Below are 55,920 nucleotides of genomic sequence, written 5' to 3' on the forward strand. Positions count from 1 at the left end.
ACCTCAGATGCCCACCGTCTCTCCGATGCGTCTCAACCGTCTCTCCGGCCCGTCTCCGCCGTTCCCAGCGTCCCAGCAACCGCCTCAGCAGCGCCGGTGAAGGGCGTTCTAAGTATATCGCCCAGAAGCCGCAAGTGGAAAAATCAAAAAAACGAAAAAAAACGCAAATATCAAATTTTAATGCACAAAAACAAATTGTTATGGTACAACTCAGCCACTCCACCCGGAAGTCGCGAACGCCAATCATCGCAAAACAGCATCTCAGATATGTTATTCACACGGTTACCCACAGACTCACCCGCGAGTCAGACTGAATCGGCCTGCCTAAACCGGATCAGGAGTGTTGTGACCGGCAGACGCAAGGCCAATAGGCCGAGGATGATCGCCAGATAGACCAATGGCTCGATCTGAAACCCCTTCGCCAGCATCACATAATGAAGCGCCCCCAGAATTGCTGCTGGATAGATCAGACGATGTAATTTGCGCCACCGAGGCCCCAAACGGCGAACCGACCAGTTGTTGGATGTGATTGCAAGCGGCAGCAACAATACAAAGGCAGCCATCCCAACCGTGATATAGGGCCGCTTGACAATGTCCGCCCAGATTTGGCTGGGAATCTGAACATCCAGCACCAACCAGATCAACAGGTGCAACGCGACATAGGAAAATGTCAGTACACCAATAGCACGGCGGAACTTCATCAGATTTAGCCCAACGAAGCGACGCAAAGGCGAAATCGCGAGGCCTAGAATCAGAAGCTGCAGCGCCAGCTCGCCAAATTCATGCTCAAGCGCCTCGATCGGCTCGACCCCGAGACCACCGATCATGCCCTGATAGAACAACCAAGGCGCTGGCAGCGCGCCCAGCAGATAGACAGTCCAAATGGGGATCCGTCGTAAGAGGTCGTTGAGCCGCTGCATCATCTTAATAGTTCTTCGCCAGATCCATGCCTTCGTAAAGGCTGGCGACCTCATTTTCATACCCGTTGAACATCTGCGTCGGGATTCGTTTGGCGAAAAGACCACCGCCGATTTGCCTCTCCGATGCCTGTGACCAGCGCGGATGATCCACATTGGGGTTCACATTGCTGTAGAAACCATACTCACGCGGGCCCGCCATGTTCCAACTTGTCGGAGGCTGCGTATCCGTCAGCGTAAGCCGCACAATCGATTTGATCGATTTGAAACCGTATTTCCATGGCACAACCAATCGTAAAGGCGCACCGTTCTGGTTCGGGATATCCCTGCCATAGATCCCAGTTGCCATAATGGTCAGCGGGTGCATCGCTTCATCCAAACGCAACCCTTCGCGATACGGCCAATCGAGCACCGGATATGCGACACCGGGCATCTCATCCGGACGATAGGCCGTTTCAAAGGCCACGTATTTCGCGCCATCCTGAACACCAGCCATGCCGAGCAAATCTGCCAGTTCGAACCCGTTCCACGGGATCACCATCGACCATGCCTCGACGCAGCGGAAACGATAGATTCGCTCCTCGACCGTCATTTCAGACATGATGTCATTGAAATCATATTCTCCGGGGCGGTCGACCAAGCCGTCGATGGTGACACTCCAGGGTTCGGTCACCAGCGTGCGCGCATATTTCGCCGGGTCATCCTTGCGGGTCCCGAATTCGTAATAATTGTTGTACGAAGTGATCTCTTCCCAGGTATTCGGCTCAAGCGCCTCGGCCGCTGCGGGGCGTGCAAGGCCCGCCAGCCCAACACCCGCCAAACCGGCCATGACCTGCCGCCGGTTCAGGAACGTCGCCCTTGGGGTGACGTCTGCATGCGTCAGTTTGTTGGTCCAGCGATGCGCCATTTGGTTCTCCGTCATTCATTAACCTCGGAACTGAGGTAAGGTCTGATAGCACAGAGCCAAGGAAACAGGCGTCACGATTGAGCGAACAGATTGTAACGTAAACCGCGCATGCTTTTGCGCGGGAATAACAGTCACCCTATATTCAAGCCGACAACACGGTTTATTTCGCAGCCCAGATTGACCGCCTGATAGGTCGGATAAGGCAGCCGGGCCGAAGTTTCGATATCGCGTCGAACCCAGTCCTGCGTCTCCAATTGCTTGAGCGAGGATGACAATGCACGGTCCGTGACCACCTGAAGATCCGACCTAAGCCCAGAAAAGCGCCGAGGTTGGCGGGTCAACGCCAGTATAGGAACCGTCCAGCTGCGGCGCAGTAGCTTCAATTCGGTATTATCGGGCACCAAAGCCATGATTTCTGCCGCTACAGCCGCCGCCTGCACCCCGCCTTTGGTCAAACGGAATTCAGGTCGCAATGGGTGGCCGTGGCCCGGGTTCCGTTCAAGAAAGCCAAGGCTAACCAGATGCTCCAGACTTGCTGCAAATGCCGTCCGGCTTGCCCCGGTCGCGGCGAGTAATGGCGCCTGCCTGCCCGGAACCCCCTGGTGCAACTGCGCAAGAATGTTCAGCGACCAAGCCCGAGAGGTAAGCTTGACAAGTGTCTTAATGTCCATAAAGTATAGTTACTTTATTTTAGGACAAAAGGAAAGTTCCATGCCCCTCGTTTCCTTAGAAAACACCATCACTCTTGCCATTTCGGTCAAAGATCGCCACGCCAGCGCGCGCTGGTATACAGATAAGCTCGGGTTTGAATTGATCCATCATATTGATGAGGCGGGTTGGAGCGAAATGTTGACCAAAACCGAAGGCGTGACCCTTGGCTTGGGCGAGCAGGCAGAACCAGCGCCCGGAAACACCGTTCCGGTCTTTGGTGTTGCCGATATCGCAAGCGCACGCGGTGCTTTGGAAGGTGCCGGAGTTCGGTTTGACGGCGAAACCGAGACGATTGAGGGGATGGTCAGCACTGCCACATTTTACGACCCGGACGGCAATGCATTGATGCTGGCGCAGGACTTGACCGGGCAGGCCTGATCGCTCTCAGCCCCAATCACGCCACTACCAAAAAAGGACCCGCCAAATTGGCGGGTCTTTTCAGTTCTTAAGGCTTAGTGAACCACTGCATCGTCAGGACGTGGGCGTTCAGACGTTCCCAACCGATCGCCGATGATCAATCCATCCGTGCCTGCTGTTACAGGTACAGTCTCGCCATCCTTGATCTCACCAGCCAGCAAAGCCTCGGCCAGTGGGTTCTGCAAGGCGCGCTGGATCACGCGCTTAAGCGGGCGCGCACCAAAGACCGGGTCGTAGCCTTCGTTCGCCAGCCATTCCTTGGCACCATCGTCCAGCGCCAGCTCGATCTTGCGCGCGGCTAGACGTTTTTGCAGGCGTGCCATCTGGATATCGACGATGCCATCCATATCGGCCCGCTTGAGCCGATCAAAGATGATGGTTTCGTCCAGACGGTTCAGGAATTCCGGCCGGAAATGCGCCCGGACCGCATCCATAACATCCCGCCGCGCTTGCGCACTGTCCGCACCTTCGGGCAGTTGGCTGAGCGCCTGAGACCCAAGGTTCGACGTCAGGATGATCAGCGTTTGCTTGAAGTCCACGGTGCGGCCCTGACCATCGGTCAGCACGCCATCATCCAGAACCTGAAGCAGAACGTTGAACACATCCGGGTGCGCCTTTTCGACCTCGTCGAACAGCACGACCTGATAAGGCCGGCGCCGCACTGCTTCAGTCAGAACACCGCCTTCGTCATAGCCGACATAGCCCGGAGGGGCACCGATCAGACGAGCAACCGCGTGTTTCTCCATGAACTCGGACATGTCGATGCGCACCATCGCGTTGTCGTCGTCGAACAGGAAGTTCGCCACGGCTTTGGTCAGTTCGGTCTTACCCACGCCGGTCGGCCCGAGGAACAGGAAAGAACCCAACGGACGGCCTTCGTCATTCAGACCAGCACGTGCACGGCGCACGGCGTTGGCCACGGCTGTCACCGCCGAATCCTGACCAATCACGCGGGAATGCAGCTCATCTTCCATGCGCAGCAATTTCTCGCGCTCACCTTCCAGCATTTTTGAGGTCGGGATACCGGTCCAGCGTTCGACCACCGAAGCGATCTGTTCGGGACGCACCGTTTCCTCGGCCATCATGGCGTTGCTTTCGGCGTTTTCGGCCTCGGTCAGCTTTTTCTCAAGCTCGGGAATGACGCCGTAGGAGAGCTCACCCGCCTTGGCCAGATTGCCTTCGCGCTTGGCGATTTCCAGATCAGCGCGCGCCTTGTCGAGCTGCGCTTTAAGATCACGCGCACCCGCCAGCTTATCCCGTTCGGCCTGCCACTGGGCGGTCATCTCGGCGGATTGCTCCTGAAGGTCGGCCAGATCCTTTTGCAAGGTTTCTAGACGATCCTTGGAGGCCGCGTCATCTTCCAGCTTCAGCGCTTCTTCCTCGATCTGCATCTGCAGGATCTGACGATCCAACTGATCGAGTTCCTCGGGCTTGGAATCCACCTCCATCCGCAAACGCGACGCCGCCTCATCGACAAGGTCGATGGCTTTGTCGGGCAGGAACCGGTCGGTGATATAGCGATGCGAGAGCGTCGCCGCCGACACGAGTGCCGAGTCGGAAATACGCACACCGTGGTGCAGCTCGTACTTTTCCTTGATGCCGCGCAGGATGCTGATCGTGTCCTCGACCGTTGGCTCGGTGACCATCACAGGCTGGAATCGCCGCGCAAGCGCCGCGTCTTTTTCGACGTATTTGCGATACTCATCCAGCGTCGTCGCACCGATACAATGCAGCTCACCCCGGGCAAGCGCGGGCTTGATCAGGTTGGCAGCATCCATCGCGCCGTCGGACTTCCCAGCCCCGACCAGCGTGTGCATCTCGTCGATGAAGAGGATGATCTCACCAGCGGCCTCGGTCACTTCGGTCAGAACAGCCTTCAGGCGCTCTTCAAACTCACCACGGTACTTCGCACCGGCGATCAGCGCCCCCATGTCGAGCGCAAGCAGCTTTTTGTCCTTCAGCGATTCAGGGACGTCGCCGTTGACGATGCGCAGGGCCATACCCTCGGCAATCGCGGTCTTACCGACGCCGGGCTCCCCGATCAGAACCGGGTTGTTCTTGGTGCGGCGCGACAGAACCTGCATCGAACGGCGGATTTCCTCGTCCCGCCCAATGATCGGGTCGATCTTGCCTTCAGCGGCCGCTTCGGTCAGGTCGCGCGCGTATTTCTTAAGCGCGTCATAGCCCTCTTCCGCTGAGGCGGTGTCAGCGGTGCGCCCCTTGCGGGTGTCGTTGATCGCCTCATTCAGTTTCTGGGCCGATACTGCACCGGCCTCCAAAGCCTCTTTGGCTTTGGATTTCACCATACACAGCGCCATCAAAACGCGTTCGACCGGCACAAAGCTGTCGCCCGCCTTGGTGGCGATCTTCTCTGCCTCGTCCAAAACCTTGGCAGTCTGGCCATCCATATAAATCTGGCTCGCGTCGCCGCTGACCTTTGGGATCTTGCCCATTGCAGCGTCCAACGCCTCAACCACACGGTTCGGTGCGCCGCCAGCGCGTGTGATCAGGTTGCTCGCCAGCCCCTGATCGTCATCCATCAATGCTTTCAGAATATGTGTGGGTTCCAGCCTTTGGTGCCCTTCACGCAGCGCAATGGTCTGCGCCGCTTGCACGAATCCCCGTGCCCGCTCGGTGAACTTGTTCAAGTCCATAGCATTCTCCTTTTCTTAAGCGCCCCGTTTTGACGCGCCCGCTTGGCGGCACGCGTCGGTCTGGGCCTCACATTCAATTTGGGAAATGTCTTTTCCCATTCAAGGGGCTAAAGCAGATAAATCGGTGTCACCCGCGCGGAATGGAATAGACGGAATATCCGCCGGTTTGGCCCATCAATTCAGCATCATACATTTCAACCAAAGATTGCTCGGCACTGCTGCCTGTGGGGCATGAAACCAGATCAGCTGTATGATCGAGGAAATTGCCGGTATAGGCTGTCTCCCCTGTCAGTTGGCACCAGTCGTCTTCCGATCGATACCCACGCACCAGCAGAAGATTGTCATTGGTTGGAGCCGGTGCAGCACCAGTTTCGGGCGGATCACTCTGAGGCGCATCTTCGCATGCGGCCAACATCAGTGCCACGCCAAGTAGAATTACTTTTTTCATCTTTTTTATCCCTGTTCTGAACGTTTGCACATTAGCACATTGCGCAATTTAGTACGTGAACCGCTTCACCTCAGGCTTCGCGCATAGACAGATCGCTCCGAACCCGTTAGGACGCACACGTTTGCCAAAAAGGAGCCCCCTATGTCCGATGACCGCCTGATCGTAGCCCTCGATGTCCCAAACGCCCTGCAGGGTCTGGCCATGGCTGAGCGGCTGGGGGATGCTGTTTCGTTTTACAAGATCGGGCTGGGGATGCTGACCGGCGGCGGGCTGGCATTGGCCAACGAACTTAAACAGGATCACGGCAAGCGCATATTTTTGGACATGAAGCTGTTCGATATCGGCAATACTGTTGAAAATGCGGTACGTGGGTTGGCGCAGTTTGACTTGGACTTCCTCACCGTTCATGGCGACCCGCATGTGGTGCGCGCCGCAAAGGAAGGTGCAGCGGGCAAAGACCTGAAGATTTTGGCGGTCACCGTCCTGACATCCCTGAACAGGGACGATTTGGATGCGAGTCTTCTGAAAGCGGGCGACGTTCAGGACCTTGTGGTTGAACGTGCAGCCAAGGCATTTGAGGCGGGGGCCGATGGCGTCATCGCCAGCCCTCAGGAGGCTGCTCTGATCCGGGCCCTACCCCAAGCTGAAGGCCGCCTGATTGTCACGCCTGGAGTGCGCCCGGCTGGCGCTGCACATGGCGACCAGAAACGAGTCGCAACCCCTGCCAGCGCAATTGGAGACGGCGCGGACCACATAGTTGTGGGTCGTCCGATCTATGAGGCGGAGAATCCACGGGCCGCCGCAGAAGCCGTTCTGAACGAACTAATTTCTTAGCCGCGGCACTGTCTGAGCAACCGGATTAATGCAGAATAGAGGACAAGTTCGACCTGCAACCAGTTGACCTTACGTCAATTTTTACTGCAGCCGCGCCAAATCGCCCCTGTGCCCGAAAACACACATGAAAAATACGAGTTTATTGCACGATTGGCTTGAAGGTATCGAAATGGGCGAATTTGCGCGATTCTGGGCTTGAGACACTCCCCAACGGGCCATCTCTTCCTGAGGTCCGTTTCCTCCCCCCGCACCAGCGGGGGGCTTTCTTCTGAGAACAACAAACCCTTTTCCACTACCCAAGTTCGGTAAGGTAATCCTTTAGACGGGCAACGAAATTGGGTATGGCAAGTGGGTCGGCCAAATAATCTTGAGGGTGCATCAGGCACCATCCCTGCCCTTCGTCACCAAATTGGACAAGATGCACATCCTGAGCTGGGCGTCGGGCAACAAAGAACCAGCTTTGATCGTATTGACGGGCCCATACAAGATCAGTTTCCGACAAGTTCAGCCCAACTTCTTCGACCGTCTCACGCAATGCACATTCTATGGGGGATTCGCCCTCCTCTCGCCCTCCGCCGGGGAAATCGAAATGCCCGGGAAAGGGGATATCATCTTTTTGGTCTCGCAGAATCACAAGCAATTCGTTCCCGAGGAACAGCGCAGTTTTGGCCCCCGTGAAATCCATCAATCCCCTTTTTATTCCGGCCCAATCGAGATAGATTCTAACCGACCCAGAGACTTCGCCAAGTCGAAACTGGACCGAAAGAACCTGTGATGCCTGCTATCTGTCGCGATTGTTTAAATCAAATAGAGCAGAGCAAGCGCTGCACATACTGTGGCAGCCCACGATTGAAATCGCACCCCGAGTTGTTCGATCTAACCATCGCCCACATGGATTGCGATGCCTTCTACGCATCTGTCGAAAAGCGCGATAATCCCGAACTGGCAGACAAGCCGGTGATTATCGGGGGTGGGAAGCGCGGGGTGGTATCGACCGCGTGTTATGTCGCGCGTATACGCGGCGTGCGATCAGCGATGCCGATGTTCAAGGCACTTCAGCTGTGCCCCGATGCGGTCGTGATCAAACCGCGCATGTCGGTTTATGCCAGCGTTTCACGCCAAATCCGGGAGATGATGGACGAATTGACGCCTGTTGTGGAACCGCTTTCACTGGATGAGGCGTTCATGGACTTGTCGGGCACTGAACGACTGCATGGTGCGCCGCCAGCAGTAATGCTGGCACGGCTGGTCAGACGAATGAAGGATGAACTTGGACTGACCGGCTCAATCGGTCTTAGCCACAACAAGTTTTTGGCCAAAGTCGCTTCGGATCTGGACAAACCGCGCGGATTTTCAGTGATCGGCAAGGCTGAAACAGCTGATTTTTTGCACGACAAACCAGTGAGGCTGATCTGGGGAATCGGCCCGGCTGCGCAGGATTCGCTGGATCGTGCAGGAATTCGAACATTTGCCGATCTTCTGCGCTGGGATCAGGAGGCTCTGACCGCTCGGTTCGGATCGATGGGCTATCGCTTATGGCATCTGGCCCGAGGGCAGGATAAGCGGCGCGTGTCGGCACATGAACCGATGAAGTCGATAAGCAGCGAGACCACGTTCTTTGAAGACACCGCCAGCATCGAAATATTAGACGGACACCTTTGGCGCATGTCCGAAAAAGTGGCGGATCGTGCCAAAGCCAAGGGATTGGCGGGTCGGGTTGTGACACTGAAACTGAAACAAGCCGATCACAAGGTCATCACCCGGCGCGTGTCGTTGCGCGACGCGACGCAGATCGCGGACAGGATATATCGCACGGCGCGTGGATTGTTCGATCAGGTCGGGGATCAGGGCCCGTATCGCCTGCTTGGATGTGGCCTATCCGATTTGTGCACCGAGGATCAGGCCGATATTTCGGGTGATTTGCTGGATCCCGGTGCCACACGCAGATCCCAGGCTGAGCGGGCCACAGACGATATTCGCCGCCGATTTGGTAGTGATGCGATCGTTAAGGGACGCGCGCTGCGCTAAGGCTATTCAGCAGCCAGCGACAGCGGCTCGGACCCTATGGAGGCAATCTTGCCGGTGACCTGCCGCAGCACCTCACGGAACGACTGAAAGTTGTCGTTTGGCTGAATTGTATCTTCGTCCATGTAAAGGGAGCGGTCGATCTCGATCTGGATCGCGTTTTGCTGCCGGGTTGGGCGGCCATAGGTTTGGGCGACATAGGCCCCTGCGAAAGGCGCATTACGTGCCACATTCAGGCCCGCATCTGTGAACGCAGATTCAATCTGATCGACGATCACCCCCGAGGCAGCAGCACCAAACCGATCACCCAGAACGATCTCGGGGCGCGCACTGCCTGAGCCGCCGGCCATTGCGACCGCCTCATGTGGCATCGAGTGGCAATCGATCAGGATCGCTTGCCCGAACATCTCATGCGATTCGTACAGAAGGGATTTCAGTTTTTGGTGATATGGCCGCCAGTAAGTGTCGATCCGCAGGCGCGCTTCGTCCATCGTCAACTTACCACTGTAAATCGCGCGCCCATTGGCGACCACGCGGGGGATCACGCCCAGCCCCGAAGCCACACGCGGATTGTGCCCGTGACGGCGCGCGCCCTGAATCAGCGCCGGATCCAGTTCATCAGCACTGCGGTTCAGGTCCAGATAGGCGCGTGGCATGGCCGCGGTGAGGAATGGCGCTCCGGATTCCGGGGCCGAGTCGAATAGCTGATCGACATAGGCATCCTCGGAAGACCGAATCATTTTACGGTTCAGTACAGACCGTTTAAGCAACGACGCGGGATATGCCCGACCACTATGCGGAGAGGCAAATACCACGCATGAGGTACGCTCTGCGGGCATATCCAGAACATAGGCTGCATTGGTCGCGGCGTTGGGCATGGGCTCTCCGTTCGTTCGCATTGAACATAGACCGGAAAATAGTTCTGCCAAACCCCTTGATCCCCCTAACGACTCCTTTTATAGACCCCGCTACCGGCGCGGGGTTCCGCGCCCCATTTCGTTATGGGGTAGGCCAAGCGACGGTTTCATGGGCGGTTAGCTCAGCGGTAGAGCACTTCGTTGACATCGAAGGGGTCACAAGTTCGATCCTTGTACCGCCCACCATGAATTCACTGCTTCGGATTTCCGGGGCACCCGATTAACCCAGGCGCTGGCCACGTCCTTGATGAAGGCGCCGCAGATTGGAGACAGACCATGAAGGTCAAGAACTCGCTCCGCTCGCTCAAGAACCGGCACCGTGATTGCCGGGTTGTGCGTCGCAAAGGCCGCGTCTACGTGATCAACAAGACGCAGCGCAAGTTCAAAGCTCGTCAGGGCTAAGAACTGCACATATCCGAATAAGAAACCGCGCCTTTGAGCGCGGTTTTTTGTTTAGGGGTGAAGTGATTTGTGCGACGCCTGGGTTAAGAGAGTTTGGCCGAGTGCCAGACATGCTTGACCGTCATGTAGTTCTCCAACCCTTCGGTTCCGCCCTCACGGCCATAGCCGCTGGACTTCACACCACCAAAAGGCGTTTCGGGCATCGAGGCTTCGAGCGTGTTGATCGACAGATTGCCCACCTCGACCTCATCGATCAAACGGTCGATATAATCTGCGCGATTGGTGAAGGTATAGCCTGCCAATCCATAGGGCACCGAATTTGCCTGCTCAATCGCATGATCCAATGAAGTGACCGGATTGATTACCGCCACCGGACCAAAAGGTTCTTCCTGCATGATACGCGCATTGTCGGGCACATTCAGTAAGACTGTGGGCTGAAAGAAGTAGCCCTTGTCACCATGTTTGGCTCCGCCTGTCGCAACCGTCGCGCCCTTTGCGCGGGCGTCTTCCACCAGTTCTGTCAATGCAGGTACACGGCGATCATTGGCCAGTGGCCCCATCTCAACATTTTGGCCCATCCCGTTGCCGACAACAGTTGCAGCGGCGCGTTCGACGAACGCGTCTGAATACGCATCGAAGATGCTTTCATGGGCAAAGAACCGAGTCGGTGATGTACAGACCTGCCCGGCGTTGCGCATCTTTCGAACCGCGCTTGATACACCTGCCGCCCGAACATCGATATCTTCGCAGACAATTACGGGCGCATGGCCACCCAGTTCCATCAGCACCTGCGTCATATGTTCGGACGCAAGCGTGGTCAGATGGCGGCCCACTGCTGTCGAACCGGTAAAAGCCACAAGCCGGATCGGTTCCTGCGGGATCAAGTGGCCAGAGATTTCTGCTGGGTTGCCGAACACAAGATTCAACACACCCGGAGGTAATCCAGCGTCGTCAAAGGCCTTTGCGATATGGATCGCACCCGCCGGTGTTTCTTCGGCCGCTTTCAAGATGATCGAACAACCTGAGGCGAGCGCACCAGCGATTTTCCGTGCCGGCTGGCTCATAGGAAAGTTCCAAGGTGAAAACGCGGCGACCACACCGATGGGCTGGTGATGTACCGCGAATTTATGACCCGGCGCAGCGGGTATGATCCGTCCATAGGTGCGCATTGCTTCGCCCGCGTCCCACTCAAAGAACTCGGCCCCTCGGATCACCTCAAGTCGGGCCTGTTTTAGCGGTTTGCCATGTTCCAAAGTGATGGATTGAGCGATCTCCTCCTGACGTTCCCGCATCAGTGCAGCAGCGCGCAGGATCGTGTCAGCACGTTCGCGTGGTGCGGTGCGGCTCCAGATATTGAGGCCTTTGACAGCCGCATCAAGCGCATCATCCAGATCGCTTTTGGACGCACAGGGAAGACGTGCGATTTCTTCTTCGGTCGCCGGGTTAACGACAGGCACATCCTGGCTGGTCGTGCGCCATTTTCCTGCGATGAACAGCTTAAGCTCAGGATACATGTAACTGATGCCTCCGAATTAGGACCCTTTCAACTCATGCAATGGCTGACATTACTTCAAGTGAATTGGATGAATACTGATATCAAATTGGCGAATACCTGATCCTATTTCTGTTGCACTGCTTGGTGTAGCGCGGCTTTGAAAGCCCGGCCTGCCGGGGACAGATCGGCATCGGCACGAAATGAAACTCCGATGGGCCCCTGACCAAAGGGTACGTCCCAATCCAACGGCGTCAAATAACCGTGGGCAACGTCCTGCGAGACAACTTCGGCCGGCATAAGCCCAATCAAATCGCGCGATTGCAGCAAAGCCCGGTTGGTTAGGTAGGACACGGATTCTATCATCACCGGCGGCACATATTGTTGCTGACCAACGAAGAAATGGTCGAGCTGTCGTCTGAGTGTGGTTTCCAATGGGGGCACAATCCAGCCAAAAGGCTTGGTCTGGGCAAACGAGATGCTTTTACGCCTGGCAAGGGGGTGCTGATTGCCAACAACTGCAAGTATGTGATCCTCGAACAGTTTCTCTTGCCTGATCTTGTCACGGTGTCGGTGCGAGGGCAGACGTCCTACCACCATATCGATTTCACCTGACAGCAATCGGGGCATCAGAACTTCGTTCGTGCCTTCATTGATCTTGATTGCGACGTTCGGGCGATCGGCCAACAAGATTTCAATTGCCGTTGGCAGGAGGCTGGTCGAGGCGGCGAGCAGAGTACCCACAACCACACGCCCCGAATTTCCCTCATTCAGATCATCAAGTTCCTGCGCTGCGTTTGAGACTTGTGCAAAAATCAGCTTGCCATGACGGATCAGGGTCTCTCCGAACACAGTTGGGATGACGCCGCGATTGGTTCGGCTGAATAGTTTGACCTCAAAGTCTAGTTCCAGATCCTGAATCATCTTGGTCGCAGCGGGTTGCGAAATGCCCAGCTCTCGCGCTGCATTCTGGATATTGCCGTGTGCGCCTACGGCAACAAGCAAGCGCAACTGGCGCAATTTCAACCGAGTTAGGGCGCGGTCGACAATGCGTGAATGACGTCCCACCATGATCAGAGCACGACCAGACTTGAAATCTGTTCGAGTTTCGAGATGACGCTCATCGCGGCCAATGCGGAGCTGCGCGGATTGTCGGGCAGGGAATTTCCGCTGATCTGAAAATGGAACTGCCCGAAATCGCCTTCGGCTTCGATCTCGTGGATGTTGCGAGTGATCGAAGGGTCTGCGATCAGACGGACCTGCGTTTGGTCGAAACCCAGCCCTGCCAGCGCGACCGCCGCCGCAACATTCGCGTTTTTGGGATATTCCAGTGCAGCCTCTCGGGCGGTGCCTTGGAAATGCGTTTCCGCGATTGTCAGAGCCTCTAGGTCCAGTTTGTCCGCTGCCGGTGAACCCATCCAGCCCAGCGGCGGTTTCCGCCCGACATAGGTGACTTTTTCCAGCTTGCCCGTCGCGGCGGCACTAAGGCAATCGAGCGCTCCGATCGCACCGCTGGCCAGATGCAGCTTTGCCCCACCTTCCCGTGCGGCCGATGCCAACGCATCTGCCACCCTCTGACCCGCCAGTGCGCCAATGGAAACGGTAACCAGATCGACGCCGCAAGCCAGAATCTGAGGCCCATACTCCTCCAGTGCCCGATGGCCCGCGCAATCAATCACCAGTTCCGAATTCGCCGTGAGATTCGAAACCGAATCTACAAACAGTTCCGGATTTTGCGAAATGCTGCCCGATCTCACCAGCACCGCGCAAACCGAATGTCCCCGGGCCTGTACCGCGTTCGAAACATATTGCGCAATCGCGCCTTTACCAATCAATCCGATCTTCATGCGGCAAGCCTACTCCAGCGCTAAAGTTTTCTAAATTGATAATCCATGGATATTCTATTTTCCGATACCCAATTCCCGGCTTTCGCATTGGATCAGGTGGAATGATCGGGCTTTCATGGTGCGGTCAACCGGAAGGCCCGTCTGATATGAAATACTCCAAGCACGATGCAAAAGCCTATGCGCGCGAACATATGACAGGAATTTGGGCAGCAGCCCTGAATCCGTTCAATGACGACCTTACGCTGGATGAGGCAGGGTTGAGGTCGAATATCCGGCACTGGATTGACGATCTGGGTATTCAGGGCCTGTTTGTAGCGGGCAAACAAGGCGAATTCTTTTCGATGACCCTTGAAGAGCGCAAACGAAACTTTGAGGTAGCCGTCGATGAATGTGCGGGCAGGGCCGGTGTGATCGTTTCAGTTTCGGATCAGAACATGGACATAGCGCTGGACCTGGCGCGCCATGCGCAAAATTGTGGTGCCGACTACGTCGTTCTGCATGCACCTGTTCTGAGTTTTGTTCAGGACCGCGGAGAGGTTCTGTACCAATATTATAAGCGGTTCTGCGACGAGCTTGATATTGGAATCGCGATGTGGAGCCATCCGGACAGCGGATATCTCATGCAACCCGAGGAATGCGCGCGGATTGCCGATCTGCCCAATATCGTTGCGATCAAATACTCGGTCCCGCGCGAGATGTACGTGAAGCTGACCCATATGGTCGGCGACAAGATTCAAGTCTCTACCTCAGCCGAACATGAGTGGCTGGATAACATCCTCGAACTGAACTGGAAACTGTACCTGTGCTCGTCACCACCCTACCTGTTGCAGAGCAAAAACGACCAGCGGATGAATGAATACACGCGGCTGGCCTTTGCGGGCAAAGCAGATGAAGCACGCAAGGTGTTCGACAGCCTGAACCCAGTGCGGGACGCAATGAAGCGTACCCGGCCTGCGGACAAACCCACCGCCTTTGGCAAATACTGGCAGGAACTATTGGGACAAACTGGCGGGCGGGTACGGCCCCCGATGTTAGAACTGACAAAGGCTGAAGAAGAGATCATTCGCAATGGGTTCGAAGAAAGCGGACTTAAGGTTTAGCCCGATAGATATAAGCAAATCAGATATCTAAATGCAGATAATTTCTTTGCGGTTATGGGAAAACAGGCCAATCTTCTACTAACAGGGAGTGCGATATGTCGAAGTTAAGAGCATTCAACTTTCAGAAATGGATCGACGAACACCGTCACCTGCTGAAACCGCCTGTCGGCAATCAACAGATCTGGGAAGATGCCGACCTGATGGTCACTGTGGTTGGTGGACCGAACAAGCGGACCGACTACCATGACGACCCGGTCGAGGAGTTTTTCTACCAGCTAGAAGGTGACATGGTATTGAAACTGTTTGATGGGAATGAGTTCTACGACGTCCCGATCCACGAGGGCGATATTTTTCTGCTGCCGCCCCATGTACGTCATTCTCCGCAGCGCCCTCAGGAAGGCTCCATCGGGTTGGTTATAGAACCCAAACGGCAGACAGGTGAACTGGACGCTATCGAGTGGTACTGTTTTGAGTGCGGATCGCTCGTTCATCGGGCCGAGATGCAACTGCAGTCCATCGTCAAAGACTTGCCGCCGGTCTACGAAAAATTCTATGCATCGGAAAACGACCGAACATGCCCGCAGTGCCAGACCGTGCATCCGGGCAAAGAGCCGCCAGAAGGCTGGGTCACACTCTGACACCAACAATAAAACAGGGAAACACATGAAACATTTTGCTAAGATCGCCGCATCTGCAGCCGCGCTGGCTGTGACATCGCTGGCCGCCAATGCAGATGAATTCCGTCTGGGCCTAATTACTCCACCCCCGCATATCTGGACCAAAGCAGCAGAGTCCTTTGGGGCCGAGTTGAATGAAGCCAGTGGTGGCGCCCATTCCGTTTCGGTTTTTCCGGCCCGCCAGTTAGGGAACGAGGCCGAGATGTTGCAGCAGCTTCAGACCGGTGCGCTTGACATGGCATTCATGACGGTGGCCGAGGTATCGAACCGCGCGCCAGAATTGGGTGCGTTTTACGCCCCCTACCTGGCGGATGATATTGGCCATGCCGGGCGTATCCTGCGTTCGGATACCGCCAAATCAATGCTGGAGCCCCTGCCCGGTCAGGTTGGCGTCGTGGGCGTTGGCTACGGTATGGCTGGCCTGCGCCAGATCGTCAGCCGGGGTGAAGTGTCATCAGCTGACGACTTGTCAGGATTGAAACTTCGGATCACGCCTTTCACGCCGATCCTTGATTTCTACAACGCAGTTGGGGCTGCTCCGACTCCGATGCCCCTGCCGGCGGTCTACGACGCACTGGCCAATGGTCAGGTCGATGCCATCGACATGGATGCCGAATTGATCTGGGTTCTGAAATACTATGATCACGCCGATACGATCGTGCAGTCGGACCACATGATGTTCCCAATGGTCGGTCTGGTTTCGGCCAAGGTCTGGGCCGGTCTATCCGATGAAGATCGCGCAATGATTGGCGATCTGATGGCCAAGCATGTGGACAGCACCATCGATGCCTATGTCTCCAACGAGGCCAAGTGGCTGGATCAGATCGAGGGAACCGGCAAGGCCTACAAGAAAGTGGATGCCTCGTTCTTCGGCGATGCCATCGAGGAATGGAACGGTATCTGGTCGGAAAAAACCTCATCCCTTGACGCATTGCGGTCGACTGCGGCAGAAACCAAATAAAGGTGAATACATTAAGGAAAGGGCGCGGGTCGATCCTGCGCCCTTTTTCATAGGGGATCGGCAATGTTGTACCGGCTGTCCGCCGCCTGGGCGCGAGTAGAGTTGTGGTGTGCCGCAGGCTTGGCGGTCTGCGTGACCCTGTTGATCTTGCTGAACGTGGTGACACGCACAGCAGGAAACGCGCTATTCTGGGTGGATGAGTTGGCGATCTATGCGATGGTCTGGATGACGTTTCTTGGCGCATCAGCAGCATTACATCACCGCAACTCGGTCTCGATCACGCTTCTTGTTGATGCTGTCCCCTCCCACGTTGCGAAAATCATCGCGAAATTTGTTGATGCCGTGGTGTTCATCTTCGCAGCCGCGATGCTGTACTTCTGCTGGCGCTGGTTCCTACCTTTGGACATCGCGCGCGCTGGATTCGATACAGCGACCTTTCAGGGCAACACTTTCAATTTCATCTATGCTGAGCCAACCCTGACTCTCGGGCTGCCGAAATATCTGTTCTGGCTGGTCATGTGGTTATTCGCTCAGGGGGCCACATTGCATTCCACGATGCACCTGCTGGCTTGGCAAACTAAGGGCGCGCAATCATGAGCCCGATTGTCTTTCTGGCCGCGCTGCTTTTGTCGGTTCCCGTCGCCATCGTTCTTGCAATTACGGCGATCTGGTACATCTGGGAGAGCGGTAATACTGTTCTCTATGACAGTTTTGCCCAGAAGATGTTTGGCGGGCTGGAGAATTATGGCCTGCTGGCGATTCCCCTGTTCATGTTAACCGGAGAGCTGATGAACGAAGGCGGCATGACGCGTCGCCTGGTTGCTTTGGCGCGTGTCTTTGTGGGCGGGTTCCGAGGCGGGCTTGCCTATATCAACCTGTTAGCCAACATGTTCATGGCCGCCATCATTGGCTCTGCCACCGCGCAGATTGCCGTAATGTCGCGCGCCATGGTCCCCGCGATGGAAGAAGAAGGCTATGACAAAGGCTTTGCCGCCGCGACCACAGCGGCGGGAGGCCTGCTGGCGCCCGTTATTCCGCCCTCAATGATGTTTGTCATCTTCGGAGTTCTGGCTCAGATCCCGATTGGCGACATGTTCATCGCAGGAATCATTCCGGGGCTACTTCTAGCCGGAGCCTTTGCGCTGGTGATCACTTTGATTGGGTGGTCGCAGCAGTTTCCCAAGGGCGTCTGGATGTCACGCCGCGACACGATGCGCGCTCTGATCGCTGCCCTGCCCGCCCTACTGATCCCTGTTTCGATTATCGGAGGCATCCTGTTCGGCATCGCCACGCCAACCGAATCCGCCGCCATTGCCTCGCTGATCGCATTTCTGGTCGGATGGTTGATCTACGGCGATCTTAAACCTCAAAACTTGGGCGAGATGTTCAAAAGAACTGCCTCAAACGCGTCGATGATCCTGTTCATGATCGCCGCCGCCAACGTTTTCGGCTGGGTTATTATCTACGAAGAAATCCCCCAACATCTGGCAGGTTTGATCACCTCAATTACATCCGATCCGTTTCTGTTTCTGCTGATCGTCAATCTCGCCCTGCTTTTGGTTGGAATGGTCATCGACGGCATCGCAGCGATCATTCTAATCACACCCATTCTTTTGCCCATCGCAACCGGATCCTATGATATCAGCCCATATCAATTCGGTGTTGTCGTTTGCCTGAATCTGGTTCTGGGCCTGCTGACGCCACCTGTCGGAATCGGTCTCTACATCGCTTCCACAATGAGCGGCACGAGCCCGGGGGCTATTCTCAAATCTCTTTGGCCCTTTCTAATCGCAGTTGCCACCGTTCTGATCCTACTGAGCTACGCTCCAATACTGTCGACGGCTTTGATATAGCCCGTTCTACCCGGTTAGGTCTTTGTTGGGTGGTTCATCATCGTTTCCAACCCTGTGTACCGCAGAACGATTATTACAAGAATAGCCGCCCATTCTTGATCCAATCCTTGGTTAAAATCACCTTGCGATAATCAATAGTATTCATAATTATACAACTGCATAACAATGGCATTTCATGGATTGGAAATGATAACCCAAGGTCGGAAATTCACGCGTCAATCTGCCGAATCTCGACGTGAAGCTCTGATTCAGGCGACGTTGGACCTGATTGCCGAGATAGGTTTACACGGCGCAACTGTCCGCGAAATTGCCCCTCGCGCAAACGTTACGCAGGGATTGATCCGGCATTGTTTCTTATTGAAAGAGGAGCTGATTCAGGCCGCTTATGAACATCACATGAACGCTCTGACCGATCAAACAACAGCCGCGGCAGGTGATGGAACCGCAGTGTCTCAGCTAACCAATTCTGTGATTGCGTCGCTACAGCCTCCGGTAGTTGATCCGGCTGCCCTTGCGTTATGGGCCGGGTTTCTGAACCGGGTGCTCCATGACCCCAAAATGCAGTGCATCCACCAACAGACCTATACCTATTTTCGCGACCAACTTGAGAAACAGATCGTTGCGGCATTGAACGAATCCGGACGTTCGGTCAAAGCATCCGAGGCAACTCAACTAGCGATCGCCTGCAACGCGGTACTTGATGGGCTTTGGCTTGAAGGTAGCGCCATCCCGGACGCTTTCTCTGATGGGCAACTGGCGCAGATTGGGCTGACAGCCATCAGTGCGATCATCAGAATTCCGTTAACCAAAGAAATGAGGCAGCCTTGAGAACCACGGACGTAACTAAGCGGCTCGCCGACTTGGGAGGGGCGAAATGGGGTGTACACCTGAAAGCAAGAGAGCTTATCAAAACTGGTGCGGATATCGTCGAGATGACGATTGGCGAACCAGACGTCACTGTTCCAGATACACTGATTGAAGCCACCGTATCTTCGCTAAGGGCTGCGCGCACTGGGTATTCCAATGGCCACGGTGAACCTGGTTTACTTACAGCGATTGCCGAACGCTACACAGCCAACCGCGGGCGAGTTTTTGAACCTGAGAATGTTTTGTGCTTCCCCGGAACCCAAACCGCATTGTTTGCAGTAATGGCCGGGGTGGCTCAGACCGGAGACGAGGTTCTTGTCGGGGATCCGATGTATGCGACTTACGAAGGGGTTATTCGCGCGTGTGGCGCCGACGTGGTGCCCGTTCCGCTTCGACCCGAATGCGGATTTCGCATGCAGGCGCAGGACATCGCGCCGCGGATAACATCGCGCAGTCGTGCTATTTTACTAACCACACCACACAACCCCACAGGTGCAATTCTGACCGAGGCAGACATTGCCGAGATTGGACAATTGGCGATCAAACATGATTTGTGGATTATCTCAGACGAAGTCTATGAAGAACTCGTCTATGAAGGCGCGAGCTTTTTTTCGCCATTAGCTATGTCGAATCTGGCTGATCGCGTTATCGCGGTTTCTTCGATCTCGAAATCACATGCGGCCCCAGGGTTCCGCAGCGGTTGGTGTGTCGGACCCGTCTCATTTTGTGAGGCTTTGCTACCTTTTTCCGAAACCATGCTGTTCGGGAACCAGCCTTTTATTGCAGACATGACAGAACTAGCGATCCGAAGCGGATCCGAAGTGGCCCCTGATATGGCTGAACGATTTGCGTCGCGCGCCACCCTGTTGGCCGAGCAACTGCGCGCCGAAACGAAGCTGACAGTGCACCGGCCAAAGGCAGGGATGTTTGCACTTATCAACGTCTCAGCCACTGGTCTTAACGGAGAGGCCTACGCCTGGGACCTATTGCAAGCTGGCGTGGCCGTCATGCCCGGATCAGCCTTTGGCGACGGCTTGAACGATTGGGTACGTGTCGCGCTGACTATCAGTGATGCCAAATTTTCCATTGCGGTCAGCCGTATTGTGGACCACGCTAATTTGTTAACCTGCGAACGCATCGGAGCAAGGCACGCTTAGACGCCGCATTAGAAAATGTTCATGACAGCATAGCTCTAAAGCGGTTGGTCTTAGGTGGTTCTACAAGTTTGATTTAGCCCCAACAGATAGGACTATGTCACTTGAATTGGTCTCGGCTGCGGCCAGAGGGCACGCGATCACCCATGCATTTGACATAAAATGGGGCGCGCAGAGCCTACGCGGTTCACTCCGAATAATGGCTGCACCGGCAACTCAACTGCAGTATCCGATGCCTTGTCGCTAAAGCCTTCAAGCGCGGCGACAATTTGACCAAGTAATTTTGTCAGAATTGCTTGCATCTCCTGCCAAATTGTCTAATTGACTATTTCAGTCGGGTAAGCGCCCGCACCGAATTCTAATGTTGGGACACATCATGCTGAAATCCTCCACGTGTATCGCCGTCGCCTTGACGGCTCTGATCTCCACCTCGGCTGCAGCCGAAGGTGAGCTGAACCTTTATTCTTCGCGCCACTATGACACTGATGAGCGCCTGTATTCTGACTTCGAAGACGCCACCGGCATCACCATCAACCGCATTGAAGGCAAAGCAGATGAGTTGATCGCGCGGATGGAAGCCGAAGGTGCGAATTCACCTGCCGATATCCTTCTAACAGTCGACACATCACGTCTGGCCCGCGCCAAGAATGCTGGTATTCTGCAGCCCATCGAAAGTGCAGTGCTGGAAGAACGCATCCCGGCCAATCTGCAGGATCAGGACAATCAGTGGTACGGATTCTCGCAGCGCGCACGGATCATCTTTTACGACAAGGCCGACGTTGCCAATCCCCCAGCCACTTATCTGGAACTGGCCAAGCCAGAGTATGAAGGACTGATCTGTATACGGTCGTCAAGCAACACTTATAACCAGACACTTTTGGCGTCGATCATCACCAACCACAGTGCGGAAGAAGCCAAGAAATGGGCCGAAGGCGTTGTCGCCAATATGGCCCGCGAGCCACAGGGCGGTGACACCGACCAGCTGCGCGGTATCGTTTCCGGCGAGTGTGAGATCGCTGTTTCAAACTCCTACTACTTTGCTCGTGCTATGCGCAAAGACGTAAAAGGCCTGAGCGCAGATATCGATATGATCGGCGTGCAGTTCCCGGCTCAAGACGCCGAGGGCGCTCATATGAATCTGTCGGGCGCAGGTGTCGCGGCGAACGCGCCGAACAAAGAGAACGCCATCAAGTTCCTCGAATATCTCGCAAGCGATCAGGCCCAGGTATATTTTTCAAACGGAAACGATGAGTTTCCAGCGGTCGAAGGTGTAGCACTGGCCGACAACGTTGCAACGTTGGGTAATTTCAAAGCGGATGAGGTGAACCTTTCGGAAGTCGCCAAGAACATCCCCGAGGCCCAAAAAATCTTTAATGAGGTTGGCTGGAAGTAAGTTATCTGGCAACCCGAGCAGTTAAGGGCGCGGATATTCCGCGCCCTTTTTTGTTGCGCACTACATTATTTTTGGTATAATTCTCAATTATGAAACTGATTCCCATATTTGATCTATGCTAGACAACCTCTCAAACCGCCTTGCAAAACGTCTGAGCGAGCTGCGTCAGGGCCGTGGCTGGTCGCTTGAACAACTGGCGGACCAAAGCGGTATCAGCCGAGCCACCCTTTCGCGGATGGAAAATGGTGATGTTAGCCCAACCGCCGAAACCCTTGGACGTTTATGTGCGGCTTACAGCTTGCCGATGTCGCGCTTGTTGATGATGGTCGAGGACAGTTTCGACCCTAAGGTGCCTTTTGAAAAGCAACCCGAATGGCACGACGCCGAAAGCGGTTTTACGCGCCGGTCGGTCTCACCTCCGGCGACGGGGCTCAGCGGTGAAGTGATGGAGGGCCATCTGCCCCGCGAAACCGTCATAAACTACGAGACACCACCCAAACCGGGGCAGGAACATCATCTGATTGTTCTGGACGGCGAATTGGCGCTGACAGTAGACGGAGTGCGCCACGCACTCAGCGGCGGCGACTGTCTGCGCTATCACTTGTCCGGACCCACGCAGTTTGAAACCGGGGCGAAACGAGGCGCGCGTTATCTGCTGGTGCTAATATGATCTCGCGCTTGTCCGAGGCCTTTTTCGATGCCGCACTGGAGGATTTGTCGGATATCCTTCATCGGTGCGTGCATACCGGTGCCAGCATAGGTTTCATCCTGCCATTTTCACACGAAGCCGCCCTTACATATTGGCGGGATCGGGTGCGCCCCGGCCTGCGCCAAGGCACGCTCGATCTGTTCGTTGCCTATGGTGATGGACGCATTCAAGGTACAGTGCAATTGATTCAGGCCACAATGCCAAACCAGCCCCATCGTGCAGATGTTGCCAAACTGCTGGTCCACCCCGATGCCCGCCGCCGTGGGCTGGGACGCGCCCTGATGACCGCTTTGGAAACGCGGGCGGTTGAACTGGGAAAATCCTTGCTGGTTCTGGATACCCGTAGCTCCGATCCTTCACGGGTATTGTACCAGTCGCTGGGTTTTCAAATCTCTGGCGAAATTCCAAACTATTGCCGCAACCCGTTCGAAAATCGACTGGAACCCACAACCTATATGTTTAAGGACCTGAGCTTATTACCGGTCGTCAAAACAGTCGGTTAAATCTCAAAAACTCAATCCGGTGCCCTTTAGGTAGGTGCGCGGTCTCTGCCGGGATTACCGCCAACCCGTCGGACTGTGCCAGCAATGCCACCCGCCCGCTGTAGGATGCCGCCAGACATCGCAACTGCGGAGTTCCCTCTGGTGATGTGCCTTCAATCCGCACCGGCCGATATTCCTGCCTACCTGCTTGGCGTTGCAATGGCTCTGCCAGAACAGCTTGCTCGCTTTCCGGCTGAGTGTGGCTCAATCCTGCCTTCCGCGCCATCATATGCGACCCGATGATCTGCCATGTGACATAAGCAGATACTGGATTGCCCGGTAGCCCTACATATAGCGCATCCCCACGGCGCCCGAACATGATTGGCTTGCCCGGCTTCATTGCCACCTTCATCACATCAGTCTCACCGCCAATTTCCTTGAACAGGCGAGGCATATGATCTTCATCCCCCACCGAAACGCCACCTGTTGTGACGATTAGATCAGACGTTTCACAAGCCTCCTCCAACACGCGCTTCAGAAGTTTGGGGGCATCTTCGATCTCGCCGCAATCCGTTAAATCAATCCATGGCTTGTTCAACAAAGCTAACAGCATATACCTATTGGAGTTGTAAATCTGGCCGGGGCCCAGCACTTCATCCGGCTCGCGCAACTCACTGCCAGTCGAAAAAATTGTCACCTTCAGTTTGCGATATACCTTGACGCGCCCGTGACCAGAAGACGCCAGAACGGCAGCTTCGCGCGCAGTAATCTCACATCCGCGGGACAGAATCTGGGCCCCGACCTGTAAATCCTCGCCCGTGCGGCGTATGTGTTGACCGGGCTTGGGCCGACGAGAAAATCGAATGCGGTCTGCGATTACACTGCAGTCCTCTTGCATAAGAACGGCATCAAACTCAGTTGGAACCGGAGCGCCGGTAAAAATACGCAAGGCGCTGCCCACTGGTGCGTTGTGCATTCCGCTATCACCGGCGGCCATTCGCCCGCCTATCGGCAATTCAAACTCAGTCCCTTCGTCCAGATCACCAGTCCGAATGGCGTATCCATCCATGGCCGAATTGTCGAAGGCTGGCATGTCGACCCTACTGTAACACTCCTCAGCCAGAACACGCCCGATCGCTTGCTGCAGCGGTAAGGATTCAGTGTTACCAACTGGGTGCGCGACCGACAGGCCAAGGGTTAAGGCCGCATCCACGGTTTGATATATGAGAGCGTTACGGTCACAATCACACCCATCAGCCATTTTGAGCCCTCTTAATCCATTACTCCGATCGCTCTGGCAGGCCAGAGAACGACGTGGCGAATTTAAAGAGCGATGAATTGCAGTTCTTTGATCGAGGTTAAATCTGCAATGAATTCGAGATCAGCTATTTTCCCTCTGAAAGTGGGCTGTGTGCCAAGCCAACCCAATCATTCTAACTCTGCAGTTGGCGATTCTGGCGGGTCAATCAAATTCGGACACGCGCAAATTTGACTACGCCCGAGGTTTTGACCGCTATACATCAATATCCAACGCCAGCGCATGGATACGCGGCACGATGTCTCCCAACGCTTTATGAACCGCGCGATGGCGGGCAACACGAGTCTGGCCAGTAAAGGCTTCCGACCGGATGCGAACGTTGAAATGGCTCTCTCCACCCTCTTGATAGCCTGCATGACCGCGGTGGCTTTCGCTGTCATCGACTACATCAAGCTCAGTCGGATCAAATGCTGCCTGCAATCGGTTACGGATTTCGTCGGTCACGCTCATTTTTTTGCTCAACGGCAAATAAATTGCCGTTCCCCTCTTCTACTTTCGGCTGCTTAGATTAAACTGCTGCCTCCGAGTCGAAAAGATGCCTTCGTGAGGTTGTGCAGATGGTAAAGTCAGATCCCTTCGGATTCGATATGTCCGTATCCACCGCTAAGAAAAAGAAGCCGCGTGGCCGTCGGGGCATGTCGGGTGCGTCCGAAACTTCGGTGCGAATCTGTGATCATGAAGGCTGTGAAGAGGCTGGAAAGTTCCGCGCGCCCAAAGCACCGGACGTGCTGGATGATTTTTTCTGGTTCTGCCAGCAACATGTGCGCGAATATAACCAGAAATGGAATTTCTTCGACGGCACCACCGAGGCCGAGTTGAACGCTCAGCGCTCGAAGGACAAAGTGTGGGAGCGTGAAACCAAACCCATGGGCGACCCCGAAGCGCGAGCGTGGGCACGTCTGGGCATCGAGGATCCGCATCAGGTTCTGGGTGAGAACGCCACCAAGAATCCCGGCCGCGCCAATTCCGGCGGCCGCCGCCTGCCTCCGACTGAACGTCGCGCGATCGAGATCCTCGAAGCGCAGGACAGCTGGTCCAAGGCCGAGATTCGCAAGGCATATAAAAAGCTGATCAAGGTACTGCACCCCGATATGAACGGCGGTGACCGGTCTCAGGAGGAACAGCTGCAAGAAGTCGTCTGGGCCTGGGACCAGATCAAAGACAGCCGAAGCTTTAAATAAAGCAAATCGGCTGCGGATCGATTTGCTTCAAGAATAGTGCTTGTTCCGGGACATCTTGCCGATGCCCGGGTTCATGCTGTTCGTGGGATCGATCGACTTGTAGAAGGCCGCCAAAGCCGGTTTGGCTGCATATAGGTGCCCGACATTGTGCTCAGCCGGGTATTCAGCGCCGCGTTTGTCCAGCAGCTCCAGCATTGCGGATTTCAATGCCTTTGGGTCAGCCCCCTTTTTGACGATGTAATCCTGATGCAGCACATGGCACATGAAGTGACCGTAGTAGAGCTTGCTGACCAGTTGATCCGCGATCTCGGGCGGCAGATCCTCGAACCAGTCGCTGTCATTGCGGCGCAGCGCGATATCCAGAGCAATGATATCTTCGACTTCGGCAGCATGAACCTTCATATAGCGGATGGCAGCACCAGCGGCGGCAAAGCGATGTAAGCCAGCCATCTTTGCCTCGCGCGGATTGCATTCGAAGAAATCCAGCTGTTCATTCGCCGTCATCTTTTCCAGCAACACGCGCGCTTCGTCTATACCCCCATCTCTCGTCTGGAGGATCAGGTGATGCGGATACCGATCCCGATAGGCTCGTATCCGACGCGGCAGAATATCAGGCCAGAACCGCATCGCGAATTGCATGAAACGGTCGGTGAAATTGTTGAGGCCCGGCAAACCTTCCAACCGCGCGTCCACCGCGCCTTTCAGCGCAAAGAAAGTGGGCAAACGGTCGGTGCCCAGCTTGTCAATCATCACCATAGTGTCTTTGCCGTAGCGGTCTGAGATATCAAACACCTCTTCATGCATATACTCCGCGCTGACCGGTAGGGTCTTGAAACCTGAAAGGATGTGGCGACGCAGCTCTGTCAGCGCCCCAGTATTCTTCGCTCCGACATAGAAAGTACGTTCGGTTTCGTTCTTGGCATAGGTGTCCAGCCGCACGGCGAAGACGGCGAGTTTTCCGGCACATCCCGCAGCCTCGTATAAACGGGACTTGTCAGCATTGAACCGGGCCGGGGTATCAGCGTCTACGTTGCGCACCCGGCGGGCGTAGTCAGTGTCGGAGGCTTTGCGGTTATCTATCTCGACATCGGTTGCTGAGAAATCACCGTTCTGTAGCCGGGTCAGGATTTCCTCGGGCGTATCGCCCAATTGCATGCCTAGATGGTTTACCAATTCAAGCGCACCACCCTGCGCGATGCGAGCGTATAGTGACAGCTCAGTGTAAGAAGGGCCCCGCTCGACAAGTGAGCCGCCCGAATTGTTGCACACCCCACCCACGACCGACGCCCCGATGCAGGAAGATCCGATCACCGAATGCGGTTGGCGGCCGATCGGGTCCAGCAGCTTTTCCAGCGCAAAAAGCGTGCTGCCCGGAAAGCTGATGACCTGCTTGCCGTCATTGATCAGATGCAGATCATCCATCCGCCGCGTGTTGATCAGAACCACATCACGGTCATAGCTGCCCTTGGGAGTCGAGCCTTCAGTCAAACCAGTATTGGCGGCTTGCATGATGACGATTTTATCGGCGGCAACACAGACTTGCAGCACCTTCCATTGTTCCAGCAACGTGGAAGGTTGAACCACCGCCAGCGCATCGCCTTCACCCGATCTGAACCCCCGTCGAAAACGCCGGGTGCTGCGGGCTGAGGTCAATACGCGCCGCCGCCCGCAAATGGCCTGCAAACGCTTGATCAGATCGGCGTCGGTCATCCCGTAGCCCTCCTTAATACGCGACCGAAGGAAGCCAGGTCGCCAATTGCGGCCAGAGGAAGACAAAGAACAGTCCGGTCAACTGCAGGATCACAAACGGAATGATCCCTTTGTAGATATCGGTCAGCTTGATCTCGGGCGGGCAGACCCCTTTCAGGTAGAAAAGCGCAAACCCAACTGGGGGCGTCAGGAACGAGGTCTGCAAGGTCACCGCCACAAGAATCACGAACCACACCAGTGCGGGTTCATCGATGACGCCAAAGCCGTCGATATCCAAACCCAGTCCATTCACGATGGGGCGCATCAGGGGCAGGACGATTAGCGTGATTTCGATCCAGTCCAGCACAAAGCCCAGCAGGAAAACGATGAACAGGATCATGAACACGGTGCCGTTGGGGCCAAGCCCGGTCCCATGGATCATATCCTCGATCAACGCATCGCCGCCCAGTTCCCGTAGGACGTATGAGAACACGGTCGCGCCCAGGAAGATCGCAAAGATATAGGCGGTGGTATTGAACGTGGCCTTCAGCACATTCACCAGTTTGGCCAGCGTCAGCTTGCGATATCCCAGCGCCAGCAGTGTGGCACCCAGCGCGCCTACGCCCGAGGCTTCAGTCGGCGTGGTCAGACCCGCAAAGATTGAACCCAGAACGGCGAGGATCAACGCCAGCGTAGGCAGAACGGCAATCAGCACGTCTTTCACGGCGGCCCAATCGGGACGGGTTGCGCCTTCGGGCACCGGGGCCACGTCGCGTTTGATCAGGGCGATCACGAAGATATAGGTCAGATATAGCGCACCGATGATCACACCGGGGAATACTGCGGCCATGAACAGATCACCCACCGACAGAGCCATCTGATCCGCCATAATCACCAGCATGATCGAGGGCGGAATCAGGATGCCCAGCGTTCCAGATGCACTGACCACACCAGCGGCCAGCGAAGGGCTGTATTTCTGCTCCATCATCGAGGGCAGAGACAACACGCCCAGCAGAACGACCGAGGCTCCGATGATGCCAGTCGAGGCGGCGAGGATGATCCCTATCATGGTGACCGTGATCGCCAACCCGCCGCGCACCGTACCAAACAAGCGCTGCATCGAGGTCATCAGACGCTCAGCCACGCCGGATTCATCCAGCATCAGACCCATGAAGATGAACATCGGCAACGCCACAAGAACAGCGTTCGACATGGTGGCATAGACCCTGTTCACCACCGCGCCCAGCGTCAGATAGTCCAGCCCGGTCAGCGTTTCCTCAAGTCCGGTCCAGTTCATCAGGCCGTTGTCGAACAGATAGGCCAGTCCGCAATAGGCGACACCGACACCAGCCAGAGTCCACGCCACCGGGAAGCCGGTAAACAGCAACGCGATGAAGGTCAGGAACATGGCGATGACCAGCTTTTCCTCGGTCGTTTCAACGAGGAAGGTCAGCGCTGTTGCGACCACAGCGAAGCCCAGCAAGGCCCAGATGATCAGGCGCAGGCCTTTGCCCTGGCGTTCCTCATCCAAGTTCATGAACAGGGCGTGCACATCGTGGATCAGCCGCGCCGCCGCCGCCAATCCCAGCAATGCAAAACTGGCCGGGATCACGCCTTTCAAGGCCCAACGCGCAGGCAGACCGGTCGGGCTGTCTGAGGATTCGTTGACCCTCCAGCTTTCGTAGAAATAGTCGTATCCCTGATCGATCATCAGATAGATGAACGGCACAAGCAGGGTGAGGATTCCGATGATCTCGATGATCCGGCGCACGCGCTGGCTGAGCTGCATATGCAGCAGGTCGACCCGCACATGGCTGTCGGTGACCAAGGCATACGAGATACCGATCATCGTCACCAGCCCGTAGAAATGCCACTGGATCTCGTCCAGCTTAGGATAGTTCTGGTTTAGCAGATAGCGCATCGCCACTTGCGATACGATGGCTGCAACCAGCAACAGGTTGGCCCACATGACCACATGACCCACTGCTTTGACGCCGTTGTCGATAGCCACCGCCAGCCTCTGACGGTCGGGCTCACCATGCTCAAGGATGCTTTCATAGACTTCAATCGGGTCGTCGTGCTGACGCTGTGTCTCGGCCATGGTCTCCTCCTCGAGATTTCGGCGATGGGGACGTGAATGCGCCCTGGTCGTTTGGGAAAATAAAGAAAATCAGCATTGCCCGAGGGCGGCGGGAGGGGCCGCCCTCAGACGATCGCAAGCGATTATTTTACTTGCGGGGGAGGAACGCGTTCTCTTTCCAGACGGCATAGCCGTCGCGGAACTCAGTCATGTCGGCCAGAACTTTGGCGAAGAATTCGTCGTTTGCGGCTTGTTCGGCAGCAACCTCTTCCCAAGTCGCGCGGAAGGTCGACAGCATTTCATCATTCCACTGCTTGATCTGGACGCCGTTGTTTTCGACGTTGTCCAACAAGGCCGCATGTTGGATCGCCTCACCTTCGGCAAAGCTGTCGGCCATCGAGGCTTTGCATGCGTTTTCGATGATCGCCTTGTGCTGATCGCTAGCCTCGTTCCAGACGTCCTTGTTGATCATCAGCTCGAACACGGTCGCTTGCTGGTGCCAGCCGGGGAAGTAGTTGTACTTGACCAGCTTGTGGAAGCCGAGACGCGCGTCGATGGCAGGCATCGAGAATTCGGTCGCGTCAATCGCGCCTTTTTCCAGTGCCGGGAAGATTTCGCCACCGGGCAGCAGCGAGGTCGCCACGCCCAGTTTCTGCATCACTTCACCGCCCAGACCGAAAAAGCGCATCTTCAGGCCGTTCAGGTCTTCTCGGCTGTTGATCTCATTCGCGAACCAGCCCGAAGTTTCGGGGGCGATGATCGCGCAAGGGATGACGTGAACGTTGAAACCAGCCTGATCATACATCTCCTGATACAGGCTCATGCCGTTGCCATAGTACAACCACGCCATGTATTCGCCCGCCTCGGGGCCAAACGGAACGGCCGAGAACAGCGGCGCGGCAGGTATCTTGCCCGCCCAGTAACCTGCGGTGGTATAGCCCGAGTTGATCTTGCCAGAAGACACCGCATCCAGAATCTCGAAGGGTGGGACCAGCTTGCCGGGCTCGTAAACCTTCATCTTCAATGTGCCGCCGGACATCAGGTCCAGTTGTTCGGCCACACGCGGGATCGGCGACCCGAGACCCGGCAATGCGGTCGAGAACGCAATCGGGGTTTTCAGCAGCATCTTGTCTGCGGCATGGGCGACCGGGGCCGCCAATAGCGAGGCCGCAACGGCGAGCGATGTCAAGGTGGTCTTCATGTGTTCTCCTCCAAGGTAAAGATCAGCCAACGGTCCGGCTGCAACTCTCGCCGCATCCACGGCCCTATTGGTAAATATTATTAACCAGAGAATTCAGTCAATAATTTTATTTACCTCTCGGTAGAAACCTGAGTGATCGATTGTCAAATCACGGCACCATGGTTTTCCCAGTATTTTTCTGCCGCGATTCTTGAACTCAAATACTAACAAGGAGTTACGAATAATCTGGATATCCGTATTTTTGGGTAGTAGTTCTTGCAATATTGAGCTCTAGTGGTAAACTTTATAAACAACCTTAGCGCCCACCCTTTCAGCATCCGGACAGGAATTATGAGCGAGAACAGCCTCTTTGATCCCGTAGGTCACGAATCAGTCGCCGACGCCGTTGTTGCCCAAATCGAGACCATGATCGTGGACGGCATCCTGAAAGAGGGTCGGAAAATCCCGTCAGAAAGAGACCTCGCCGAAGCTCTTGGTGTTTCGCGGCCAAAACTGCGCGAGGCACTTCAGATTCTGGAAAATCGCGGTCTGGTCACGGTGCGCCACGGCGAGGGCACATTTATTGCAGCCCTCACCGGCAGGGCGATGTCCCCTGCCCTGTTGTCGCTTTATGCGCGGCACGGCAGTGCCTTTTACGACTATCTTGAATACCGGCGCGAACAAGAGGCGTTTGCAAGCCGACTTGCCGCACAGCGGGCGACACAATCAGACAAAGAGCGGATCGCTGAAATCATCGAAGACATGCAGAATGCGTGGGAGAATGATGATCAGGATGCCAGTGAAGAGGCGGATTTCCGGTTGCATGCCGCAGTCGCCGACGCGAGCCAGAATACGACGCTTATCCACATGATGGCATCAATCTATGATCTCACCCGCCAGGGTGTGTTCTACAACCGCCGCTTTCTGCGCACGATGGACGGCACCGGAGAGGCGCTGCTGCAGCAACACAAGGAAATCGCTCAGGCCATCATCGACGGAGATCCCGACCGCGCCGACGCGGCGGCCCGACGCCATATGGACTTTGTCGAAGCCTCTTTCCGGATCGGGCAGGAACAGCAAGCCCGCGAAATCAGGGCGGCAAAGAGACGCCAGTTCTCGGCCTGACGCATATCGAATTAATGGCTGCGACATCTCTGGCGCAAAGGCGTGTGGCCTCGACTAGCGAAGGCTTCGGGCTCTCTGTCGTAATTGCGCCTCTGGCTCAGTCAAAAGTCGAAGGCTGTCTGAACAGGAGGGGAAAATGGCTCGATCATTTCCTCGCCTTCGCTGTCCCGCTTGATCGGCCTGACGGTGTGATATTCAAAACGGCCTTCGTAACCTGTGCCAAGCATTTTCTGTGCGTCCTGAGGCTTTGTGACCCCGGACAGCCAGCTTTCGATCTCGTCAGGCGTCAGGATGACCGGCATACGGCTGTGAATATGAGCAATCTGCGGGCTGGGCTGGCGGGTCAGTATCGAACAGCTGTGGCGACCGCCCTCCGTCTGAAAAAATCCTGCGAAGAACATAGTAGGCGCATTGCGCTTGACCGTAATAAAGACCGGGCAATCATGGCCCTGGTCTTTTGGCCACTCATAGTACCCCAACGCCGGGATCAAGCAGCGGCCGTTGTCCCAGTAATCTTGCCAGAAACTTACATTTTCAATCTTCGAGTTTATGACGGGCTTCGCGCTACGCGGGTCCTTCAACTGCCAGCGTGCGGTTGTCAGTTCTGCGGTACCATTCGCCCACCGGATCATGCCGATCTGATTGGTCGGGGAAACATTATAACCGCCTGTTGGCAACTGGTCGGGCAAATGGGGCGAAACTTTTCCGTAGAGAAAATTCTCGAGTATCGCCAACATCTCGCGCTGCGTCAGGTGACCGGCTGCAAACTTACCACACATGTCACGATGGTATTGGGTGGCGATAATCGGGGCAAGTGGGCAGCTTGCCCTCAAGCATTTTACAGATCACGAATCCAAAACTGCAATGGTTTTTGGTTTTCAAACTCCTCGCCCACATCCTTCCACGAGAACTGCGCTACCACCCCCGGTAACGGCGTGTATCCCCGCCCGCGCCAGAAGGTATCAAGCGGACGGTAATCGGCGGGTCGCATCGGGTGGTTATCGGGGCGCTGGACGCTGCAGAAGGTGCATTTGGTGAAGCCCAACGCACGCGCATGTTGCTCGCGCAGGTCAAAGAACTTATGCCCTACGCCTTGTCCTCGGTAGCGCGGCAACAACACGGACTCTGCGCAGTAGAAGATGTTTGAAAGGTCCAGATCCGTCTCTGCAAAGGCTGCAGCGAAGTCGTCAGCATGATCGGTCAGGGGGGCCCCGGTCGAGGCGCCGACCAACCTGTCGCTATCAAAGGCACCGACAACGATAGCCCTGTCACTGTCCCGATAGGATCGCAGGTATTCTCGTTCATAGGCCAAATCGCCATCATAGAGATATGGCCAGACCCGGAACACCTCGATCCGAAGGCGCGCCACATCGTCCAGCGCAGCCTCAAGTGCCGCTCCGGTCAAGGGGCGGACATCCGTGATCTCAGCCATTTGAAACCTGTTTGGTCCAGTCAGCAAGATTGTAGTAGGTCGTCACGCGAGTGATCTTGCCATCCCTGAGGTCAAAGAACGAACCCGCAGGCAGGCGATAGGTCTGGCCATGCGCCTCAGGCAACCCCTCATCGGTTTCCAGATAGGTGCCGTTGACGATAAACTCGGCGGCGGCGCGGGCGCCGTGCTCGGCCTCGAAGATCACGATATCGGTCAGGTTCTCGCGGTAGCAACGATTCATATGGGCGCAGAAGGCGGCAAATTTCTCTTTGCCGACGCGGATCTGGCCTTCGTTGACGTGATGGGCCACGTCGTCGGACAGGCAGGCCAGCATCGCCTCGACATCACCGGCGTTGAAAGCGTCGAAATAGGTTTTGACGGTCGGGTTCATGGTCGCTCCGTTGGTTCGCCCCAGCGGTCTTTCAGATGCGAGATGATCTGATCGCGGGTCTGTCGGTAGTGACGTAGCTTTTCTTCGCGGGATTCGCCTAATCCGGTAGGGTCCATAATTGGCCAATAATCGACATCGAGGTGAAAAAACCGGGTCAGTTCCAGCGCCTTTCTCTGGCTGGCTGGCGATAGGGCCACAATCAGATCAAACGAGCTGAGATCGTCGCCCCATTCCTCCATCTCGTCGAATGATCGCGAACGGTGGCGGGACAACTCGACTTCGATCTCCTGACAGACAGCTATGCAGAAGCCGTCGATATCAAGATCACCGTGGACACCCGCAGATTGCACATAGGTGCCTGTCCCATAAAATTTCTTCATGATGCCTTCGGCCATGGGGGACCGAACCGAATTGTGGTCGCAACAGAACAGAATGGACTGCGGCAGAGACGTCACCCGTCAGCCTCCGAAATGCAGCACGCAGATTAGCGTGAACAGGCGGCGGGCGGTGTCGGTGTCGATATCGGCTTTGCCTTCCAGCCGTTCCTGTAGCACGCGGCTACCTTCGTTGTGGATACCGCGCCGGGCCATATCGATGGTTTCGATTTGGCTGGGCGGCAGGTTCTTCACCGCGTTGAAATAGCTCTCGCAAATCTGGAAGTAGTCTTTGACCACTTGGCGGAACGGCCCCAGCGACAGATGAAACTCAGCCGCCTTCTCGCTCGCCTCGGTTTTAATGTCGAATACCAGACGTTTGTCGCGGATTGACAGTTGCACGTGGTATGGCCCGTCCGGGGTTGCCCGGCCATCGCGTGAGGGAAGAGTGAACGAATTCTCTTCAAGCAGATCATAGATGGCGACCTTGCGCTCCTGCTCGATTTCGGGGGTCGGCGGGGGTAGGTTCCGGTCATCCAGTTCGATATGCGAGATACGGGTCATCTTAACAGTCACAATCCTTACGTCTGCAAAGACCTATAACAACGGATTTCAATGGGCAACGCACAGAAGTGGCATCGCCTCAAGTCATTGCGTTAAATCAACCGTTCAATCGGTTCAGGCGTGCCGTAACCGATAATCCGTGCGCCTCAAGGCTTTCCGACTTCGCAAGCATTTCGGCTGCCGGACCGATGATGCGGAGAGCCTCGGGCGTCATTTGGCTGAGCGTGGTTCGTTTAAGGAAATCCATCACGCTAAGTCCGGACGAGAATCGCGCCGAACGTGCGGTTGGCAGCACATGATTAGGGCCGCCGACATAGTCGCCGATGGCTTCGGGCGTATACTGGCCGAGGAAGATCGCACCTGCGTGGATGGTTTTCTGACTCAGCGCATCTGGGTCGGCCACGCAGAGTTCCAGATGCTCGGGGGCGATACGGTTGGACAGTGCAGCGGCCTCATTCAGATCACGCACGGTAATCACCGCGCCGAAATCACGCCAACTGGCACCTGCGATGGTACGGCGCTGAAGGGTCCCAAGGCGTTTCTCGACGGCTTGGGCAACGGCCTCACCGAAATCGGCGTCGTCAGTAATAAGAATCGATTGCGCACTTTCGTCATGCTCGGCCTGGCTGAGCAGGTCCAATGCGATCCAGTCGGGGTCGTTGTCCCTGTCGGCAATGACCAGAATTTCCGAGGGACCGGCGATCATGTCGATACCAACTTTGCCGAACACCCGGCGTTTGGCAGCAGCAACAAAGGCGTTGCCCGGCCCGGTGATCTTGTCGACCGGCGCAATGGACTCGGTGCCATATGCCAGCGCGGCCACGGCCTGCGCACCTCCGATACGATAGATTTCATCCACACCCGACAGCTGCGCCGCCAGCAGGACCAACGGGTTCGCCTGACCGTCAGGTGTTGGAACGACAATCGCCAGCCGGTCCACGCCAGCCACTTTTGCAGGAATTGCGTTCATCAGAACCGACGATGGGTATGACGCCAATCCGCCCGGCACATAGAGCCCCGCAGCCGACACCGCGGACCAGCGCCAGCCGAGCGTCGCCCCGGCCTCATCCGTCCACCGATGGTCCTCGGGCATCTGTTTTTCGTGGTAGGCCCTGATGCGGTCAGCCGCCAGTTCCAGCGCTGCGCGATCCTCTGGCGTAACCCGCGCGACGGCTTCAGCGGTCTCATCTGCAGAGAAGGCCATGGTCTCGGGCGTCAGCTCGAGACGGTCGAATTTCGCGGTTAGCTCGATCACGGCCGCATCGCCTCGGGCGCGCACATCGTCGATGATCTGTGCCACGACCGCGTCCACATCGGGGCTGTCCTCGCGTTTTGCGGATAGCAGCGACTGAAAAGCGGGCTCGAAATCAGCTGCGGTCGTATCGAGGAAAACGGGCATGTAGGGTACTCCGAAGGCGTTTCAACGGGTCTTATCGCCGGGACCGCGTGGCCTCAACCCTTAGCCCACTGGATGCAGCGATTTGCGCATTGGATATTGCGGAATGCCGTTCCATTCGGTGGGGTCTCCAGCGTCCTGCCAACCCTGCGCGACATAGAACCCATGTGCGGTATTGGTCGCACGCAATTGCGCCTCTGTGCAGCCTTGCGCGCGCAATTCATCTTGCAACCGATGCAGAAGAGTTGCGCCAATTCGTTGCCCAGAGTGATCTGGGTCGACATAGAGTAATGAAATCTCACCCTCTGCACGCAGTCCGCCAACGGCTACAACCTCCTCCCCTTTTGTCGCGACCCACAGAGAGGCTCCGGCATCGATCCAGTCTCGGATCGCAGCCGGATCCTTGTTGGCGGTCCACAGGGCAAGCTTTATGGGGTCATCCCGATGATCCGCCTGACACAGATCGCGGATCGAACGGGTCAGAGTCCGGCTCATGCCGAACACATCAAAAACAGTTGCGGGTCGTAATCCTAGACCCTCAGATGGGTTCGAAAACGCCTGAGCGATGCCGCGTTTATTGTTCACTCGGGGTGCTGCGGGGCCTGGCCCGACGGCGCGATGTATGGGCGTGTAACGTCCTTGAGCGTAACGTCTATCACCTCGACCGACAGCCGTATCGCACCATCGCCAGCGAGCGTCAGCAACACCTGACCGGCGCCATCTTCTGCGGGCTCAAATTCAACTGACAACAGGGACAGGATCATATCCTTGTCGCTGCGGTCGATACCTTGGCTGGCCACGGATAAAACGGAATCAAACACCAATACTGCCTGTACTCGTTCGAATGCACGGCCTCGCCGGGCAGCGGCATCTTTGTCTTCCCAACGAAAGCGATTCAGCAACAAGGCAAAGCGACGCTCGGACGGGCGCCATGTCATCTCGGTGACCGGAAAAATCGCATCCTGCGTCAGGGTCGCGATAACCTGCAGGTCATCGGCATCCTCGGCCCCAAGGTTCAGCGGTGCCTCGCGGCCGTCTTTGAAACTCGCGTCTGTCATTGACCTTTAATCCGTTCGATCTTTGCGCCCACGCCTTCCAGCTTGCGCACCACATGTTCATATCCGCGATCCAGATGATAGACCCGGCTGACCACCGTTTCACCTTCCGCCGCCAATCCGGCAAGGATCAACGAGACCGAAGCCCGCAGATCGGTCGCCATCACCGGCGCGCCTTTCAAGCGCTCAACCCCGGTGACGGTGGCCGTGCCACCATGCACCTCGATATTGGCACCCATGCGCACCAATTCGGGGGCGTGCATAAATCGATTTTCAAAGATGCGCTCCTCAAGCACCGAAGTTCCCTCGGCTATGCACATCAGCGCCATCATCTGCGCCTGCAAGTCGGTTGGAAATCCGGGGAACGGTTCGGTAACAACATCAACCGAGCTTACGCGCCCGTTCTTGCGCGTCACTTTCAGGCCTTTGTCGGTCTCTGCCACACTGACCCCTGCCGCATCCAACTTGGCAGCAAAACTCTCGACCAGCCGCATACGGCCACCTAACAGCTCGACCTCGCCTCCACAGATCGCAGGGGCCAGCATATAAGTGCCCAACTCGATCCGGTCGGTCACCACCTGATGGGTGGCACCGTGCAGCCGATCAACACCTTGAATTTCGATGGTCGAACTACCCTCACCCGAAATTTGCGCGCCCATCTTGCGCAGGCATTCCACCAGATCGACAATCTCAGGCTCGCGCGCAGCGTTCTTAAGTACAGTCGTACCCTTGGCCAGCGTGGCGGCCATGACGATATTCTCAGTCGCACCAACCGACGCAAATCGCATTTCGTGCACGGCACCTTTCAGACCACCGGGTGCCTTGGCGTGAAGATAGCCATCTTTCAATTCGATTTCGGCACCCAGCGCCTCTAACCCTTCGATATGCAAATCCATCGGGCGCGCGCCGATCGCACAACCACCAGGCAGCGATACAACGGCCTGCCCAAACCGCGCAAGCAAGGGTCCGAGCACCAGATTCGAAGCGCGCATCTTACGAACGATGTCATAATCAGCAACATGGCTGGTCAGGCTGTGGCTCGACATCGCAATCACCTGCCCATCCTGCAACGCAGACACTTCAGCCCCAAGAGATTGAAGCAATGCGGTCATTGTCTTGATGTCACTAAGGCGCGGCGCATTGGTCAGCGTCAGCGGTTCTTCGCTGAGCAACGTCGCAGGCATCAGCGTCAGGCACGCATTCTTCGCCCCTGCAATGGGAATCTGCCCACTCAGCGGGCCGTTGCCCGTCACCAGAATCGAATCCATCTGCTCTTATCCCTCGTCCTTGTCGGCCTTGTGCCCGGACGCTGCCCGCGCTTTCGCCTGTGCCTTACGCCGCGCCATATTCGCCTTCAGAGCCGCCTTCAAACGGTCCTCGCGCGTTTCCCCGGATTTGCCGTGTTTTTTGGGTGAATTTTTGTCTGCCATTGTCTTTCTCTACAGCAGTGGAAAAAAACCGTCCAGACACCCTTGCGCCGCGTTTATTTTAAGTCTAATCACCCGCCCACAGCGCTGCTGTAGCTCAGAGGTAGAGCACTCCCTTGGTAAGGGAGAGGTCGAGAGTTCAATTCTCTCCAGCAGCACCATATATCTCAATAATTATCCTAATTATCAATACATTACATTTCCAATTCTATTCTCAGCCCACCCCTTGGCCCACCTTATAAAAATACTATTCTGAACTTCGTTGTTGCTGTCCGAAAAATCGGCGCGAGTGCCAATTGTGGTATACGAAATTGGTTTTCTCGAAGCCTTGCGACACCTCCACCTCTGAATAGGCAGACCTTAACTGATAGAAAAGTAAGCTGATTCTTGGAGCCCTACACTTCAAGCTGAAGGACTTTTCTTTAATTTTCACGTTCGTCCGAAACCTAAGTATTCCGAAATAAATATAGGTGGTGCTTTATTGAGCATCCACAATCAGAGCTTCAGTTTAACCGCTGCGATTTCTCCAAGACCGATGAGTCACTTGAATCGCTTCAGTGATCGAGTTGCACAACAAAGGGGTCGGGATGCGACCAAAAGGAGCATTGGCTAGAGCAAAAGAAGTAGGCAGCTGGCACCTTACAGCCAAAGGTCACAATAAGGAGATAAGGTTTTCGATGAACACCCAATTCTCAGAGAAATCGCTGGGCGCTACAACCCAATCCATGCAATGCTATTCAGGTGAAAAACCCAGCTAATACAAACGTTCAGGTGCTAAAATGTAAAAGCGGATGTGGGCGAAGATCACCTAGAAACCATCGCGTACGCGTCCGCAAAATTTCTATTGCCTGACACCCTATCTGAATAGCCTAGACCCGATTGAAAACACCCGCACCTGGATCCGTGGCGGACAAAAGGAACGCGAAGCTGGGCGAGACAGAAGGACCGACAAAACAATCTGGTTGCCGCTTTCTGATTAAGCGTCCTTCGTGCGTCAGCGCTAGATCTGCCGCGACCAACGTCAGGTTCGCTAACCCGCGCCTTCGTTGTTCGGCATTGAGCAGCAAACACAGCGACCGTGATTTGCGTAACACAAGCGGATGGAGCGCTCTTTATCAATTTCTTTTTCTTGTTCTTTGTCTATGTCTTGATGGAAGTACGGTCGCGTCGCGTTCGTAGGAAACGCACATTGATTTCATTACAAAAACTCAAATCCTTTCGGTTTTGACCATCACTGATTGCTACTGAATCCGGTGCGTTTTTTTCCAACCTTGTATTCATTCGGAAGTTCCAACGGCCCTAACCGGCCCTTGACCGTCGGCAACCGGTGCTGCGACGCAGCCCGTCGAACCTGCCGTTCGCCGCAAGCGCAAATTCATCGGCTGTCTGAACTCACACAATGCGGACAGTCCGGACATTTGATTACTCGATCTCAGCTGGGCTTCAATCTAAGTATTGGAAGCCCATTCGGACACGACCGCCCACCCCAGTGCGTTGGTTCCGCAACAACTAACTACCGAGATTTGTCCGGCAGCAGATGTCGCACACGACTGAGATACGGGTGAAGCGCAACACGAGCATCCGGCAAGCCTGCCTTTCTGGGCGATACCCGATACGTCAGCAAGCGCGTATAGCGGCTTTGTTGGTGGATTTATTGTATCGCGAGGTGGCGATAATGACGCGCGGTCGAGATCGAAGTCGTCTGACACTGGAAAAATGTCACCCTCAAGTACGGTGCCCCAGATACCGATGTCCTTAATCTTGTAGGCTTCCACCTCGAATGGGTCTTCTTCAAAGATGGTGAAGTTTGCCAACTTGCCGGGAGCGATAGAGCCAACCTCATCCTCCAATCGCAAGGATTGGGCCGCATCGATAGTCACAGCCCGCAAAGCGTCTTCGACCGACAGGCGGTGTTCTGGGCCTGCGACACGGCCAGAGAAGGTCGTTCGGTTTACGCCAGCCCAAACAAGGAATAGCGGTTCACCGGGAGCCATTGGTACATCAGAATGGAATGAGATGGGAATGCCGTTGGCCTTAATTGGCCCAAGGGGCACTATGTCATCTGCACGTTCCGGGCCCAGTCCAAGCTCGCTATATCGATCTGACAGCGCGGTTACGTAGTATGGATTGCCGCTGACGATGCAGCCCAACTCAGCGATCCTTTTTGTTTGATCTTCTCTCGCATAACCAAAGTGAACCAATGTCGTGCGGTGATCCGCCCGCGGCTTCCGGCGCATGTTTCGTTCGACGGCGTCCAAAATCAAATCCACGGCAAGGTCGCCGGTTTGATGAACATGTATTTGGTAACCTGCTTCCCAATATGCATCGAATACGGGATTGAACTCGTCGGGTTGCATGATCCACTCGCCGTGGAAATCGCCACCCACATAAGGCTCCGAGACCTGCATGGCCAAACTGTAGACAGCGCCATCCGCGAAGAGTTTCACCTGCTTCGGCATGAACGCCGTCTTTCCTTCGCCCCAATCCAGCAGTTTTTCCGTCTCCTCAATCATCGAACCACTTTGAAAGTGCAAGGCGGCCAGAGACTTCCCGTCAGGTATGAAATAGGTCCTGAGCTGGGTATCGGGTCCTGAAAAGACCGCGTTGGTTGCATCCTGCAGAGGTCGAGACAGCACACCTCCCGGTTCTGCGGCGACAGTGACGCCAGAACGGTGCATGTATTCTCGGGCCAGTCTAAGGCCCGCGCCCAAGCGTTCAGGAGTTGCCAATACGGGTGCGACCGCCGGAAGGACGGCGAACATGCCTGCCTCGAAGAAATAACCATCTTCGAAACTCGACTGCTCGCGGGCGAGGCCTTCAAATCCATCGACGTACTCTTTTGTGATACCGAGCATTTCCAACGCGGGTGTGTTCAATATAAATTCGTGCGCCGACCGGTGAACAATAATGATTGGACGCGTGCTGCTGATCTCGTCGAGTTGCGCACGCCTGATTTCTCCATGAAAGAAGTGGTGGTACCCCCATGTCAGCAGCAAAGCGTCGGGATCGTCCATAGCCGCTTCGGCAGCTTCTAACCGCGATCGATAGTCCTCCGCGTCCTTTGCCGCCTCCGAAAAGCCAGTCGGAATGTTCCAATCCTCGATCGATATGATCTCGGAGGTCAGGGTCAATCCGGCGAGGAAAGGATGAACGTGCTGATCGATCAAACCAGCAATGATGACTTTCTCGGAGAACCGATCGTCCAAACGAAAGGGTTGCGAGCCGATGCGATCAACGATTGCGTCGCGCGAACCGGCGGCCAGAATACGGTCTCCGACCACAGCAACAGCGTTTGTTGCCGGGTCGTTGTCCTCCATGGTGATGACGCGCTGCGCTATGTAGACAGTGATTTCGGGCAGTGTTTGGAGCTGGCTTCCAAAATCCTGTAATGACGAGGCCGCTTGAGCAGACGTGGCATGAGAAATCGCGATCACTGACGCGCTTCCAAGGATGGTCAATGCAGTGCGGCGGGTAACATTCAGTTTGGTCATAATTTTTCGATGCTCAGTAAGACGATATTTGTCTGAGGCTAGCATCGAGATGACCTAAGGCTAAAAGGAAAATCAATGCCGAGCTTGAGTTACGGCCAAGTTTCACAATCAAAATGATGTGGGGATTTGGCGACTACCCCCGACCGCCTTGGGCTCGGTGCAGTCATTCGCTCTACTTGGCGTGAACGGTTGCAATGCGGGCAGTAAAGTTTTTGAATGTGGCAAGGAGTAAAAAGCCTTTGCTTCGGGTATTCAGTTTTCTTGGTTTTACATTTCTGAGGTTTCGCCAACTTCGCGTGGAGTGGCGTGAATCTATGTTTATCAACTTTACCAGTTACCTATTGAGGTAACCCTGCTTTTAACCAACCTTCACGCCAAATGTTTGCACAAGATGGAACAGTAAATATTGGTAATTGAGTCTGCGCTGAGGTTACGGTCAGCCCCGGGCGCAGCGCCTGAAGATCCGCAAGCGCTTCGCGAGCCGCATCATCATCGGTGAGATGTCCCAGAGCAGCAATCAGCATGAGATGACTTACTACGAAGCTTGAACGCACGGACAAGGCATCTCGGCAAGCCTTAACCGATTCCTCGTAGCGCCCAAGATGAAAGAGTGCGCTTGCCTGAGCAATGTAGGCAGCATGGCGCAACGGATCGTGCGGGCTCAGGTCGACAGACTGAATCGCATGACTTAGTGCCTCCTCCGGCCGATCAAGAAGAAAAAGGTTGATGGATGCCAGCATGTGAACTGTTGCTGCGTTTGGGTTTTGCTCGAGAGCTTGTTTGAAAGCAACCCGCGCACTTGGCAAGTCCCGCGCCAGCATTGAGATTGAATGCGCAGCATACGCCAGCGCGATCCCGTCTGCACGATCGCTCAACAATACTCGCTCGGCTGCATCTACGGCCTCTTTCGGCCCTTCGCCAATAGGCTCAAGCCCTTGAACCATTCGTTGAATATGCAACCAAGCCAACAACCCCGATGCGGACGCATAGTCTGGGTCACGACCCAATGCGAGGGTCGTCAAACGTATGGCCTCTCGGTTGTCTTCATCCGTTAAAAGATGGAAGTGCGACTGCGCTCGAAGGTAAAGTTCATAAGCTTCCAAATTATCCGTAGGTTTCGCACGCGCGCGGTTGGTTTCGGCGTGCCTTAGAGATGGCTCAATCGCCGTTACAACCTCCAGCGTGACTTTGTCTTGAAGGTCGAAAATGTCATCAAGCACGCCGTCGAAGCGATCTGCCCAGAGATGACTGCCGTTTTCCGCATCAATCAACTGCCCGGTAATACGGACGCGTTGACCAGCTCGTCTGACTGAACCCTCGAGAACATAGCGCACTCCAAGTATGCGACCGACTTCGCGTATATCCGTGCTTTTCCCTTTGAAAGTGAAGGACGAATTTCTGGCCACAACCATCAGCCAACGGAAACGAGACAACTCTGTGATAATATCTTCGGTGATGCCGTCCGCAAAGAATTCCTGTTCGGGATCACCAGACATATTGTCGAATGGAAGCACTGCAATCCCAGGTCTGACATCTGTCGTTGGTGACAGTTTGGCTGAAGTGCCCTTGGGCCAGCACCAAACACCGATACGACGTGTGATGTTTTTGAGTTCTGTCTGCTCGCCGCCGTCGAATTTGGACGCGTCGCCTCGGTCAAGACTGTTGTGAGAAGTGTCCGATATCAAAACCTGATCCGGCTCGGCCATAGCTTCGAGACGAGCAGCGACATTTATTCCATCACCAAAAATGTCATCACCTTCGGTGACAACCTCACCTGTATGAATGCCAATTCGAAGTTTGATACTGTCTGGTTTCTTAGTTGACTGTATTGCGATAGCGCAATCTGCGGCATCTGATGTGGATTTGAACTCGGCAATCCAACCATCGCCCATACTTTTGATCAGTGTTCCATCATGGTCTTCCAGCAGACACTGAAGCGTTTCTTCACGGAATGATCTGAGTGCTGCAATCGTACCTTCCCGGTCACGATCCATCAGTGCAGAGTAGCCGACAATATCAGCTGCAAGCACTGTGGTAAGCCTTCTGTCCATTCGTTTCCCCCCGTTTTAAGGAACTTAACGCGACACTCAGGTTCTGTCAGCCCGACAAAGTAACCTTTGGGCTCGAAGAGGACGTTCGCCGCACTTTACATGAGTGACTGCTTACTTCGCACAAGCAGTCACGTGGGAGTGATTACGCCCCAGCTACTGACCTGAGCCCGGCGATCCGGGCGGGAGATTCAACTCAACCGACGACGATGGTGACGCTCGTCTCGGCTCAGAAGTCCAGTGGATGGTCAACGCTCAAGCGACAATCGCCAGTCACGAAAAGCGGGCGACTCTTGCCGCCCGCTCAATCTTCACACGTCGATCTTTTCTGCGATACTCAGCGCGTCTTCCAATTCAACGCCAAGATATCGAACTGTGCTGTCAACCTTGGTGTGGCCAAGCAAAAGCTGCACCGCGCGCAGATTGCCTGTTTTCCGGTAGATCAGTGCCGTTTTTGTGCGTCTCAGCGAATGCGTGCCGTAACCGCTTGGCTCCAAACCAATCGCCGACACCCAATCGCGGACCAGACGCGCGTACTGTCGTGTCGATATATGCAGCCTTTCGTGGAAGCGGCTTCGGAAAAGGAAAGTGCATCCAAGCATCTCCGGGCGACATACCCAGCTCCAGATGGACTGGCGGGTGTTTTCCGAAACCTCGAATTGGACCGGCCGCTTTGTTTTCATCTGGACAACTGGCACGCATTCGCGGACACGATCACCGGCAACAAGATCGACTACGTTCAATCGAACGAGATCGCAGCCTCGCAGCTTGCTATCGATCGCAAGATTGAAGAGTGCCAAATCCCTGAGATTGTTCGAGAGTTCAAGCCGGGCCCGGATGGCCCAGACCTGCTTCGCGAGAAGCGGACGTTTCTGGCCTATAAGGCGACCTTTGTTCCACGGCGGGCGCTTCGGTGTGATGGTCGGAAGTTGAATAATGGACATCGGTTGACCTCCATCCTTCCCTCCCTCTCCAGGCACCGACACCGTGTCGGCCGACTGAATCTATCAGGGAGCTAAAGGCAGGTTTCATCAGAATACCCGACGTTCGTGAGCAGCGCAGCGTTTGACTGCATCGAGGCCATACTCACCTATTCTGCGCGTTGAACAATTGACCGCTCCGTAGTCACCAGTGAAATCTGGATCCGCATTTGCAACCAATGTCTTGACTATGATTTCGGCGGTCCGGTTCAATCTAAAAACATCAAAATTATGACCAATTATGCATATCTTAGGTTCGTAAATGGAATACTCTATGCCAACCTTGGAGGAACCACATGACAGATTCTGACACGATTTCTCTTGGCTATGATCCCGATCCATCGCGTTCCAGTTCACAGCGAGCGGAGGCCTAAGGGAACATGTAGGATCTTGAGATCGTCGGGCGCAATCATCTCATCAGCGACTGCATTTATGAGATCGTCATTCTCGACTTCCAAAGCCTCTTGGTCGGCCTCAGTCTCTTGCGCGCCGGCAGGAAAAACACTCGCTAATGCCGTGAACCAAATGAATGACCAAATCGTCAACGTTCTCAGTGCTCGTCTCATCTGTCTGTCCCCTACTTCTTTAACGGTCGAAGAGAGCACACACAGACGCAACAAATCCAGAATTATGTTTATGTTTGAATATTCCCCTGTGATGAAAACCACAGATCTTTGGGTCGCTTTCGATATAGAGAACCGCTCAATTTGGTAGAACCACGGTTTTGCGAACGAAACTGAGATTTGCACGGAGAGGTCATAGATTTGCTGTGCACGTCGAATTTAGAGCTTTCTTTATTAGACCCATTAAGCCGAAAATAAAGGCCTCCTGGTGACACCACTCACTTGCGTCTCCAGGAGGCAACCAGACAAGTCTGGCGAATGTGCGAGCAACAGAGGTAATACTAATTTGCCACGCATTCGAATGCTTGAATCTAAAATACAACATTTCAAGTAATTTTACGCGCGCCAAAAAGTTTGCTCTCGCGTGTTTGAGAATTTCTTGTTTATTCCAGCTTACATGACCGCGTCAGAAAACGTGGCCGCACTGTGCAATTGGTAGGCTACGAACTTGGACGATGCCGTACAGAACTAGCGTTCATGCTAACTTAGCTGACTATCTGCGGCCAACCGCACATTCGACTTAGTCTGGCTAGTCCCATGGTCAGACTAAATCCCCGCGTTGCCCATCATCCCAGATAGAGGTGACGCGGGGAACTTTGATCCATCTTTCGATCAGAGCCGTAACAACAACACCCCAAAACTACCGCCCGCGTTGTTCCATTGGTTTACCTCCGAACGATGCGGGTTTTTTTGGGGATTGGGATATAATGAGTTTCCATTTTGCAGAGCGACCGACCGGACCTTCTACTTCTGGTTTGATCGATGGTGCACGTGTTGGCCTCATTACCACCTGCTTTTCAAACCATTCGAAAGGACGCAGCCATTCATTTTAGTTTGAAGATTCGCGCTTACGGTTTATCCTCATATCTTCATTCTGCAATATTATAATGGGAGTATTTCTATGAAAACGACAACTAAGACCCTTGTTGCCGCAGCCGTTCTTGCATGCGGAGCAACCGTAGGACATGCCAAGGACAAAAATATTCTGCCAAAAGACAACGCAGAGTTCGTAAACTATGGCGAGGAATCCGGCTGGAATATATTTGTGGATAAGAGCCGAAATACTTGCCTGATCGAACGGGTGGATCAGAATACCAACGTTGTTCAAATGGGTCTGACCCCAGACAAAGATTTTGGCTACATGGGTGTTTTCACCAAGGCGGACATCGAGTTTGAGGATGATAAAGTCGAGCTGCTCATGGACAACAAATTGTACTATGGCGATACAACAGCAGCGCCGCCCAACTTGGCAGACGGGTACAAGGGCGGTTATCTCCTTGCCAACAATCCCGACTTCGTCACAGACGTGATGGAGCGTGAAACCATGATTGTAATGCCAGAGTCTAATTTTGCCTTCGAAATAAGCCTTGCTGGCACGAAGAAGGCAATCGAAGCGGCGCGTGAGTGCAATGCTTCTCTGACCAACTGATCGGTGTCGATACTTCAAAGCCGTTCAGTTTGTGGGCGGCTTCGTTTGTGAATGCGCGAACCCTGAGTATCGAGGAAGCCTATAATCGATTTCAGGCTTCAATTTCGATCAACACCGTTTTGTAACTTAGATAGTTTGTCCTTTCGCTCCTAAATAACCTTTGTAGGGGCACAAAAATACATCCGCTTCGGGCTCAACGCAGTCACCTGACGGATTTACTCAGATGACCGATTAGCGGATTTGAGCGGACGTTCACCCCCGAATACTCGGAGTTTCGAACAGGAACGACCGTTCACACCAAAAGCGGTCGCTCTCCCAAATCTCTGCGACGACCGGCTTGCGGACAAAGCTGCCTATAAGTCAGCTAGTTGGGATGTGTTATGACGGCCCATAAGAGACATTCGACACACTGGTGGCAATCTGCGGTCGCAGCCCACATTCCGGTCATCCGTTGTAAGTGCAGAATCTGACACTGTTCGAACCCTACATTGCGTAGCGAATCCACCGCTGCGAGATGTTGCATTAAAGTCCGCATTAGGTAGCTAGAGTGCTAAACTGCTCCCCGTAAAACCTGCAGCTTCTCGCCGGTCAACGGGCTAGTTCCTTTATGAATGTCAAACCGTTACGCCTTGCAGAACCTGTTCCCGCGAAAGCTCGTCCCGCGTGCCTTGCATCAGGACCGCGCCGCGCCGCAGGACGATGAACTTGTCGGCAAGATCATAGGCGAAATCGAAATACTGCTCGACCAGAATGATGGCCATCTCTCCTTTGGTTCGGAGGTGACGAATTACCTCGCCGATCTGCTGGATGATGTTGGGCTGAATGCCTTCGGTCGGTTCGTCCAGCAGCAAAAGTTGAGGCTTGGTGATCAGCGCCCGGGCAATAGCAAGTTGCTGTTGCTGGCCGCCCGACAGATCACCCCCGCGCCGGTTCTGCATTTTCTTCAGCACCGGGAACATATCGAAGATCTCGTCCGGAACAAAATGTTTATTTGTTGACAGGCAGACAAAGCCGGCCTCAAGGTTTTCGCGAACAGTCAACAGCGGGAAAATCTCGCGCCCCTGCGGCACGTAGGCGACGCCTTTCCACGCCATGCGATGGGCTGGCAGAGGTGGCAGCGCCTCACCGTTTAGTATCAGATCGCCGCCCGAGCGCGGATGCGTCCCCGAGATCGCCTTGATCAGGCTTGTTTTCCCCACGCCATTGGTGCCCATCACGCAGGTCACCTCTCCTCGCGCGGCCTCCAGCGAGATACCGTTGAGGATTTGCGAATGCCCGTAATGCAGGGTCAGATCGGTCAGTTTCAGCATTGCTCAGCGCCCCAGATAGACATCGATGACGTCCTGATTTGATGTGACATGATCCAGCGAGCCATCGGCCAGAACCGAGCCTTCATGCAGGACTGTGACCTTGCAATTGAGGCGGCGCACGAACTCCATGTCATGCTCGACCACAACAACGGCGCGGGTTTTGGCGGCCTGTACCAATAGATCGGTCGTGTGTTCGCGTTCTTGCGGGGTCATCCCGGCGGCGGGTTCATCAACCAGCAGAAGGCGGGGTTCCTGCGCCAGAAGCATACCGATCTCAAGCCATTGTTTTTGCCCGTGGCTGAGTTCGCCGGATTTGCGGGTCAACTCATCCTTCAGACCAATTTCAGAGGCTAGATCCGCGACCTTGTCCAGATCATCTGCTGAAGGCCGATAGAACAGCACGCCCAGGCAGCCGCGCTTGTTTTTCAGCGCCATCAGCAGGTTTTCCTGCACGGTTTGATCTTCGAACACGGTGGGTTTTTGGAACTTACGCCCGATGCCGGCTTGCGCGATCTTGGCCTCGCTCATTCGCAACAGGGAAACGGATTTCTCACCCCAGATCACGCGACCTTCGTCGGGTCGGGTCTTGCCGGTGACGATATCCATAAAGGTGGTTTTGCCCGCCCCGTTCGGTCCGATCACCGCGCGCAGCTCGGCGTTGCCGATCTGGAAGGACAGGTTGTTGATGGCGCGGAACCCGTCGAAGGTAACCGACACGCCGCTGACCTCTAGCAGAGTGTTCATTCCGTGGCCTCCTTTTCACGCAACGCGCTTTCATCAGGCCCCAGGGCCGCGCCGTGGCGCTGTGGTGCGCGGCGGTTGGTCCAGAGGTCGAACAGCCCTCCGATCCCTTGCGGAGCAAACAACGTAACCAACACGAAAGTTACGCCCAGTAGCACCTGCCACCAGTCGACCCATTTGATCGTGTAAAACCCAAGCGAAATATCCGGGGCCTGCCCGCCCGTGAACCACGTACTCAGAAGACTGACAAAAGCTGCGCCAATTACCGCGCCGTACAAGCGACCTCGTCCACCGATTGCGACCCAGACGGCCAAATAAATCGAGGCGATTGGGGCCATCTCCTCGGGGTTGATGATGCCCGCTTGCGGGTAATAAAGCGCGCCAGCAATGGCCGCGATACAAGCAGTCAGGGTGAAGACGGCCAGTTTGTAGACTTCGACCGAGTATCCAAGGAACCGCACCCGCGCCTCGTTATCGCGGATGCCGCGAATGACCGAGCCGAATTTGCCCGACACGATCCACGCAGCGAGCAAATAACCTAACCCCAGTGCCAGTGACGAAGCCCAGAGGAACCAGATCGACACCACGTCCTGCGAGGCGGAGACACCGGGCAGGTTCTGCAGGCCGGACAAGCCGTTATTGCCACGTAATCCGCTGTCGTTCTGAAACAGATACAGAGCCAGTGCCAACGTCATCGCTTGTGTCAGGATCGATAGGTACACACCGGTGACACGGCTCCGGAAAGCCAACCATCCGAAGATCAGCGCCAGAAGACTGGGGACTAGAACAATCAGGATCAGTTGCAGTGTCAGGCTATGGGAAAACGCCCAGATCAACGGAAATTCCGACGACCCGACAACGCCAAAGATTTGTGTGCCGATGGCGTCCACCACCTCGGCTGAAGTCGGTGGAATTTCGGCCTGTGCCAGCGAGTCGACCACGATCAGGCGGGTGCGTTCGTACATCAACCACATGCCGATCATGTAGCCCCCCAGCCCGAAGAAGGCGAAGTGACCCAGCGACAAAATACCGGTGAAACCCCAGACCAGATCCATCGCCACTGCGATCAGGCAGAGGCACAGGGTCTTGCCCAGCGTTTTGACGAAGCTGGTCGAAATTACGCCGATCCCGAACCCTTCGGACAGGATCGTCACGCCCAGGGTAAACAGCGACAGGATCGCCAGAAAGACCAGCACCGAGGGGTTCTTGGCGACAAAGCTACGATCCATGGCTCAATCCCCCGCGGCGCGGCCTTTGAGGGCGATGATGCCCCGCGGCCGGAATTGGATGAAAATGATGATGAAGATGATCATGTAGGTTTGGGCCGCGAGAGTGTTCGACGGGTTCATCCACTCGATCCCTTTTTGCAGAAAGCCGATCATTCCGGCACCCGCCAGCGCACCCCAAATATTGCCGACGCCGCCGACAACCACGGTCATGAAGCTTTGAACGATATAGTCGCTGCCCAAATCCGAGGTGACCTTAGCGAACAGACCAATCGCAACCCCCGCAATCCCGGCAATGCCCGAACCAAGGCCAAAGGTAAGCATATTCACCCGCCCCGGATTGATCCCCATCGACCCCGCCATGCGTGGGTTCTGCGTCACTGCCCGCATCTCAAGACCCAGCCGGGTCCATTTCATGATGTAGAGGAATAGCCCCAGAAAGATCATCGCCAGCACAAAGATCGCGATGCGGATATAGCTGATCGCGACCACATCGTTCAGCACCCACGCCCCATCCAGCCATCCGGGTGCAGTCAGTGGGCGGGCCTGCGTTCCAAAGATGTTCTTGGCCAGTTGTTGGAGCGCAATCGAGATACCGAACGTCGCCAGCAGCGTCTCGAGAGGACGGGCATAAAGCCAGCGGATCACCAGCCGCTCCATCGCGACGCCCATGGCGAAGGTTACGGCAAAGGCCATCGGAATCGCGACGATGACCGACAGCGTATGGTTGGGAATGAACTGCTGCACCACGTAGCCGGTATAGGCGCCCATCATGATGAACTCGCCATGGGCCATGTTGATGACGCCCATCACGCCGAAGGTGATCGCCAGGCCGATGGCGGCGAGGAAATAGATCGACGCCAGAGAAATCGCGTCCAGCGTCAGGTCGAGGGTCTGGTTCAAGCCGACCTTCAACTCAATCTGCTCCAATGCATGCGCGGCGGCGGCGGTCACGTCGGGCGAAGGCTCCGCGTAGGTATCAAAGAACACATGCGCGGCAAGTGCTGCATCGATGTCGGCTTGCGTGATCAAGGCCGGGGCGGCCCCGGCCTCAGCCAATGCCTCATACACCTGCGCGCGGGCAGCGGCGGAGCTTAGTTGCGCAACCGGAACACCTGCCACGCGTCCTCGGTCGATATTGGCGGCCAGAGCGGCGCGAATGTCGTCTGCCGAAACACGCGGTGCGGCCAGATCGCTGGCAACCAGCAGATCATAAGCCGCGTCGCGCGACAGGTCATCCGAGCCGGGTTGCAGCACGGCGGCGATATTCATGTCCGAGGGCAGCGTGGCAGCGGCCTGTCGTTTGGTCACTACCAAAGGGTTCAGGGCCGCGCGAACATCGACGCCCAGATCGTCGGACATCTCTTCAATCGCAGCCACACGCGCGCCGGTATCGGTGCCATACCCAATGGTCAACAACCGTTCCAACCGCTGCTTCTGCACCTTCAAATCCGCATCGGGTTCGTCGTCAATTGACGCGCGAAGTGGTTCCAACAATACCCCCTCGGGATCGCGTTGGATGGATTGCAACGCAGACTGTCGCCGAGCGCGATCTGGATCGGTCAACTGGAACTGCACCAAAGTCGTTCCGATCATCGCGCGGATACCGCTGTTGGGTTTCAACTGCTTAAGCTCGGTTTTCTCGAACGTGCCGACGACTTCTCCGGTGTCGAAGTCGGTCAATTCATACGACCGCCCCTCACCTTTCTGGCCAGAAAAGAACAGACCGTCAGACTTGCGCATCCACATATTCTTGGCGGCCCACGTCTCAAGCATCACTTGCGCCTGAGGCAAGCCGCTCGATGCAATTGCATCGATCGCTGGTTTGATCGTCTTGCGCGAGCTTTTGGCGATGATCTCCTGATGTTCTTGCAGGATCGGTTGCAGACCGGCCTCTTGCGCGTTGGCGGTCAGGCAGGCGCATAGAATTGCGAGGCCCGCAAGGAATAGTCGTACCATGTGGTGAAACCCGAATGTCTCTTGTGGCAAGGCGGGCGAACAAACCCGCCTTGCGTGTCGGTTAGTAGTTCGACAGGGTCTGAACGCAGGTTTTGGTCTCGGTGTTGTACATACCGCAACCCAGCTCTTTCCAATCCGAGACCAGCACGGCCGACTCCGGCAGGAAGTCGGTCCAGGCGTCACCAGGCACGACGTCGGTTTCGCTGATTATATCGAACTGACCGTCTTCCTGAATTTCACCGATCAAAACAGGTTTCGCCAGGTGGTGGTTCGGCAACATGACCGCAGTGCCACCAGTCAAGTTCTGGAATTCCTGCCCGTACATCGCCGCGCGTACAGCATCAACTTCGGTCGAACCGGCCTCGGTCGCGGCGTTAACCCACATGTTGAAGCCGATGTAATGCGCTTCCATCGGATCGTTGGTCACGCGTTCATCACCCATGGTGGCTTTCCATGTCTCAACGAACTCTGCGTTGACGTCAGTGTCGGCCGACTGGAAGTAGTTCCAAGCGGCAAGGTGACCGACGAGGTTCGTGGTATCCAGACCGGACAGTTCTTCCTCACCGACCGAGAAGGCCACGACCGGAATGTCATCTGCCGACACACCAGCCGCTGCCAGTTCCTTGTAGAAGCCGATATTGGCGTCACCATTGATGGTCGAGATCACACCGACTTTCTTGCCATCCGCGCCCAGCGCGACCACGTCAGCCACGATCTTGGACCAGTCGGAATGGCCGAAAGGCGTGTAGTTGACGAAGATATCGTCATCAGCAATACCCTTCTGCTTCAGATAGCTTTCAAGGATATTGTTGGTAGTCCTGGGGTAGACATAGTCCGTGCCGAGCAGAGCGAATTTCTCGACCCCCAGTTCCTCCAGGAAATAGTCGGTCGCAGGGATCGCCTGCTGGTTCGGGGCCGCTCCGGTGTAGAAGACGTTTTTCGAGCTTTCTTCACCCTCATACTGTACCGGATAAAATAGAAGGCCGTTCAGTTCTTCGATCACCGGCAGGACTGACTTACGACTGACCGAAGTCCAGTTGCCAAAAATCACATCAACTTCATGCACAGTGAGAAGCTCACGCGCTTTTTCCGCGAACAAAGGCCAGTCCGATGCGGGATCCACTACAACGGCCTCAAGCTGCTTGCCCAACAAACCGCCCTTGGCGTTTTGTTGATCGATCAGCATTAGCATCGTGTCTTTCAGCGTCGTTTCCGAGATTGCCATCGTACCCGAGAGCGAATGCAGTACTCCGACCTTAATAGTGTCTTCGGCCGACAGCGCAGCGGTGGCCATGGCAGCAAATACTACTGATCCAGCGAGCGTGGATTTGAGCGATTTCATCTAATTCTCCTGGCGAGGCCAGCAGAGAAGGCTTGCGCAATTGCGCATTCTTCATCTACCTGATCCCCGCAACTGTTGTTGCGTTCCGTGTGGCGGTTGTGATCGAGGTCCAATTCGCGCAGCCGTCACACACCCTACGAATTCTTTCCGCGGTGGCACCCATACGGTTTCTGCATTGCAGCATGCTTGGCAACGTACGATTGCCTCGATTCTGGAAATCAGTGAGATGTGCCCATTTTTTGATCTCGCGCTGACGCCACTGTCTAAAATTTAGCCACACGACATGGAAATATACAGATTTCGACACTGAAGATTAGAGTTCCGGCGCCTCAACAGAGAAACAAGTGGCACGATCCGACGCTCTAAAGGTGCCCTATTACACAAGCTGCAGTCATATTGCCCACGCACAGCGCAGTGCCGCCACGTGCTGCAGGTGCCGTCAGCCTGAGCACCAAGAAACTGGGCAAAACGACGGTGCTGGACACGTTTCGCCAGTCCGGGTCATTTAAATGCCTGTTTCCCAGAACTACGACTTCTGATCTTGATGCGGTTCTTCTAAATACAGCAGGCGGCGTAACCGGAGGGGATTCGTTCCGATTTTCTGGCAAGGCAGCGAAAGGTACGGCGCTGACCTTGACAACCCAAGCCTGCGAGCGGGCCTATAAGGCCCAACCCGCCGAATGTGGCCAGATAACCAATCTTTTGACAGCCGGCGCTGGGGCTCGTCTGAATTGGTTGCCGCAAGAGACCATTCTGTTCAATGGCAGCGCATTGGATCGACGCCTCAGGATCGATATAGCGCCGGATGCCGAGATGCTGATGGTCGAGCCGCTGATCTTTGGTCGCGCCGCCATGGGTGAGACGCTGACCGACATTCGTTTGCGCGATCGGATTGAGCTTCGGCGCGCAGGGACGCCGGTTTTTTTGGATGCGATCCGGTTCTCTGGTGACTGGCACGAGCATTTGTCCCGGCCGCATATTGCGAACGGCGCGGGAGCGATGGCGCTGATCGTCTTTGCGTCGAAGGCAGCCGAGGGTCATCTGGATTCTGTTCGCCAATTGCTGCCCGAGGACGCCGGGGCGACCCTGCTCGGCAGTGACCTGCTCGTCACGCGGGTTCTGGCCGAAAACAGCTTTACCCTTCGCCGGACTTTAATTCCGGTTCTTCGCAAACTGAACAAAGACACCCTCCCCCGATGCTGGATGCTCTGACATGAACCTGACACCTCGTGAAAAAGACAAACTGCTGGTCGCCATGGCCGCCGAGGTCGCCCGCAAACGGCTGGACCGCGGCGTCAAACTGAACCACCCCGAGGCTATCGCCCTGATCACCGACGCCGTGGTCGAGGGCGCGCGCGACGGCCGTTCAGTCGCCGACATGATGCAGTCCGGGGCTGAAGTGATCACCCGCGACCAATGCATGGAAGGCGTGCCCGAGATGATCCACGAGGTGCAGGTCGAAGCCACTTTCCCGGACGGCACCAAGCTTGTGACTGTTCATAACCCTATTCGTTAAACTTCAGAGGAGTTTCCCATGTACCGCATGCTGTTTCCCGCTCTTATTCTGGCTAGTCCGGCCATGGCCCATTCGGACACCCATGTTCACGCCCATGGCAGTGATTATGCCCTGCTTGCAGCAGGGCTAGCATTGATCGCGGTCATCGCCATCACGGTGATAATGAAGCTGCCAAAATGACCCCCGGTGAGATCATACCCGCCGAGGGTTCACTGACGCTCAACGCAGGACGCAGCAGTCGTCTTGTTGTTGTCGCCAATACCGGTGATCGACCCGTGCAGGTCGGTAGCCATTACCATTTCGCCGAAGCGAACTCCGCCTTGGATTTCGATCGCTATGCAGCCTTGGGGATGCGATTAGACATCCCTGCAGGTACTGCCGTGCGATTTGAGCCGGGTCAGACTCGCGAGGTTATTCTGGTGCCATATGACGGGCGCCGTCACATCTACGGTTTCAATATGCACATCATGGGGGCTTTGAAAGATGCCGGGCAAGATCAGCCGGAGTGACTATGCCTCGATGTTCGGCCCCACGGTCGGCGACAAAGTACGATTGGCAGATACGAATCTGATAATCGAGGTCGAGAAAGATCTGATTGTTGAGCGCGCAACGGCAGCCCGTTTCAGCGAAACCGGCCACCGCGAAGACGTTTACGGGGAAGAGGTCAAGTTCGGCGGTGGCAAAGTCATTCGTGATGGGATGGGGCAATCTCAGTTCACGCGAGCCGAAGGGGCGGTGGATACGGTGATCACCAACGCGCTGATCGTCGATCACTCCGGCATCTACAAAGCGGATGTGGGGTTGAAAGACGGGCGTATCGCCAGGATCGGCAAGGCCGGGAACCCCAACACTCAACCCGGCGTGGACATCATTATCGGTCCCGGTACCGAGATCATTGCAGGCGAAGGTCGCATTCTGACCGCAGGTGGGTTCGATAGTCATATCCACTTCATTTGCCCGCAACAGATCGAAGACGCGTTGCATTCCGGCTTGACCACTATGCTGGGTGGCGGCACCGGTCCGGCGCATGGAACGTTGGCGACCACCTGCACCCCTGGCCCATGGCATATCGGGCGGATGATGCAAGCGGCTGATGCTTTTCCGATAAATCTAGCGTTTGCAGGCAAGGGCAATGCCTCGCTGCCCGCAGCTCTTGAAGAGCAGGTCAAAGCCGGTGCCTGCGCTCTGAAGCTGCACGAGGATTGGGGCACCACCCCTGCCGCCATCGACTGCTGCCTGTCGGTGGCAGACGCGATGGATGTACAGGTTATGATCC

56 protein-coding genes and 2 tRNA genes (1 of these 58 only partly in view) are annotated in these 55,920 nt (G+C 55.5%); 24 read left to right on the forward strand and 34 right to left on the reverse strand.

The annotated features are described in order from the left end of the window. Positions 1–305: 305 nt before the first annotated feature. The 3 genes from msrQ to ACR0IU_RS20385 all read right to left on the reverse strand — a co-directional run bounded on the left by msrQ (position 306) and on the right by ACR0IU_RS20385 (position 2,495). Positions 306–920 carry a protein-methionine-sulfoxide reductase heme-binding subunit MsrQ gene (gene msrQ, locus ACR0IU_RS20375; protein WP_170703689.1) on the reverse strand — a complete coding sequence of 205 codons (615 nt, stop codon included), beginning with the start codon at positions 918–920 and terminating at the stop codon, positions 306–308. A 4-nt stretch (positions 921–924) separates the two neighbouring features. Continuing rightward, positions 925–1,824, reverse strand: coding sequence for a protein-methionine-sulfoxide reductase catalytic subunit MsrP (gene msrP / locus ACR0IU_RS20380; protein WP_480717578.1), 900 nt, complete (start codon positions 1,822–1,824; stop codon positions 925–927). Positions 1,825–1,955: 131 nt separating this feature from the next. Next, positions 1,956–2,495, reverse strand: a complete 540-nt coding sequence (locus ACR0IU_RS20385) for a winged helix-turn-helix transcriptional regulator (RefSeq protein ID WP_480717532.1) — start codon at positions 2,493–2,495, stop codon at positions 1,956–1,958. A 40-nt stretch (positions 2,496–2,535) separates the two neighbouring features. On the opposite strand from ACR0IU_RS20385, the gene ACR0IU_RS20390 reads away from it, so the two are divergent. Continuing rightward, positions 2,536–2,913 carry a VOC family protein gene (locus ACR0IU_RS20390; protein WP_480717533.1) on the forward strand — a complete coding sequence of 126 codons (378 nt, stop codon included), beginning with the start codon at positions 2,536–2,538 and terminating at the stop codon, positions 2,911–2,913. Between the two features lie 74 nt (positions 2,914–2,987). On the opposite strand, the gene clpB is transcribed toward ACR0IU_RS20390, so the two are convergent. Beyond that, positions 2,988–5,606: an ATP-dependent chaperone ClpB gene (gene clpB / locus ACR0IU_RS20395; protein ID WP_480717534.1), complete on the reverse strand. Its 2,619-nt coding sequence runs from the start codon at positions 5,604–5,606 to the stop codon at positions 2,988–2,990. A gap of 127 nt (positions 5,607–5,733) precedes the next feature. Next, complete coding sequence (locus tag ACR0IU_RS20400) at positions 5,734–6,054, reverse strand: hypothetical protein (protein WP_010441155.1); 321 nt, start codon at positions 6,052–6,054, stop codon at positions 5,734–5,736. Positions 6,055–6,195: 141 nt separating this feature from the next. On the opposite strand from ACR0IU_RS20400, the gene pyrF reads away from it, so the two are divergent. Then, the gene (gene pyrF, locus ACR0IU_RS20405; RefSeq protein WP_170776259.1) at positions 6,196–6,888 is read left to right on the forward strand and encodes an orotidine-5'-phosphate decarboxylase; all 693 of its coding nucleotides are present in this window, start codon (positions 6,196–6,198) and stop codon (positions 6,886–6,888) included. Positions 6,889–7,180: 292 nt separating this feature from the next. Here the strand turns inward: pyrF and ACR0IU_RS20410 are convergent, their stop codons facing one another. Further along, the gene (locus ACR0IU_RS20410; RefSeq protein ID WP_480717535.1) at positions 7,181–7,573 is read right to left on the reverse strand and encodes an NUDIX hydrolase; all 393 of its coding nucleotides are present in this window, start codon (positions 7,571–7,573) and stop codon (positions 7,181–7,183) included. Between the two features lie 89 nt (positions 7,574–7,662). Here ACR0IU_RS20410 and ACR0IU_RS20415 point away from each other — a divergent pair, with 89 nt between their 5' ends. Further along, complete coding sequence (locus ACR0IU_RS20415; RefSeq protein ID WP_480717536.1) at positions 7,663–8,916, forward strand: DNA polymerase IV; 1,254 nt, start codon at positions 7,663–7,665, stop codon at positions 8,914–8,916. 2 nt (positions 8,917–8,918) lie between these two features. On the opposite strand, the gene ACR0IU_RS20420 is transcribed toward ACR0IU_RS20415, so the two are convergent. Continuing rightward, positions 8,919–9,791, reverse strand: coding sequence for an N-formylglutamate amidohydrolase (locus ACR0IU_RS20420; protein WP_480717537.1), 873 nt, complete (start codon positions 9,789–9,791; stop codon positions 8,919–8,921). 150 nt (positions 9,792–9,941) lie between these two features. Here ACR0IU_RS20420 and ACR0IU_RS20425 point away from each other — a divergent pair. Then, positions 9,942–10,016: transfer RNA gene (locus ACR0IU_RS20425), tRNA-Val, on the forward strand. A 90-nt stretch (positions 10,017–10,106) separates the two neighbouring features. Next, complete coding sequence (ykgO, locus tag ACR0IU_RS20430; protein WP_005648635.1) at positions 10,107–10,232, forward strand: type B 50S ribosomal protein L36; 126 nt, start codon at positions 10,107–10,109, stop codon at positions 10,230–10,232. 83 nt (positions 10,233–10,315) lie between these two features. Here the strand turns inward: ykgO and ACR0IU_RS20435 are convergent, their stop codons facing one another. The 3 genes from ACR0IU_RS20435 to ACR0IU_RS20445 all read right to left on the reverse strand — a co-directional run bounded on the left by ACR0IU_RS20435 (position 10,316) and on the right by ACR0IU_RS20445 (position 13,571). Then, entirely contained in the window at positions 10,316–11,746 is a 1,431-nt protein-coding gene (locus tag ACR0IU_RS20435; protein ID WP_170780729.1) for an NAD-dependent succinate-semialdehyde dehydrogenase, read from the reverse strand. Positions 11,747–11,850: 104 nt separating this feature from the next. Beyond that, positions 11,851–12,795 (reverse strand): LysR substrate-binding domain-containing protein, encoded by a 945-nt coding sequence (locus ACR0IU_RS20440; RefSeq protein WP_480717538.1) that lies wholly within the window; start codon positions 12,793–12,795, stop codon positions 11,851–11,853. Positions 12,796–12,797: 2 nt separating this feature from the next. Beyond that, positions 12,798–13,571: an aspartate dehydrogenase gene (locus tag ACR0IU_RS20445; RefSeq protein WP_480717539.1), complete on the reverse strand. Its 774-nt coding sequence runs from the start codon at positions 13,569–13,571 to the stop codon at positions 12,798–12,800. A 146-nt stretch (positions 13,572–13,717) separates the two neighbouring features. On the opposite strand from ACR0IU_RS20445, the gene ACR0IU_RS20450 reads away from it, so the two are divergent. From ACR0IU_RS20450 to ACR0IU_RS20495, 10 genes are all read left to right on the forward strand, one after another. Further along, on the forward strand, positions 13,718–14,671 hold the full coding sequence (locus ACR0IU_RS20450; RefSeq protein WP_480717579.1) for a dihydrodipicolinate synthase family protein: 954 nt from the start codon (positions 13,718–13,720) through the stop codon (positions 14,669–14,671). Positions 14,672–14,766: 95 nt separating this feature from the next. Continuing rightward, complete coding sequence (locus ACR0IU_RS20455; RefSeq protein ID WP_480717540.1) at positions 14,767–15,309, forward strand: 3-hydroxyanthranilate 3,4-dioxygenase; 543 nt, start codon at positions 14,767–14,769, stop codon at positions 15,307–15,309. A gap of 25 nt (positions 15,310–15,334) precedes the next feature. After that, the gene (locus ACR0IU_RS20460) at positions 15,335–16,309 is read left to right on the forward strand and encodes a TRAP transporter substrate-binding protein (protein WP_480717541.1); all 975 of its coding nucleotides are present in this window, start codon (positions 15,335–15,337) and stop codon (positions 16,307–16,309) included. 63 nt (positions 16,310–16,372) lie between these two features. Further along, on the forward strand, positions 16,373–16,906 hold the full coding sequence (locus ACR0IU_RS20465; protein ID WP_480717542.1) for a TRAP transporter small permease: 534 nt from the start codon (positions 16,373–16,375) through the stop codon (positions 16,904–16,906). Further along, a complete protein-coding gene (locus tag ACR0IU_RS20470; protein ID WP_480717543.1) occupies positions 16,903–18,162 on the forward strand; it encodes a TRAP transporter large permease in 1,260 nt (419 codons plus the stop codon). Before ACR0IU_RS20465 ends, ACR0IU_RS20470 begins: the two co-directional genes overlap by 4 nt. Positions 18,163–18,348: 186 nt before the next feature. Further along, positions 18,349–18,990: a TetR/AcrR family transcriptional regulator gene (locus ACR0IU_RS20475; RefSeq protein ID WP_480717544.1), complete on the forward strand. Its 642-nt coding sequence runs from the start codon at positions 18,349–18,351 to the stop codon at positions 18,988–18,990. After that, positions 18,987–20,186 carry a pyridoxal phosphate-dependent aminotransferase gene (locus ACR0IU_RS20480; protein WP_480717545.1) on the forward strand — a complete coding sequence of 400 codons (1,200 nt, stop codon included), beginning with the start codon at positions 18,987–18,989 and terminating at the stop codon, positions 20,184–20,186. The genes ACR0IU_RS20475 and ACR0IU_RS20480 overlap by 4 nt, the downstream gene beginning before the upstream one ends. Before the next feature lie 373 nt (positions 20,187–20,559). Beyond that, entirely contained in the window at positions 20,560–21,576 is a 1,017-nt protein-coding gene (locus ACR0IU_RS20485) for an extracellular solute-binding protein (protein WP_480717546.1), read from the forward strand. A 115-nt stretch (positions 21,577–21,691) separates the two neighbouring features. Continuing rightward, a complete protein-coding gene (locus tag ACR0IU_RS20490; RefSeq protein ID WP_170475966.1) occupies positions 21,692–22,246 on the forward strand; it encodes a helix-turn-helix domain-containing protein in 555 nt (184 codons plus the stop codon). Beyond that, positions 22,243–22,788 (forward strand): GNAT family N-acetyltransferase, encoded by a 546-nt coding sequence (locus ACR0IU_RS20495; RefSeq protein ID WP_170475968.1) that lies wholly within the window; start codon positions 22,243–22,245, stop codon positions 22,786–22,788. The genes ACR0IU_RS20490 and ACR0IU_RS20495 overlap by 4 nt, the downstream gene beginning before the upstream one ends. Here ACR0IU_RS20495 and ACR0IU_RS20500 read toward each other — a convergent pair. Next, the gene (locus tag ACR0IU_RS20500; RefSeq protein WP_480717547.1) at positions 22,772–24,028 is read right to left on the reverse strand and encodes a molybdopterin molybdotransferase MoeA; all 1,257 of its coding nucleotides are present in this window, start codon (positions 24,026–24,028) and stop codon (positions 22,772–22,774) included. The genes ACR0IU_RS20495 and ACR0IU_RS20500 overlap by 17 nt on opposite strands. Before the next feature lie 252 nt (positions 24,029–24,280). Then, entirely contained in the window at positions 24,281–24,535 is a 255-nt protein-coding gene (locus ACR0IU_RS20505) for a BolA family protein (protein ID WP_170546510.1), read from the reverse strand. A 107-nt stretch (positions 24,536–24,642) separates the two neighbouring features. Between ACR0IU_RS20505 and ACR0IU_RS20510 the strand changes: the two genes are divergently transcribed. Beyond that, positions 24,643–25,266 carry a DnaJ domain-containing protein gene (locus tag ACR0IU_RS20510; RefSeq protein ID WP_170591840.1) on the forward strand — a complete coding sequence of 208 codons (624 nt, stop codon included), beginning with the start codon at positions 24,643–24,645 and terminating at the stop codon, positions 25,264–25,266. A gap of 27 nt (positions 25,267–25,293) precedes the next feature. Here ACR0IU_RS20510 and dld read toward each other — a convergent pair whose 3' ends face one another. The 3 genes from dld to ACR0IU_RS20525 all read right to left on the reverse strand — a co-directional run bounded on the left by dld (position 25,294) and on the right by ACR0IU_RS20525 (position 30,236). Continuing rightward, positions 25,294–26,976 (reverse strand): D-lactate dehydrogenase, encoded by a 1,683-nt coding sequence (dld, locus tag ACR0IU_RS20515; RefSeq protein WP_480717548.1) that lies wholly within the window; start codon positions 26,974–26,976, stop codon positions 25,294–25,296. Between the two features lie 13 nt (positions 26,977–26,989). Beyond that, on the reverse strand, positions 26,990–29,056 hold the full coding sequence (locus ACR0IU_RS20520; RefSeq protein WP_480717549.1) for a TRAP transporter large permease subunit: 2,067 nt from the start codon (positions 29,054–29,056) through the stop codon (positions 26,990–26,992). A gap of 127 nt (positions 29,057–29,183) precedes the next feature. After that, positions 29,184–30,236 (reverse strand): TRAP transporter substrate-binding protein, encoded by a 1,053-nt coding sequence (locus ACR0IU_RS20525; RefSeq protein WP_480717550.1) that lies wholly within the window; start codon positions 30,234–30,236, stop codon positions 29,184–29,186. Positions 30,237–30,566: 330 nt separating this feature from the next. Here ACR0IU_RS20525 and ACR0IU_RS20530 point away from each other — a divergent pair, with 330 nt between their 5' ends. Next, positions 30,567–31,340 carry a FadR/GntR family transcriptional regulator gene (locus tag ACR0IU_RS20530; protein WP_480717551.1) on the forward strand — a complete coding sequence of 258 codons (774 nt, stop codon included), beginning with the start codon at positions 30,567–30,569 and terminating at the stop codon, positions 31,338–31,340. Between the two features lie 101 nt (positions 31,341–31,441). Here the strand turns inward: ACR0IU_RS20530 and ACR0IU_RS20535 are convergent, their stop codons facing one another. From ACR0IU_RS20535 to ACR0IU_RS20580, 10 genes are all read right to left on the reverse strand, one after another. Beyond that, entirely contained in the window at positions 31,442–32,119 is a 678-nt protein-coding gene (locus tag ACR0IU_RS20535; protein ID WP_480717552.1) for an SOS response-associated peptidase, read from the reverse strand. Positions 32,120–32,178: 59 nt separating this feature from the next. Then, the gene (locus tag ACR0IU_RS20540) at positions 32,179–32,772 is read right to left on the reverse strand and encodes a GNAT family N-acetyltransferase (protein WP_170780743.1); all 594 of its coding nucleotides are present in this window, start codon (positions 32,770–32,772) and stop codon (positions 32,179–32,181) included. Beyond that, positions 32,765–33,163, reverse strand: coding sequence for a ketosteroid isomerase-related protein (locus ACR0IU_RS20545; RefSeq protein ID WP_480717553.1), 399 nt, complete (start codon positions 33,161–33,163; stop codon positions 32,765–32,767). Before ACR0IU_RS20545 ends, ACR0IU_RS20540 begins: the two co-directional genes overlap by 8 nt. Further along, on the reverse strand, positions 33,160–33,618 hold the full coding sequence (locus tag ACR0IU_RS20550) for an arsenate-mycothiol transferase ArsC (RefSeq protein ID WP_480717554.1): 459 nt from the start codon (positions 33,616–33,618) through the stop codon (positions 33,160–33,162). The genes ACR0IU_RS20545 and ACR0IU_RS20550 overlap by 4 nt, the downstream gene beginning before the upstream one ends. Positions 33,619–33,621: 3 nt before the next feature. Next, positions 33,622–34,101, reverse strand: coding sequence for a UPF0262 family protein (locus tag ACR0IU_RS20555; protein WP_480717555.1), 480 nt, complete (start codon positions 34,099–34,101; stop codon positions 33,622–33,624). A 97-nt stretch (positions 34,102–34,198) separates the two neighbouring features. After that, positions 34,199–35,500 carry a histidinol dehydrogenase gene (gene hisD / locus ACR0IU_RS20560; protein WP_480717556.1) on the reverse strand — a complete coding sequence of 434 codons (1,302 nt, stop codon included), beginning with the start codon at positions 35,498–35,500 and terminating at the stop codon, positions 34,199–34,201. Positions 35,501–35,560: 60 nt separating this feature from the next. Beyond that, positions 35,561–36,082: a GNAT family N-acetyltransferase gene (locus ACR0IU_RS20565; protein ID WP_480717557.1), complete on the reverse strand. Its 522-nt coding sequence runs from the start codon at positions 36,080–36,082 to the stop codon at positions 35,561–35,563. Next, complete coding sequence (locus ACR0IU_RS20570; protein ID WP_010441087.1) at positions 36,079–36,555, reverse strand: DUF2948 family protein; 477 nt, start codon at positions 36,553–36,555, stop codon at positions 36,079–36,081. Before ACR0IU_RS20570 ends, ACR0IU_RS20565 begins: the two co-directional genes overlap by 4 nt. Further along, entirely contained in the window at positions 36,552–37,820 is a 1,269-nt protein-coding gene (murA, locus tag ACR0IU_RS20575; RefSeq protein WP_480717558.1) for a UDP-N-acetylglucosamine 1-carboxyvinyltransferase, read from the reverse strand. Before murA ends, ACR0IU_RS20570 begins: the two co-directional genes overlap by 4 nt. A gap of 6 nt (positions 37,821–37,826) precedes the next feature. Further along, on the reverse strand, positions 37,827–37,982 hold the full coding sequence (locus ACR0IU_RS20580; protein ID WP_010441084.1) for a hypothetical protein: 156 nt from the start codon (positions 37,980–37,982) through the stop codon (positions 37,827–37,829). A gap of 83 nt (positions 37,983–38,065) precedes the next feature. On the opposite strand from ACR0IU_RS20580, the gene ACR0IU_RS20585 reads away from it, so the two are divergent. After that, positions 38,066–38,140, forward strand: a tRNA-Thr gene (locus ACR0IU_RS20585). A 1,287-nt stretch (positions 38,141–39,427) separates the two neighbouring features. Here ACR0IU_RS20585 and ACR0IU_RS20590 read toward each other — a convergent pair. From ACR0IU_RS20590 to ACR0IU_RS20605, 4 genes are all read right to left on the reverse strand, one after another. Then, positions 39,428–41,470: an amidohydrolase gene (locus ACR0IU_RS20590; protein WP_480717559.1), complete on the reverse strand. Its 2,043-nt coding sequence runs from the start codon at positions 41,468–41,470 to the stop codon at positions 39,428–39,430. Positions 41,471–41,808: 338 nt separating this feature from the next. Then, the gene (locus ACR0IU_RS20595) at positions 41,809–43,521 is read right to left on the reverse strand and encodes an adenylate/guanylate cyclase domain-containing protein (protein ID WP_480717560.1); all 1,713 of its coding nucleotides are present in this window, start codon (positions 43,519–43,521) and stop codon (positions 41,809–41,811) included. A 308-nt stretch (positions 43,522–43,829) separates the two neighbouring features. Then, positions 43,830–44,462 (reverse strand): tyrosine-type recombinase/integrase, encoded by a 633-nt coding sequence (locus tag ACR0IU_RS20600; RefSeq protein ID WP_480717561.1) that lies wholly within the window; start codon positions 44,460–44,462, stop codon positions 43,830–43,832. A gap of 389 nt (positions 44,463–44,851) precedes the next feature. Beyond that, on the reverse strand, positions 44,852–45,064 hold the full coding sequence (locus ACR0IU_RS20605) for a hypothetical protein (RefSeq protein ID WP_480717562.1): 213 nt from the start codon (positions 45,062–45,064) through the stop codon (positions 44,852–44,854). A 958-nt stretch (positions 45,065–46,022) separates the two neighbouring features. On the opposite strand from ACR0IU_RS20605, the gene ACR0IU_RS20610 reads away from it, so the two are divergent. Continuing rightward, a complete protein-coding gene (locus ACR0IU_RS20610) occupies positions 46,023–46,550 on the forward strand; it encodes a hypothetical protein (RefSeq protein WP_480717563.1) in 528 nt (175 codons plus the stop codon). 614 nt (positions 46,551–47,164) lie between these two features. Here ACR0IU_RS20610 and urtE read toward each other — a convergent pair. The 5 genes from urtE to urtA form a co-directional block, all read right to left on the reverse strand. Then, positions 47,165–47,860: an urea ABC transporter ATP-binding subunit UrtE gene (urtE, locus tag ACR0IU_RS20615; protein ID WP_480717564.1), complete on the reverse strand. Its 696-nt coding sequence runs from the start codon at positions 47,858–47,860 to the stop codon at positions 47,165–47,167. A gap of 3 nt (positions 47,861–47,863) precedes the next feature. After that, the gene (gene urtD / locus ACR0IU_RS20620) at positions 47,864–48,604 is read right to left on the reverse strand and encodes an urea ABC transporter ATP-binding protein UrtD (protein ID WP_480717565.1); all 741 of its coding nucleotides are present in this window, start codon (positions 48,602–48,604) and stop codon (positions 47,864–47,866) included. Next, positions 48,601–49,830, reverse strand: coding sequence for an urea ABC transporter permease subunit UrtC (gene urtC, locus ACR0IU_RS20625; RefSeq protein ID WP_480717566.1), 1,230 nt, complete (start codon positions 49,828–49,830; stop codon positions 48,601–48,603). The genes urtD and urtC overlap by 4 nt, the downstream gene beginning before the upstream one ends. Positions 49,831–49,833: 3 nt before the next feature. After that, the gene (gene urtB, locus ACR0IU_RS20630; RefSeq protein ID WP_480717567.1) at positions 49,834–51,786 is read right to left on the reverse strand and encodes an urea ABC transporter permease subunit UrtB; all 1,953 of its coding nucleotides are present in this window, start codon (positions 51,784–51,786) and stop codon (positions 49,834–49,836) included. A 61-nt stretch (positions 51,787–51,847) separates the two neighbouring features. Further along, the gene (urtA, locus tag ACR0IU_RS20635) at positions 51,848–53,128 is read right to left on the reverse strand and encodes an urea ABC transporter substrate-binding protein (RefSeq protein ID WP_480717568.1); all 1,281 of its coding nucleotides are present in this window, start codon (positions 53,126–53,128) and stop codon (positions 51,848–51,850) included. 396 nt (positions 53,129–53,524) lie between these two features. Here urtA and ACR0IU_RS20640 point away from each other — a divergent pair, with 396 nt between their 5' ends. The 5 genes in view from ACR0IU_RS20640 to ureC are tightly spaced (at most 18 nt apart) and all read left to right on the forward strand, a layout consistent with a single transcriptional unit that may run on beyond the window. Further along, positions 53,525–54,340, forward strand: a complete 816-nt coding sequence (locus tag ACR0IU_RS20640; RefSeq protein ID WP_480717569.1) for an urease accessory protein UreD — start codon at positions 53,525–53,527, stop codon at positions 54,338–54,340. Position 54,341: 1 nt separating this feature from the next. Then, a complete protein-coding gene (locus tag ACR0IU_RS20645; RefSeq protein WP_010437457.1) occupies positions 54,342–54,644 on the forward strand; it encodes an urease subunit gamma in 303 nt (100 codons plus the stop codon). An 18-nt stretch (positions 54,645–54,662) separates the two neighbouring features. After that, entirely contained in the window at positions 54,663–54,824 is a 162-nt protein-coding gene (locus ACR0IU_RS20650) for a hypothetical protein (RefSeq protein ID WP_480717570.1), read from the forward strand. Then, the gene (locus tag ACR0IU_RS20655; RefSeq protein WP_010437454.1) at positions 54,821–55,153 is read left to right on the forward strand and encodes an urease subunit beta; all 333 of its coding nucleotides are present in this window, start codon (positions 54,821–54,823) and stop codon (positions 55,151–55,153) included. The genes ACR0IU_RS20650 and ACR0IU_RS20655 overlap by 4 nt, the downstream gene beginning before the upstream one ends. Next, positions 55,128–55,920, forward strand: the 5' portion of a protein-coding gene (ureC, locus tag ACR0IU_RS20660) for an urease subunit alpha (RefSeq protein ID WP_480717571.1). Its footprint extends 968 nt past the window's final position; 793 of the gene's 1,761 nt are visible here — the first part of the coding sequence; the start codon lies at positions 55,128–55,130; the stop codon falls past the right edge of the window. The genes ACR0IU_RS20655 and ureC overlap by 26 nt, the downstream gene beginning before the upstream one ends.

This window comes from Ruegeria sp. CL5 (assembly GCF_056536485.1).

What these genes read in the sequence shown, in the direction of transcription:
- msrQ (WP_170703689.1), bottom strand. Translation starts at nt 920, where the DNA reads ATGCAGCGGCTCAACGACCTCTTACGACGGATCCCCATTTGGACTGTC.
- msrP (WP_480717578.1), bottom strand. Translation starts at nt 1,824, where the DNA reads ATGGCGCATCGCTGGACCAACAAACTGACGCATGCAGACGTCACCCCA.
- ACR0IU_RS20385 (WP_480717532.1), bottom strand. Translation starts at nt 2,495, where the DNA reads ATGGACATTAAGACACTTGTCAAGCTTACCTCTCGGGCTTGGTCGCTG.
- ACR0IU_RS20390 (WP_480717533.1), top strand. Translation starts at nt 2,536, where the DNA reads ATGCCCCTCGTTTCCTTAGAAAACACCATCACTCTTGCCATTTCGGTC.
- clpB (WP_480717534.1), bottom strand. Translation starts at nt 5,606, where the DNA reads ATGGACTTGAACAAGTTCACCGAGCGGGCACGGGGATTCGTGCAAGCG.
- ACR0IU_RS20400 (WP_010441155.1), bottom strand. Translation starts at nt 6,054, where the DNA reads ATGAAAAAAGTAATTCTACTTGGCGTGGCACTGATGTTGGCCGCATGC.
- pyrF (WP_170776259.1), top strand. Translation starts at nt 6,196, where the DNA reads ATGTCCGATGACCGCCTGATCGTAGCCCTCGATGTCCCAAACGCCCTG.
- ACR0IU_RS20410 (WP_480717535.1), bottom strand. Translation starts at nt 7,573, where the DNA reads ATGGATTTCACGGGGGCCAAAACTGCGCTGTTCCTCGGGAACGAATTG.
- ACR0IU_RS20415 (WP_480717536.1), top strand. Translation starts at nt 7,663, where the DNA reads ATGCCTGCTATCTGTCGCGATTGTTTAAATCAAATAGAGCAGAGCAAG.
- ACR0IU_RS20420 (WP_480717537.1), bottom strand. Translation starts at nt 9,791, where the DNA reads ATGCCCAACGCCGCGACCAATGCAGCCTATGTTCTGGATATGCCCGCA.
- ykgO (WP_005648635.1), top strand. Translation starts at nt 10,107, where the DNA reads ATGAAGGTCAAGAACTCGCTCCGCTCGCTCAAGAACCGGCACCGTGAT.
- ACR0IU_RS20435 (WP_170780729.1), bottom strand. Translation starts at nt 11,746, where the DNA reads ATGTATCCTGAGCTTAAGCTGTTCATCGCAGGAAAATGGCGCACGACC.
- ACR0IU_RS20440 (WP_480717538.1), bottom strand. Translation starts at nt 12,795, where the DNA reads ATGGTGGGACGTCATTCACGCATTGTCGACCGCGCCCTAACTCGGTTG.
- ACR0IU_RS20445 (WP_480717539.1), bottom strand. Translation starts at nt 13,571, where the DNA reads ATGAAGATCGGATTGATTGGTAAAGGCGCGATTGCGCAATATGTTTCG.
- ACR0IU_RS20450 (WP_480717579.1), top strand. Translation starts at nt 13,718, where the DNA reads ATGAAATACTCCAAGCACGATGCAAAAGCCTATGCGCGCGAACATATG.
- ACR0IU_RS20455 (WP_480717540.1), top strand. Translation starts at nt 14,767, where the DNA reads ATGTCGAAGTTAAGAGCATTCAACTTTCAGAAATGGATCGACGAACAC.
- ACR0IU_RS20460 (WP_480717541.1), top strand. Translation starts at nt 15,335, where the DNA reads ATGAAACATTTTGCTAAGATCGCCGCATCTGCAGCCGCGCTGGCTGTG.
- ACR0IU_RS20465 (WP_480717542.1), top strand. Translation starts at nt 16,373, where the DNA reads ATGTTGTACCGGCTGTCCGCCGCCTGGGCGCGAGTAGAGTTGTGGTGT.
- ACR0IU_RS20470 (WP_480717543.1), top strand. Translation starts at nt 16,903, where the DNA reads ATGAGCCCGATTGTCTTTCTGGCCGCGCTGCTTTTGTCGGTTCCCGTC.
- ACR0IU_RS20475 (WP_480717544.1), top strand. Translation starts at nt 18,349, where the DNA reads ATGATAACCCAAGGTCGGAAATTCACGCGTCAATCTGCCGAATCTCGA.
- ACR0IU_RS20485 (WP_480717546.1), top strand. Translation starts at nt 20,560, where the DNA reads ATGCTGAAATCCTCCACGTGTATCGCCGTCGCCTTGACGGCTCTGATC.
- ACR0IU_RS20490 (WP_170475966.1), top strand. Translation starts at nt 21,692, where the DNA reads ATGCTAGACAACCTCTCAAACCGCCTTGCAAAACGTCTGAGCGAGCTG.
- ACR0IU_RS20495 (WP_170475968.1), top strand. Translation starts at nt 22,243, where the DNA reads ATGATCTCGCGCTTGTCCGAGGCCTTTTTCGATGCCGCACTGGAGGAT.
- ACR0IU_RS20500 (WP_480717547.1), bottom strand. Translation starts at nt 24,028, where the DNA reads ATGGCTGATGGGTGTGATTGTGACCGTAACGCTCTCATATATCAAACC.
- ACR0IU_RS20505 (WP_170546510.1), bottom strand. Translation starts at nt 24,535, where the DNA reads ATGAGCGTGACCGACGAAATCCGTAACCGATTGCAGGCAGCATTTGAT.
- ACR0IU_RS20510 (WP_170591840.1), top strand. Translation starts at nt 24,643, where the DNA reads ATGGTAAAGTCAGATCCCTTCGGATTCGATATGTCCGTATCCACCGCT.
- dld (WP_480717548.1), bottom strand. Translation starts at nt 26,976, where the DNA reads ATGACCGACGCCGATCTGATCAAGCGTTTGCAGGCCATTTGCGGGCGG.
- ACR0IU_RS20520 (WP_480717549.1), bottom strand. Translation starts at nt 29,056, where the DNA reads ATGGCCGAGACACAGCGTCAGCACGACGACCCGATTGAAGTCTATGAA.
- ACR0IU_RS20525 (WP_480717550.1), bottom strand. Translation starts at nt 30,236, where the DNA reads ATGAAGACCACCTTGACATCGCTCGCCGTTGCGGCCTCGCTATTGGCG.
- ACR0IU_RS20530 (WP_480717551.1), top strand. Translation starts at nt 30,567, where the DNA reads ATGAGCGAGAACAGCCTCTTTGATCCCGTAGGTCACGAATCAGTCGCC.
- ACR0IU_RS20535 (WP_480717552.1), bottom strand. Translation starts at nt 32,119, where the DNA reads ATGTGTGGTAAGTTTGCAGCCGGTCACCTGACGCAGCGCGAGATGTTG.
- ACR0IU_RS20540 (WP_170780743.1), bottom strand. Translation starts at nt 32,772, where the DNA reads ATGGCTGAGATCACGGATGTCCGCCCCTTGACCGGAGCGGCACTTGAG.
- ACR0IU_RS20545 (WP_480717553.1), bottom strand. Translation starts at nt 33,163, where the DNA reads ATGAACCCGACCGTCAAAACCTATTTCGACGCTTTCAACGCCGGTGAT.
- ACR0IU_RS20555 (WP_480717555.1), bottom strand. Translation starts at nt 34,101, where the DNA reads ATGACCCGTATCTCGCATATCGAACTGGATGACCGGAACCTACCCCCG.
- hisD (WP_480717556.1), bottom strand. Translation starts at nt 35,500, where the DNA reads ATGCCCGTTTTCCTCGATACGACCGCAGCTGATTTCGAGCCCGCTTTT.
- ACR0IU_RS20570 (WP_010441087.1), bottom strand. Translation starts at nt 36,555, where the DNA reads ATGACAGACGCGAGTTTCAAAGACGGCCGCGAGGCACCGCTGAACCTT.
- murA (WP_480717558.1), bottom strand. Translation starts at nt 37,820, where the DNA reads ATGGATTCGATTCTGGTGACGGGCAACGGCCCGCTGAGTGGGCAGATT.
- ACR0IU_RS20580 (WP_010441084.1), bottom strand. Translation starts at nt 37,982, where the DNA reads ATGGCAGACAAAAATTCACCCAAAAAACACGGCAAATCCGGGGAAACG.
- ACR0IU_RS20590 (WP_480717559.1), bottom strand. Translation starts at nt 41,470, where the DNA reads ATGACCAAACTGAATGTTACCCGCCGCACTGCATTGACCATCCTTGGA.
- ACR0IU_RS20595 (WP_480717560.1), bottom strand. Translation starts at nt 43,521, where the DNA reads ATGGACAGAAGGCTTACCACAGTGCTTGCAGCTGATATTGTCGGCTAC.
- ACR0IU_RS20600 (WP_480717561.1), bottom strand. Translation starts at nt 44,462, where the DNA reads ATGTCCATTATTCAACTTCCGACCATCACACCGAAGCGCCCGCCGTGG.
- ACR0IU_RS20605 (WP_480717562.1), bottom strand. Translation starts at nt 45,064, where the DNA reads ATGAGACGAGCACTGAGAACGTTGACGATTTGGTCATTCATTTGGTTC.
- ACR0IU_RS20610 (WP_480717563.1), top strand. Translation starts at nt 46,023, where the DNA reads ATGAAAACGACAACTAAGACCCTTGTTGCCGCAGCCGTTCTTGCATGC.
- urtE (WP_480717564.1), bottom strand. Translation starts at nt 47,860, where the DNA reads ATGCTGAAACTGACCGATCTGACCCTGCATTACGGGCATTCGCAAATC.
- urtD (WP_480717565.1), bottom strand. Translation starts at nt 48,604, where the DNA reads ATGAACACTCTGCTAGAGGTCAGCGGCGTGTCGGTTACCTTCGACGGG.
- urtC (WP_480717566.1), bottom strand. Translation starts at nt 49,830, where the DNA reads ATGGATCGTAGCTTTGTCGCCAAGAACCCCTCGGTGCTGGTCTTTCTG.
- urtB (WP_480717567.1), bottom strand. Translation starts at nt 51,786, where the DNA reads ATGGTACGACTATTCCTTGCGGGCCTCGCAATTCTATGCGCCTGCCTG.
- urtA (WP_480717568.1), bottom strand. Translation starts at nt 53,128, where the DNA reads ATGAAATCGCTCAAATCCACGCTCGCTGGATCAGTAGTATTTGCTGCC.
- ACR0IU_RS20645 (WP_010437457.1), top strand. Translation starts at nt 54,342, where the DNA reads ATGAACCTGACACCTCGTGAAAAAGACAAACTGCTGGTCGCCATGGCC.
- ACR0IU_RS20650 (WP_480717570.1), top strand. Translation starts at nt 54,663, where the DNA reads ATGTACCGCATGCTGTTTCCCGCTCTTATTCTGGCTAGTCCGGCCATG.
- ACR0IU_RS20655 (WP_010437454.1), top strand. Translation starts at nt 54,821, where the DNA reads ATGACCCCCGGTGAGATCATACCCGCCGAGGGTTCACTGACGCTCAAC.